The sequence below is a fragment of the Clostridium cylindrosporum DSM 605 genome (assembly GCF_001047375.1).
Classification (GTDB): domain Bacteria; phylum Bacillota; class Clostridia; order Clostridiales; family Caloramatoraceae; genus Clostridium_AB; species Clostridium_AB cylindrosporum.
On the sequence record NZ_LFVU01000004.1, the window covers coordinates 57,672 to 115,342 of the forward strand.

Genomic DNA, 57,671 nt, shown 5'->3' on the forward strand with positions numbered 1-57,671 from the left:
GCCTCCCGAATGAAACGCGAGAAAAATTAAGTCTTGTAATTCTTGGTAAAAAGGGACGTTCATACTACACTTATAGAGATAGAGCGTATGAACTCGGAGTTAAAGGACAAGTAATATTCCCAGGATACGTACCAGTTAACGAACTTCCTTTATTCTATAATGCCTGTAAAATATTCTGTTATCCTTCCTTTTATGAAGGTTTTGGACTTCCCCCTCTTGAGGCAATGGCATGTGGAGCACCTGTTATATCATCTTCTCTTACATCTATGCCTGAAATACTTGAAGATGCCGCTGTATATATCGACCCTTATAATCCAAAGGATATATACGAAAAACTTTTAAAACTAATTGAAGATGATAAATTTAGAGATGAAATAAGCTTCAAAGGGCTCTTGCATAGCGCAAAATATAACTGGAAAAAAACAGCTCTTGAAACAATAAATTCACTTAAAACCTTAAGCTAATTAAGAAAAGTGAATGCTGAGATCAACAAGGAATATCAGCATTCACTTTTATATATTAACGATTATTTACTATTATTTATTATAACGTCAGGATTAACGCTTCCTTCTACACTTTTAATAACAAAACTATACCCTAAATAAGCTGTACAAACTGTAAGAAGAGTTAAGCATATAACTGTTATCATTTTTCTTAGAGCTTTTTTCTTTGCCTTTGATCTTTTTCTTCTTGGAGAAGATCTTTTAGATGGAGATTGTTCTTTGTTAATTGCAGGAATCTTTATATCCAAAACCCCTCCTTCATCACTCTCAAGACCTTCGCCTACACATTCTGTTTTCTTTACATCAACCAAAGGCTCTAATTGAGACTCAATTGAATCAACTTTCACCCTAGGCATAATAACCTGAGTTATCTTACCCTTAACATTTAAATGAACTTCATCACTATAACTTGGATTTACTTCAACATAATCATTTTCAGACTCTTCCAAACTAAAGTACTGTATTATAGAATTCCCACAAAAAGCACAGAATCTATCTCCCTCCATACTCTTTTTTCCACAATTAGTACAATACATAATTTACCCCCCTAGAATACATGACATACATCTATTAACATAAAAGACAAAACATACTTGTATTATTAAGTAGAATTTTGTCGATGCTCAGATAATTTTACCATATATTCTAGTGTCTTTCCACATGAAAGTAGTCTGATATAAGTATGAGTGCTATAAGTAATTCTATCTCCTCATGAAACGGCGGGATCTTCAACCTACGATTATGTAATTACAGTTTCTTTACCAGTAGATGTGCCTACCTCTAAAGCATTAGAGCCAAAAACTAGAGATTCTTGTCAAAAAAATCTGCCTAGAATTAGAGATATATCGTCAAGCACAGCGGTTTTTCAGATATAACTCTTATTCTAGGCAGATTTTTGAAGACTAGAAACTCTGTTTGAAGGTCTCGTCGTTTTAGCGGTAGGCACATCTACTGCAAGACCCCCACATTACATTAAAAATACCTCTTATAATTATCTAGGAATTTTTCTCTATCTTCTCTATACTCAGCCTTTCTTTTTAGCTTTTCTAGGAATTCTTCTTCTTCCCAGTCTCTATTTCTAAAGTAATAACTAGTTGATATGTCATAAAAATCCTTAGGAAATAATAAATAGCCATAAAGTATATCAAGTTCCTCAGAACTTAAAGGCTTCTCTTCTCCATAACTTTTTATTATTGTTTTTCCTATATCTATGTCCCATCTATTATGTTTTATTGCTTTAATTATAATATTTGAAATATCATGCATTGGAAGGTCGATTAGAGAATAATCAAAGTCTAGAAAATGCACTTCATTATCATTATCTATAATAATATTATGATGGGCAAGGTCATGATGACAAAGTACATACTTATTTCTTGAGTATTTTATATATTGAGACTGCTTAATACACTCTATTGCAGAGTATATACAGTTTATATAATAATCTGCATAGGATAAATATAACTTATCAAATTCCTTTTTATTAACATGCATAGACGCTATTTCCTTAAACTTTTTAAGGTTATCTAACGCTGTATTATATTTCTCAAGTATTCTTCCTACTTTAAATCTTTTTTCATGAAATGTTTCTATATTTTCTCCTGCCCTATGAAGTTTTGCCAAGTGCCTAGACGCATTTTTCAAATCTACCGGATTTTCAAAAACGCATTCTCTACCATCAATGATATCGAGAACTACATAAAGTCCTGAAGCATCTTTAACATATGAATTTCCGTCACTAGAGAGTCTAAAATTAACTACATTTTCATAGGTTTTTCTAATATAACTTAGGCTATCATATATGAAATTTAGTTCATCTATATCATACATAACCTTTTTAAGTACTTTCATACCCTTATCTGTTTTTAATATATATACACTTCTAATAGGAATAACATCCTCAACTAGAAAATCAAATTTATCAAATAGTGTAGTATCTAAGGTGTAGTTTGATAAATACGCCTTATCCCTATATCTGTACTCCAAGATTACACCTCCATATTAAGATTTTGAAAAATCTTTGAGACGGATAGAAACTTCTTAAGCATATCATCCTTATAAAGCCCCTTTTTCATATACTTTGTAATAATCTTTATAGGCAATTCTGGAAACAAAGACATATGCCTAATATTCTCCTTTGAAATATCATCAATCTCACGAATTTTTCCATATTCATTTATTATCTCTTCTAAGAATTCTATGCGTCCTGTTTCTTCAATATACCTTCTTGCCATGGATGCTATATCTTCTTCACACATATTATAAGCAGTATTAAAAACCTTCACTATATATGGCTCTCTTCTCTCCCCTACCATAACTACACTATTCGGTGTAAAGTCATTAATACATATTTCTCTTTTTCTCATACTTTTTTCGATTGCATATATATATCTATCAGATCTAAAAAACTCTATACTTTTCCTTGAAAGCTTGTACAAAAGATCTAAATATATCTTTGTTTCCCTTTCAAATTCATTTTTACATCCCTTTTCCTCTAACATATCAGAGTATTTTTCAAGTGAGCAAGTAAATGTCTTATACTTCTCCATACACTTTCCCCAATTAGCCTCTGTTTTTATTCCACTTGGCATAAGATACCCTTCAGCAGCTAAATGAAATCTTGCAAGACATCTTATACTAGATAGGACCTCACTCTCATCTGATATTCTCAATTTTTTACCTTTTATATTCTTAGTTAATATATACTTATTATCATCAATCTTTATATATGGTCTCCCATAATAGGTCTCAGCTATCTCTTGAAAATTATCAAATTTACCTCCTTGAACCCACTTAAGTATTGAGGAGGTTGAAAGTATATTTTGTTCAGGGCCATCAAACCTTTTAATAGACCACTCTGAGTAATAATCATCTATTCCATATAGCCTTGAAACATTCATCTTATTTCCTCCTTAAATTACACATTTATAAAATCCTTATGAGCCTCATCTAAAAACTTATACTTTAAGCTTGAATCTTCTAAAGACTTACTTAACTTCTTATTAAAAAACTCCTCATCCCATGGCTGATGTTCTATATAATACTGAAGTCCAACCTGCCAATAGTCCTGTGGAAACTCAATAAAATCCTTAATAATACTCATTTCCTGAGAAGTGACCTCTATATTTTCTCTATAGGCAGAGATAATAAATGATAATGTATCAAGACTCCAATTTCCATACTTTAAGTTACGTATAGCAATACTAGCTAAATCATGCAAATGAGAATCTGTTATACAATAATCAAAATCTATAAGATAAACGCTTAATTCATCATCAATTAAGAAGTTATGGTTTGCAGTGTCATGGTGACATAGTCCACTAAATACCCTATGCCTTTCCATAGTATCCCTATAATCACCACTTTTAAGGGCTTTAATTGATTTTTCTGCCCTCTCTAGATGACTATTAAATCCTTCAATATACATTTTGTCGAAATCACTTTGATTTAATCTACATTCAGCAATTCTTTTAAATTCATGCATTTCCTTAAGCCTTTTACTAAACTTTGTTATCCATTTGCCATAATACCTTCTCCCAACAGCAGCCTTTGAAGGGTCAAAGTCCCAGGATGATAAATGGAACTTTGATAATGATTTAACACAAAGTTTTAAGTCTACTGGGTTTTTATAGTCTGCTTCCCTTGAGGGAATCCACTCACACAGATATCCATATCCCTTTTCAAACTGAATATATCTATCCCCACTTTTGCTAAGTATAGGTTCTAAAACTCCACCATAACCTCTACTTTTTACATGTTCTATAGAGTTCAAAATAAACTCTACTAAGTATTCCTTATATCTTGAAACCTTAAAACACTTCAGTCCCTCAGTTGTATTTAACTTATAAACATTTTTTATTTTTTCAATTTCAAGGATTTTTATATCGTAGCTTTCTTCTAAAATAAGCTTTACATTTTCCATATAATCACTCCAAATGTCTTAATGGCCTTTGTTCTATAATATGAAAATAATCATAGAATGTGATAGGAAATAAGTTTTATCATGCACAAAAGGTAATTGCATTTAATATTTATAGTATATAAGCAGAGTTTATTTGGAGAGTGAAAAGTATGAAAATCGCAATAGATGCTAGAGGTGCCAACTGGTATAAAGGTACTGGTATTGGAACATATACAAATCAAGTACTTAACTATCTTTTAAACAACGATAGTCTCAATCAATACCACCTTTACTGGGCAGGACCTAACTATAGAAATATATATAAAGATAATGTAACTATAAATATGTCCTCTAAAAGACATCATAGATTTTTCGAGGACTATTTTATTCCTCAAAACCTAAAAAATAACGATGTTGATATATATCACGTTCCTCAAAACGGAATAGGATTATCTAAAAAAACATCTTGTCTTTCTATATCAACTATACATGACTTAATTCCATATGTTATGCCTGAAACAGTAGGAAGGGGATACCTTAAAAAGTTTATAGCTCAAATGCCTAGTATAATTCAGGCTTCTGATAATATCATAACCGTATCAGAGTTTTCAAAAAATGATATTATAAAAATATTCGATGTACCAGAGGAGAAAATCAAGGTAACTCATCTTGCAGCTGACCATATATTTTCTCCATTGGATAAAGAAGAAACGAAAAAATCTATATACGAAAAGTACGGAATTACAGAGGACTTTATTCTTTATCTTGGAGGCTTTAGCTCAAGAAAAAACGTAAAATCCATTCTTGTTGCATTCTCTAAAATATATAAAAATCTATCAAAGGATTATAAAGTTGTAATACTAGGTCCTTCACGTGATGAGCATGAAAAACTTACAAACCTAGCAGAAACACTATCTATTAAAGATAAGGTTCAATTTACAGGATTTGTACCACATGAAGATTTACCTCTTTTCTACAATGCTGCATCACTATTTGTTTACCCTTCTTTATATGAAGGATTTGGACTTCCTCCACTTGAAGCTATGAGCTGTAAATGTCCAGTTATAACATCTGATATATCAGCTATTCCTGAAGTTGTAGGAGATGGTGCACTTTTAATTAATCCATATGATATAGATGATCTTAAAGACTCCATGGAAAAGGTGCTTGAGGATTCAAGTACTCGTGAAAATATAATACTTAAAGGATATGAAAGAAGTAAGTTGTTTTCTTGGGAAATAACTGCTAAGAAAACACTGCAAGTATATAAAGACCTTTATAAAACCATATAGGACTCTCCTATATGGTTTCTTTTTATAATATATAAAAAGAAAATCTTAAACTTTAACAGTTACTTATATTTAAATTACTAGTACACTTAAGGCTCATTTATCACAATTACCATTCTCAATTGATAATTATTAATTTTAAACTTTTCTCACAAAAGCCCTTCACCTTTAAGACACTAGCGAATATAATAAAAGAGGTTAATAAATTCAATTGAGAATAGGAGGTAAATATATGAACAAAAAATCAGCAGCTTTGTTATCTATATTTTCTAATAGCTTTCTTATAATATTTAAACTTATTTCAGGTATTTTAATGGGTTCAATAAGCGTACTATCTGAAGCTATTCATTCAGGACTTGATTTAGTTGCTAGTATAATTGCATTTATATCAATAAAACAATCTATGAAACCTAAGGACGAAGAACATCCCTTTGGTCACGGTAAATTTGAAAATGTATCTGGATTTGTAGAAGCAATCCTGATTTTTATAGCAGCAGGAATTATTATTGTAGAAGCTTCAAAGAAACTAATAGGTGGAGTTCAAATTGAAAGTCTAAACGCAGGAATAATTGTAATGTTAATTTCAAGCTTAATTAACCTATGTATATCAATGCTACTTTTTAAAATAGCTAAAAAAGAAGATTCTATAGCACTTGAAGCAGATGCAATGCACCTTCTAACAGATGTATTTACATCCTTCGGTGTATTTTTAGGGCTTATTGTTATTAAAATTACAGGAATACAAATTATAGACCCAATTATAGCTATTGTCGTTGCAACAATGATAATTAAAGCCTCTATTGACCTTACAAAAAAATCCCTTATTGACTTAGTAGATACCTCATTACCACCTGAGGATTTAAATAAAATTAAAGAACTACTTAGCTCTCACCCTAGGATTAAAAGTTTTCATAAACTTAGAACAAGAAAAAGTGGCGCAACCCGCGAAATAGATTTTCACATATGTGTAGATGAAGAAATATCTATATTTGATGCCCACTCAATATCCCATGAGGTAAAGGAAGAAATCGAAAAAGAACTTCTTGGTGGCTATGTAACTGTGCATATAGAACCTGAGTGTGAGAAGGAAAGTTAGCCTTAGATGTAAAGTTGCTGTTCTTGCGGTAGTTATTCTATTAGCTAAAACGACGAGGCCTTCAAACAGAGCTTCTAATCTGCGTAAATTTCCAAAGCCTAAGAGCTATGTCTAAAACCGCTTCGCTTCACGACATATCTCTAAGGCTTTGAAAATTCACTTGATAAGAATCTCTAGTTTTTGACTCTATTGTTTTAGCTAATAGAATAACTACCGCAAAGAAACTTTACTTACATAACAGAATTCACTCCTTCCCTTGAAGAGAAATTATTTTTATTTTTTAAATTCCTTTATTATGTCACTAAATATATATTTGAACATATCTATATATCAAATCTAAATTAATCCCCTCCCTACTCTACAATTAATTATGTTATGTAGGCTTGATTTCATTGCAAGTGGCTGTGCCTTCCTCTAAAACCATAGAGCCAAAAACTAGAAATTCTTATCTACAAAAGTAAGTTCAAACTTAGTAAGATATCGGCAAGCAAAGCGATTTAGATATCGTACTTGGTTTGAGCTTACTTTTGTATATTAGAGTATCTATTTGAAGGTCTCGTCGGTTTTAGAGGAAGGCACAGCTACTGCAACACCACAATCCCTACATAAAAGATTAATTTATATTTGTCAAAAACCTAGTAAATATACTATAGTATTAGTATATTTACCTAATTTAGATAATAAAAATTTAATGCAAGGATGGATGAAAAAATGAATAACGCTGATCCTCAAGAGATTAAAGCATATTCTAAAGAAAAGAAATCAAAGGGAAAACTTAAAATATATATTGGATTTGCCCCAGGTGTAGGTAAAACCTATGCTATGTTAAATGAAGCTAATGATAGATTGAATAATGGTGAAGATATAGTAGTCGGTTATCTCGAGACCCACGGAAGGGTTGAAACGCTACGTCAAGTAAGGGAACTTAAAGTATTAGATAGAAGAAAAATTCCACATGGAACAATTACTCTTGAAGAAATGGACCTTGACCTTATATGTGAGCTTAAACCTGAAACTGTTTTAGTTGATGAACTTGCTCACACTAATGCTCCTGGTTCGATTAATGAAAAAAGATACGAAGATGTACTTGATATTCTAAAGTGTGGTATTAATGTAATATCTACTATGAATATTCAACACATAGAAAGCTTAAATAATGTAGTTAGGGAAATTACAGGAGTAAAGGTGCGTGAAACTGTTCCAGATTCTATTCTAACCGATGCGGAACTTGTACTTGTAGACATTACCCCAAAACAACTTAGGGAAAGACTTCAAAAAGGTCTTATATATAAAGAAGAAAATGCAATACGTGCTCTAAAAAACTTCTTTAGAGAAGGAAACTTAAATGCTCTACGTGAAATTTCACTTAGACAAATAGCCGAAGAAGTTGAGGATGATATTAATGAATACAAAATGCAACATGGAATTCGTGAAAACTGGCATACTACAGATAGAGTTATGGTGTGCATTACCTCTAACCCATCATGTGAAAAACTTATAAGACGTGGTGCTAGAATATCTAAAAGATATAAATGCGAGTGGATTGTTGTAAATGCACAGGAAAAAGGATTATTCTCTAAAAAGCCTAATTCAAGTGATGAAAAGTTCCTAAAGAATCACCTTTTGCTTGCAGATAAACTAGGGGCTAAAACTATAAGTATTACATCTAATAAATTATATAAATCACTTGCGGATTTTGCACAGGATAAAAACATAACACAAATAATTATAGGGCATAACCTTGAATCAAATGGGGACAAATTATTTAGAAGCTCTAATCTTACACAATTCCTAAGACTTACAAGAAGCCTTGAGGTTCATATAATACCACTAGATTAGTTAAGTCTTCCAACTACAATATTTCAAAAGGAGGTAATCTATGTATATAGTTAGCGCTTGTTTAGCGGGGATTAATTGTAGATACAATGGTAAAAGTAGTGAAAACCCCAATATAATAGAACTTATAAAAAAAGGTGAAGCCATCCCCCTTTGTCCTGAACAATTAGGGGGACTCTCCACGCCAAGAACACCATGTGAAATTACTATAGATAAAAATGGCAAAAGAATAGTTACAACTAAGGATGGCCTAGATGTAACTAAAGAATTTCAAATTGGTGCAGAAAAAGTTCTAAAAGTAGCAAAAGCCCTTAGTATTAATAAAGCTATACTAAAATCCAAAAGTCCATCATGTGGCTGCTCTCACATATACGACGGAACATTTTCAGGTAACCTTATAGAAGGAAATGGATTAACTGCTGAACTACTTATTGAAAATAATATTAAAGTAATTACGGAAGAGGAACTAGGCCTTTAAACCTTTCTTATTTTTAACAAAGAAAAGAGATATTAAAAGACCAAGAACCCCTAAAATCCCTGAGGCCATAAATGATACATCTATTCCATGAATTATAGCAAGTACTCTTGATACTTCCCCTGAGTTTTTAGTTGCATTTACCATTACAGTTACAAATACAGCTGACCCTATAGCACCTGCAATTTGACGTAGTGTATTATTAATTGCAGTTCCATGTGATAAATGCTCCTTATTAAGATTTTGAACTCCCCATACAGTAAGAGGCATTAAAAGCATTGTAATTCCAACCATTCTGAAAAAGTACATTACTGATAAAAATACAACTGATGTACTTTCATGAAGAAAAGAAAATGCTATTGTTCCCCCAGCAAGTAAAGCCATTCCACCAATACATAGAAAGCGTGCTCCGTATCTATCTAAAAATCTTCCTACAGATGGACTTAATAATACCATTGATATTGCACCTGGGAACATTAATAATCCTGAGTGAAGTGCTGTATATCCTCTAACTGACTGAATATATAAAGGAATAATAATTGTTGCAGACATCATTGTTGCATATACAATAATCACAAGAATAGTACTAATAGTAAAGTTTCTATCCTTAAAAACTCTCAGTTCTAATAAAGGCTTTTCAACCTTTAATTGTCTTAGGGTAAAAACAATAAGTGATAATATACCAATAAGCATAGGAAGATATGTTACTACATTGTAAAGTCCATAATGACCCATATTAGCAAATCCAAGTAATACCCCACCAAATCCTATACTTGATAAAATTACAGAAAGTATATCAAGCTTTGACTTTGTACCTTTACTAACATTCTTTAAGAATATAAATGATAAAACAAAATCTAAAATTGAAATTGTTGTAAGTACATTAAATATACTATGCCATCCAAATGAGTCAATAAGCCATCCAGATAGTGTTGGCCCAACCGCAGGAGCAAAACCAATTGTAATTCCCACAAGTGACATAGCTGCACCACGTTTTTCAGGTGGATATAAGTAAAGTATTACAAATTGTAAAAGTGGCATTAATGCCCCTGAACCTAATGCCTGAAGACCACGTCCAATAAATAATGTACTAAAATTCGTTGAAAATAAAGCAACAATACAACCTACTGAATAAATCCCCATAGCTGTGATAAATAACACCCTTGTGCTTAGCCTGTTTATTAAGTAAGCAGTTGTTGGAATCATTATACCTACAACTAATAAATAAATAGTTGTTAACCACTGTCCTACATCTGCATTAATATTAAAATCCTTCATTATAGTAGGTAGTGCCGGTGACATTAAAGTTTGACCAAGGGAACCTATAAATGCCCCTGTCATTATAATACCTAGAGTAATATTTCGACTTTTCTTCTCTTGTATTTCCATTATTATACCTCCTCTTTAAGTTCACTTATTATGTTATTTATTAAAATAACTTGAGCTTTTAAAGAATCTTCCTTTTCAAATAGTGCAAGAATTGCATCTACCATTAAAGAATCATATCGCTTTTCCTTAATCTCTATATATAACTTTTCAATTCCTTCTAGTAGCTTAACTCTAGATAATGATAGCCTGCTTTTTTCAATTAACTCCTTAGTATCATTTAATATTTCTAGCAAATGTCCTTCCTTTGTTTCTTCAATGTCCTCTATACCCTCCACAAATGAGAATATAGATTTATCTATTAAACCGGAGGTATCTTTTAGGGTCTCTACAGAAAAACCTAATATCTTAACAATATAACTACCAACTACCTCAGGATTTACTTCTTTTTTGTTTACACGGGTAAGTAAAATAAATTCATGAATTAGGCTATCTAAGATAAATACCAAATCCCAAATAAAAGGTTTTACATCATTACCAAAGGCTTCAATAAGACCAATCCTAAATTCTTTAAAAAGCTTACCTTTATTTTTTTTACGAACATCGGTTATATTTTCCCTCTCATTTTTGGAAAAATTCTTAGTAATATAAACACTAAAGATTGTTTGAGAAAAAATATGTTCCCATGATGTTATAATCTTTTTTTTAAGTTTTTCTATACCATTAAGATTATATTCAGAATTAATAGAATCTATAATTTCATATAACTGATTATTAGCATAATCTATGATGTCGTAAACTAGCACTTCTTTATTAGCAAAGTATTTATAAAATGTAGCCTTTGATATTTTACATGCCTTCGCTATATCATCAATAGAAGTATATTGAAAACCTCTCTCATCAAAAAGTTCCTGTGCAATATTCATAATTAATTTCTGCTTTTCATCCATATTAAACCCCCCAAAACCACATCGTACTCCATAGTACTACAAAGTACTAACAAAGATAAATTATACTCTCTTTTGTTTAAAAGTCAATTTCATTTATATGTCAACATATTTTTCTTTACTTTATATAGTTTTTATCTATATATGTAAGTTCTTGTATTAATATAAACTATTACACAATAACTTCCATTTAATATAAAATTTTAGATGCGGTTAACAACAAGTTAATTCCTAGTTAACCAATATGCAAACCAAAGAAGGGGGACAATTATGAAAAAGATTTTTTCAATTTTACTTACAGCACTAATGATTTTTTCATTAACTGCTTGTTCAGCTCCTAAGAAAGAAGGAACTAAGGATAACACAGCTAAGAAAAGCGAAAAGGTTATGAAAATAGGATACCTTCCTAATGAAAAGAAAACTGAAATTAATAATGCTATGACTTCAATGGCAAAATATCTTGAGACTAAAACTGGAATCAAAACTGAATTTGTTCCATCAACAGACTATACTGCACTTGTTACTGCCTTTGAAAGAGGAGAAATACAACTTGCATGGTTTGGTGGATTCACTGGAGTTCAAGCTAGAAGCAAGGTTGCTGGTTCTGAAGCAATAGCACAAAGACCAATAGATGCAAAATTCAAAAGCGTATTTATATCTTCAAAAAACGCTCCATACACTGACATTAAAGATGTAAAGGGAAAATCTCTTACATTTGGTAGTGAAACTTCAACTTCAGGTCACTTAATGCCTCGTTACTTTTTAATGCAAGCTGGAATCGACGCTGATAAGGACCTAAACGGAAAGCCTAACTTCTCTGGTGCACATGATAAATCTATAAAGCTTGTAGAATCAGGTGCATATCAAGTAGCTGCTGTTGATATGTCTGTATGGGATAAATTTGTTAAAGAAAAGAAGGTTGACCTAACTAAGGTTAAGGCATTCTATACAACACCTGAATTCTTTGATTACAACTGGACAGTTAATAGTGACGAAAACCTAGATAAGGTATTTGGTGAAGGTACTAAGAAGAAGATTGTAGACGCAATTCTTGCAATGGATGCTTCAAAGAGTACTGAGGAAAAAGACGTATTAACATTTATGAATGCAGATAAATTCATACCAACACAAAACTCTAACTACAAACTAATCGAAGAAGTTATGACAAAAACAGGACTAGATAAAAAGTAGAAGGTGAAAAAATGTCACTTAACATATTTGAATTAAATGAAGTTACAAAATCATATGAAAGGAAGATAGTATTATCTTCCCTTTCCTTTTTTATAAAAAGAGGAGAATCCATAGCACTTATCGGACCTAGTGGTTCTGGTAAAACTACACTACTTAACTCATTAGCATGTATTAATAAAATTGATAGTGGTAGCATTTTAATAGATGGTAAATCCTCCACAAGCTACAAAAACCCTAAAAAGCTTGCTAAGAAAGTCGGTATAATCCGTCAACAATTTGACCTAGTTCGTGAATTACCTGTAGTTCATAATGTTCTTGCAGGAAGATTTTCTGACTGGGGCTTTTTAAAATCTTTAATTTCTCTTATTATTCCAAGAGACTTAGATATGGCAAAGGTAGCCCTTGAAAGAGTTGGACTTTTAGATAAGTTATATGAAAGAACAGCAGACCTTTCAGGGGGACAACAGCAAAGAGTTGCTATTGCAAGACTTATAGTTCAAAATCCCGAGGTTATACTTGCGGATGAGCCTGTTGCATCACTTGACCCTACAAGATCCGAGGATATACTTTCTATCCTAACTAGTATTTCAAAGGAAAATAACAAAACTCTTATTGCAAGTCTTCATTCCGTTGAATATGCTAAAAAGTATTTCGATAGAATAATTGCCCTAAGGGATGGCAAAATATACTTTGACCTTGAATCAAGTAATGTTAGTGAAGATGACCTTGCTGAACTTTATAAGATAGATGATACAAAGGAGCCTTCTACAAATGAATAAAACAGGTTTCTTTAAATTTCATAAAAGAAATATACTAACATTAATACTTATACTTACATTTGTATGGAGTCTTTTTTCTGTTAAGTGGAATAGAGAGCTTATTCATACAGGTGGAATGACAATTATTAAGGAGATACTTAATGGTATAATTCATCCAAACCTTTCAAGTGATATAATACTACTTGCTATAAAATCATCTTGGATAACCTTAGCCTATGCAGTAGCAGGTATATCTATTGCAATTATAATAGGCTTTGTATTTGGTGTGCTAGCCTCTGGTGTTCTATGCTTTAATAATTCTAATAAAGCATTTTGTAAAAGCATATTTAGATCCCTTCTTGGATTTATGAGATGTGTCCATGAACTTGTATGGGCCCTACTATTTGTAACAGCAATAGGTCTATCCCCCTATGCAGCTATTTTTGCACTTGCAATTCCCTACGGAGGGATCCTCGGTCGTATATATGCGGATATGTTAAATGATGTAAATAGAGAGCCAATAGAAGCATTAAGATCTTCAGGGGCATCTAGACTTCAACTTCTACTCTATGGTTATCTTCCTATGGTAAAGGCTGATATGTTTAGTTATACAATGTACAGATTCGAATGTGCCACTCGTTCCTCAACTGTTATGAGCTTTATTGGTCTTGGAGGTCTTGGTTATCAGATACAATTAGCACTTGATGACTTAAAGTATGGTGATGTATGGACATATATGTACTTTCTAGTTACACTTGTTGTAATAACCGATCTTTGGAGCAACATGATAAGAAAAAGATTTGTTGAGGATAACAATCATAAAAAAGGTAACTTTAATTTTATAAAAGTTTCTTTACTTATTAGCATAGTCCTTATTATAGCCTCATGGATACACATAGTGGTTGTAGATAAGGCAAGTCTTAATTCAATCTTTACAGAGAAGAACCTATATCATATTAATAAATTCTTCTCAGGTCTTATTGGAGCTGGTGAAGAAAACCCTGCATTTTATGATCTAGAGCAATGGAGAAATGTTTTAAAGCTTACCTTAGAAACTCTTCAAATGAGTATAATGGCAATAGGATTCGCCACTATTGGTATGGTCATAACTGTTATAAGTGCAGCAAGGACTACTATGGAAGGTAAGCTTACCCTTTCTAAAGGGTGGTTCAGTACTCTTTTATTCGGGATAATTAGGGCACTATATATATTCTCTAGATCAGTTCCTGAACTAGTATGGGCTATGATTATAATATTTATATTTAAACCTGGTATACTTCCTGGAGCTGTAGCACTGGCCCTTCATAACTTTGGAATTCTCGGAAAGTTATGTGCCGAGGTGGTTGAGGATATTAACCTATCCCCTATTAGAAATCTTTCCTCAAGTGGAGGAAATTCATTTCAGATACTTCTATACGGTGTAATACCAAGCGTTATGCAAAAGTTTATAACCTATATACTTTATAGATGGGAAGTAATTATACGTACTACTATAGTTGTAGGATTTGTAGGTGCAGGTGGCCTTGGTCAGCAGTTTAAGCTTAGCATGAGCTACTTTAAACTCTCTGAGGTAACATTAATACTTATAGCATACCTAATATTAGTTGCTATCGTAGATATATTATCTGAGGGCGCAAGAAAACTAGCAGAATAAAACAAAAGCTATTATAGATGTTTCTATAATAGCTTTTTATTTTATTTGATTAATTTATCTACTTCCATATTTAACTTGATAAGATTAACATAAGCTTTACCTACATTATTTTCTGTACTATTTTCAATTGCTTTTATTAATTTATCTTCGCTAATCTTACTTTTCTCAGATATATAGCTTACCTGATAAAGAGCAGCTTCCTTAGATATATTAGGGTCATTAGATGATGCTGATGTAGTTACCATATCCCTTGGAATTCCATCAAACTTCTTACCCTTTTTAATGTTTGCAGTAGCATAGGTATTGTTAATTAGGTCTACCCTTTTCTTTAAAGTTTCTTTAAAGTCCTTTCCACTAGGTGTTTCTTTAGCTCCACCTTCATCACTTTTTGGCCTTCCCTTAAAGTAATAGTCCTTAGTATACTCTTGACCTAAATAAAGTGAACCTATCTTTTCTCCATTTCTTTCTATAATACTTCCATTAGCCTTATTATTAAAAAGAACCTGTGCTACTCCTGTACCTATTAATGGATATATAACTCCACATAGGATTAGGAAGATAATTGTTACTTTAATTGAATTCATAAAAATTTTCATTTAATTTACCTCCTAAAGAATCCCAAGTACACTTAGTAATGGAGTTATAATCATATCTATTACCTTAATTGCTATAAATGGAACAATACATCCTCCAAGTCCATATACAAGCAGGTTTCTAGTTAATATAGAATCAATACTGGCAGATCTATACTTAACTCCCTTCATAGCTATAGGAATAAGTGCTGGAATTATTACCGCATTAAATATTAATGCACTAACAATAGCACTATTAGAACTTGAAAGGCCCATAATATTAAGTGTATTCATACTAGGAATAGATGCTGCAAATATAGCTGGAAGAACAGCAAAGTACTTAGCTACATCATTTGCTATACTAAATGTAGTAAGGGCACCTCTAGTTATAAGTAGCTGCTTACCTATTTCTACTATTTCAATTATCTTTGTTGGATTGGAATCAAGGTCAATCATATTAGCCGCTTCCTTAGCTGCCATTGTTCCACTATTCATGGCTATACCAACATCTGCCTGTGCAAGAGCTGGTGCATCGTTAGTACCATCACCTGTCATAGCAACTAATTTACCCTGTGACTGTTCTTCTTTAATAGCTTCAATCTTATCCTCTGGTTTTGCCTCTGCAATATATGCATCAACCCCAGCTTCCTTGGCGATTGTCTTAGCAGTTAAAGGATTGTCTCCTGTACACATTATAGTTTTAATTCCCATAGAACGAAGTCTTTCAAACCTTTCTCTAAGACCTTCCTTTACAGTATCCTTTAAGTAAATAACACCAACTATATCATTATTAACAGCTACCACTAATGGAGTTCCTCCAAGTAATGATATATCAGTTATTTCCTTTTCTAAGTTACATGGAATTGAGCCTTTTTCAGATTCTACTAGTTCCTTAATGCTATCTCCTGCGCCTTTTCTATATGCAGTTCCATCATTTAGAATCATTCCACTCATTCTATTTTCTGCTGAAAACTCTATAATTTCAGCATCAATATACTTTGTAGCTTCTTCCTTAAATCCTAATTTCTCAGCAAGTACTACCACACTTGTTCCCTCAGGAGTTTCATCCATTAAAGATGACATAGCCGCTGCTTTAATTACATCTTCCTTTGTGTGGTCTCCTACTGGAACAAAATCCGCTGCAAGTCTATTTCCATATGTTATAGTACCTGTTTTATCAAGTATTATAGTACTTACATCTCCGCATGCTTCAACCGCCTTACCGCTCATAGCAATAACATTAAAGCTAACTGCCCTGTTCATACCAGCAATACCAATTGAGGATAGTAGCCCTCCAATTGTTGTTGGTATAAGACATACAAGTAGTGCAATTAAACTTGCCATACCTATCTTTACATTAACGTAATTTCCTATGAAATAAAGGGAAATAGTAACTATTATAAATATAGCAGTAAGCGTTATAAGAAGTACCTCAAGTGCTATTTCATTAGGAGTTTTTTGTCTACTAGCTCCTTCAACAAGTCCAATCATCTTATCAAGAAAGGACTCTCCTTGATTAACAAGTATTTTAATTTTAAGTGTATCTGAAACAACTCTTGTTCCACCTGTAACACTTGAGAAATCTGATCCTGCTTGTTTTAATACAGGAGCAGATTCACCGGTAATTGCTGATTCATCAACTGATGCTATACCCTCTATAACTTCTCCATCACCTGGAATTATATCTCCTGCAGAACAAATAACAATATCATATTGCTTTAATTCACTTGCATCTATAACAGTTATTTCGCCCTTTGCATTTAGAAGGTTTGCCTTAGCATCCTTTTTGCTTTGCTTTAATGAATCCGCCTGAGCCTTACCTTTACCCTCTGCAATAGATTCTGCAAAGTTAGCAAATAAAAGAGTTATAAATAGTATTAAAAATATTATCCCATTAAATACTCTGCCTTCGCCTATATTAATTAAGCTAGATGGTGCAATTGTAAATAGAAGTGATATAAAACATCCTATTTCAACAATAAACATTACAGTATTATTAATCATATATCTTGGATCAAGCTTTAAAAATGCCCCTTTTAAGGCTGTCATAACTACTTTTTTATTTAGAAATTTTCCTTCACTATTCTCTTTCATAGTCCTCACCCTTTTTTATTAATATTTAAAATACATCTTAAATTTAAGTTATCCTATAGATGTTAAGTATTCAGCAATAGGACCTAGACATAGTGCTGGGAAAAATGTTAATGCACCGATAACAAGAATAATAATTGTAAGTATAATATAGAACAATACATTATCTGTTTTAAAACCTTCTGCATTTCCAACACTTGGCTTTAGCATTAGAGAGTAGGATGCATATAAAAGAGCTCCCATGGAAACATATCTTCCAATCAGCATAGTAATTCCTGTTAGCAAATTATAGAATACTGTGTTATCACGAATTCCCTCCATAAGCGACCCATTATTAGCAGCCGCTGATGTAAATTCATATAGCATTCTTGATAATGTATGATAATCCCCAGTACCTTTACTAACAATAGCTGCAATAGCTAGTGGAATCAGTATAATAGTAGGATGTACAAGTATTGCAATTGATGCACACTTCATTTCCTTAGCCTCAACCTTCTTAGAAAAAAGCTCTGGAGTTCTACCTACCATAAGACCACAAATAAACACACTTAGTATTACATATGTTATAAGATTTAAGAATCCTACACCATCTCCACCAAAAATACTATTAAGCATCATTCCTAGCATTGCTGCAATTACAGATAAATGACTTAACGAGTCTAGCGATGTATTCACACTACCCGTAGTAAAGGTTGTAGTAATAGTACTAAATAAGGTGCTTAAAATTCCATCAAACCTAACCTCTTTCCCCTCTATATTCATTCCATTTTGAATTCCAAGAGAAGAAAGATATGAGCCTTTAGCTATCTCGCCAAAGTGAAGCATGCCAAATAACATTAGGAATATAGTTAAACAGGTCGCAAATAAAACAATTCCTTGTTTTTTATTTTTCATGATAAGTCCAAAGGAAGCTATAAGTCCACCTGAAATAACCATCATTGAAAGCATTTCTATAATATTGGTTATTGGAGTTGGGTTTTCAAATGGATGAGCAGAATTTGCTCCAAAGTATCCTCCACCATTTGTTCCTATATGCTTTATAGCTTCAAATGTAGCTATAGGACCTGACATAATAGTCTGTTTACTGCCAGAAAGTGTACTAGCTAATGTTTCACTTCCTAAACTTTGAGGTACTCCACCTAGCATTAGTAATATAGCTACAACAAAAGATATTGGTAAAAGCACTCTAACAATTACCTTCGTAAAATCTTCAAAAAAGTTACCTAGTGAATTAAACTTACCTGATATGCCTCTTATAAAAGCAAATGCAACTGATATCCCAGTTGCTGCTGATGTAAACATTAGGAATATCATAACTAAACTCTGTACAAATACAGGTATATCCTCACCTCTATAGTGTTGAAGATTTGTATTAGTTATAAAACTTATAGCTGTATTAATAGTAGTATCCCATCGTAAACCAGATGCAACTAAAAGAACTATAAAAGAAACAATTGCCATAACTAAATTTGAAACTAGTATACTTATTAAATAGTCTTTAAAGTTCATCTTTTCACTAGTTCCTAGTAGTTTAAGCATTGGTCTTTCAATTAGAGAAAATACTTTCTCTCCAAAAGTATCTTCATAAGAAATTATCTTCTTTAGGTATAGTCCCATTAAAAAGCTTAATCCTATAAAGACTAGCATGAAGACTATTAAAAACCCCAATTCCATATTCTCTTCCTCCTAAACATTAATCCCGGGACTTGCAATTTAATAAATCTGATTATATCATTTGAAACAAATAAGAAAAGGTTCAAAAAAGGCTTAAATATATTAATTTTAGTCAAATAAACCTGAAATTTCATATTAATACCTTAAAATCGTAATAGTTTGTTTGTTTTCATTAATTATTAATATAATTTTCTTCACTAATTTCCTATTAATAATCATCATTAAAAGATTATTTATACTTTAAACTATATATGGAATAAATATACTTTAAAGTTAGACTTATTAGATTTTATAAAATACCATGAAAACATTTTCTACTAAAAGCCTTATTATGTATTTTACAAAATATTATTTCCATTAATTCAAATTAATATCCTATATAAACTAAAGAGAGCTATATTGTATTTAATTTACAATATAGCTCTCTTTTTATATAAACTTTTCATATTCATCTAGTGAGGATATGTTTTTTACAAGTGCTTTAATATCCTGACACCTTTCTTTATTGCATACTAAAAGAACATCTTCTGTATCTACTATAAGTATGTTTTCAAGACCTATTCCCGCAACAAGCCTTTTGTCACCTAATATGGTGGTATTTTTCACATCTAAAAGACTTACATCCTTAACAGAGATTACATTTTCATATTCATCTTTATCAAGAAATCTTTCAAGGGAAGTAAAACTTCCTATATCATCCCATTCAAATGAAGTTTCAAGAACAGCACCTCTATGTGTCCTTTGCATAATACCAAAATCTATTGATATTCCATCTATTTTATTGTATTCCTCTTCTATAACCTCATTTTCCCTATCAGTACCTATATATTCATACATTCTCATTAATGATTTATATAGATCTGGAAGATACTTTTTAAATTCTCTTAAAAGCCTATCTGCTCTCCATATAAACATTCCACTATTCCAAAGATAGCTTCCTTTTTCTATAAAGCTTTTAGCAACTTCAACATTAGGCTTTTCTACAAATCTTTTAACCTTATAAATACCATTATTTACTTCTGCCCCTTTTTCGATATATCCGTACCCAGCCTCAGGCCTAGTAGGGCTTATTCCCATAGTAACTAGGTAATCCCCATCTCTAGCCATAGAAATACCACGTCTTAATGTCTCCTCAAACTGATCTTGTCCTATAATGACATGATCAGATGGAAGTACTACCATTACAGCCTCAAAGTCTTTTTTAAGAAGCTTTATCGCCGCAAGACCAATGCAAGATGCAGTTTCCTTATTTGTTGGCTCTCTGAAAATATTACCATCTTCTATATCAAGAAGATTCTTTATAATAGGAACATAATTTTGATTTGTAACTATATGAATTTTATCTTTGTCTATAACACTGGATATTCTATCAATTGTGCACTCTATCATGGTTTTGTCCCCTACAGTTTTAAGGAACTGTTTCGGAAGATGCTTTCTTGACTTAGGCCAAAACCTAGAACCAAGTCCTCCTGACATGATTACCCCATAAACCATAAAATCACCTCGCATATATACATAATATGATTAAGGTGTATTTTGTGTTACTTTGTTTTTCTTTTTTTCCTTTTATATTGTCCTTTAACTTTATCCACGCTTTTAGGTTTGTTATAATCTACTTTTACATCAACCCTATCTAAGTGCTTATTTGTATCCTTACCCATATATCTTTTTATATCTTTAAGTAATTGCTCCATTTTAATACACTCTTCATTAAGTAATTCGTACTTTTCCTTTGAGTGAATATATCTTGGACAATAATGCATTATAACCCCTTTTCTAGATTCATCATATCCTTTATCAGGTATATTAGGGTCATAGTTATGAATCTTATCATTTCTATATCTACTTATCTTACAGTCTTTCCAGAAGTTTTCTAGCCTATTACTAATTCCTTGATTTTTCATCTTAACCTTTTTTATTATGTTTTTATTAAATCCAAAACTACCATCAACATTTATATCATAATATATATTTAAAACATGATATAATGCATCAATTATAGATATATATTGAACTTGAAAATTTCCATAAAAATAATTTAATTGAAATAAATAGCCTCTACCTTCATCTGATAGATTAGGAAAAAATCGTCCATTATCTTCTCCAAGGTCACATATAGTTCTATCATCTATATTCTTATTATAAAAATATATAAAATTAATAATACTAAATCTTAGTTCACGAAGTCTTATTCTTAATTGGATTAGCCAAGGGTCTAAAGTATATCCTAAATCAAGATAATCGATTTCTTTTCTTGTAGTTTTGTACTTAAAATCAAACTTTAAATTATCAATAAAGCTATGATCTTTAGCTATTTGAATTTGATCCTTTTTATCTATAAACCAATATTTAAACATATTTCATCTCACATTTCTACAAACTATAATATTATATTATTATTACTAAATCATTTATGTTATTTTAAAATTCTTTATCTAGGTACTTGTAGCCCTTAAGCTATCAGACAATTAACTATTTAAATTCAACAAATAAATATATATTCCAACAATTCTAACATTATTCCTTCTATTTTATTAATATTTTCGTCGAAACTTACAATAATATATAGTAGCATGATTAATACCTTTCTATTTAAACTATAAAGATTAATCTATTGCTATTTGCCATTTATTATGATAAATTATATCTAAGAATAATTATTATCATATAATAAATAGTAATCGTATAAAATAATTATGAGGTGATTAATAATGAACATTCGTATGGACAATGAAACAAGCAAAGCGCTTAAACAAGAACTATCTAATAAAGACAAAGAATATGGAATTAAAGTAGATATATCTACTATTTCATGTGGTGGACCTATACTTTCGGTTTCTCTTTGTGAAAAAAACAGTCCTGAAGAATTTTGTGAAGTAAATGGAATTAAGGTCTTCTTAGATGAAGGTTTAGATAAGTATACAGATAGTATTGAAATAAGTAAAAACGATAAATTCGGTGGAGGGTTCTCAGCAACCTACGGCGATGGATGCAGCGCTTGTAATGTAGACTAATTTAATCAGCCCTATTAACCAGAGAGTATTCCTTAACTTATAGGAATACTCTCTTTTATATGCTTAATTACTTCTCTCTATACTCAAATGTATTATCATTGATTTTTTCTATACATTATGGTAAGTTATATATAAGGATAATAATTATTACCTAAAAACTTTTCCCTTCAATATTATTAATTTTCGAGGTGATTATAGTGAATATTATTATGGATATAAACACTAGTACAGGTATAAAAGAAGTACTAGATAAAAAAGACAAACCTTTTGTAATTAGAATCTTTATAACTACAATAGGATGAGACGGTCCAGGACTTGGGATTGCTCTGTATGAGCAAAAAGAAAATGATAAAATAATAGAAGTTGATGGTATAAAGTTCTATCTAGATAATGGTGTACAAGAATTCCCTAGTGATATTCAAGTATTTACCCTTGATGAAAGATTCGGTGGAACTGGTGAATTTATGGCCAAATATACAGGGGTTCAAGGTTGTTCAATTTAAGGGCTTTGATGTAAACTTGTGCTCTTGCAGAAGTGGTATATAGGCTTAAAAACAACGAGAGCTTCAAATAGATTTTCTAATCTGAAAAATAGCCTTAGACTAAGTGTGACATCTAAATCGCTTTGCTTGCCGATGTCTTCTAAGTCTAAGGCTATTTTTACAGATAAGAGTCTCTAGTTTTCGCCTCTACTGTTTTAAACCTATATACCACTTCTTGCAATGAAACTATCCTTACATAACAAAATTAAATTTCACTTGTATACAATAACTTTTTAATATATAAAGAGTGTTATTTCCCGGGAAATTGACACTCTTCTTCATTTTATACTTCATAATAGTTTCTTCCTATGTAAAATCTTAAGAGATATGTTTTAGGATTAATATATCTTTAGAATATTAATTTAACAAATAAAATTTCAAACTACTCTTAATATGATAACTTCTAATTCTCGAAACAAAAGACTATTTCTCTTCTTTGTCATGTAGGGATAGTTTCATTGCAAGTAGTGTAGCCTTTATATAAACCATAGAGCTGAAAGTTAGAACTTCTTATTCTAAAAAATCCCCTCTCCTTAGTAAGATATCGCACTTAGGAGAGGGGATTTTTTTGAATTAGAAATTCTTCTTGAAAGTCTCGTCGGTTTATATAAAGGCTACACTATTGCAGAAGCACTCCCCCTACATTAAACCGCCTTTTCTTCTTCTACTTTATTTCTATGATTTTTTATTTTATCATGAATTTTATTCATTAATATAGCCCAAACAACTAGTATAATAGTCCCTACAAGTACAGGTTTAATAATAAAAATCGGGCTAGCCTTTGTAAGTATTGCTATTAGTGAAGTCGCCCCTGCTGGAGGATGGATTGTATTTGTTATAATCATAATTCCATTAGCAATTGTTACTGTAAGAGCTAGAGACCACCATGTTATCCCAAACACCTTATACATAACAATTCCTGTTATTGCTGCCAGTACATGTCCACAGATTACATTTTGCGGTCTAGCAAATGGAGATTTTGGTGTGGTATATAATATAACTGCAGATGCACCAAATGATGCTATTAAAAAAGCACTATCATAATTTACAGATAATATTGTAATAAGAGAAACACCAATAAATGTTCCAATAAGAGCTAATATTAAATCAAATCTGTTTATATGGGAAAAAATATTTACCTTTTTATTATTTTCATTACCCTTTAAGTTTTCCGCCATGATATCCCATCCTTTCTCTAAATAATATAATTAAAACATTTTTCATCATAAATATCGGTTGCCACAGCTACAAATATCTCCAGATAAATTTAATAGTTCCTTACTCTATTTAGTATAATATATTATTCAACATGAGAAAACTCTAAAAGGGCTGGTAAAGGTTAAACCATCTACCAGCCCTTTCTTATATTTATTTAAAGTTTATATATCCATCATCTACAAATACAACTTGTCCATTTATTCCGCTAGCTTCCTCTTTAGCTAGAAAAACTACAACATCTGCAATTTGTTCTGGCTCTAGAATTTCTTTTCTTGCATGCATATTTTTTAGGTAATCTAGTGCTTGTGCCTTTAATTCTGAAATCATTGGTGTGTTAATAACTCCAGGACCTACCCCTACAACTCTAATTCCATATGGAGCAAGATCCATTGCTGCCGACTTTGTAAGCATTTCAACAGCTGCCTTACTTGTTGCATACCCCATCATTGTAGGACCTGTAATTCTAGCTGCAATTGATGCTGTATTAATTATTGTACCTTTTTTATTAAGTTCTATAAGCTTTTTACCAAATATATGTATTCCATTGAAAACCCCATGTTGATTAACACCTATAACCTTTAGATAATCCTCTTCAGTTTGTTCTAAAAAAGGTTTATTTATAGTAATTCCTGCATTATTAAATAAAATATCTATAGTTCCAAATGCTTCAAGAGTTTTTTCAATCATATTCTCTACACTTTTGTAATTACTAACATCAACCTTTACATATGAAACATTTTCGTTAATTGTTCCTAACTCTTCAGCAACTGCTCTAGACTTTTCCTCTCCTGTTCCAGCAATCATTACCTTAGTACCTTCTTTTAGGAACCTTTCTGCTGATACACGTCCTATTCCACTTGTTCCTCCAGTTATAATTACAACTTTATCCTTCAATGACATGAGACTTCTCCTCCTTCGTTTCTATAGAATATTGTGTATATTCACAATTATATCACATTTCTATTTACAATTACTTATTCATTAATCGAAAAGGTAGGCAATTTAATTAAATTGCCTACCTTTTTTCTATACCTTAAACTTAGAAATGCTACTAGATATTTCTTCACTACTTCTTACTACTTGACCACAAATATCCTTTACATTTTCAGCCTCGTTTAATACATCCATAACTTTATTAGCAACATCACTTGTTCCCATTGCTCCTTCAGTAGCTGCTGATGCAATTCCATCAACTAATGAGTTTGTTTCCTTTATTGACTCTAATATCTTCTCTGTGGACTTAGTGAATCCATTTGAAATTTTTGCAAAAACCTCAGCATCCTTATTGTATTGCTGCGCTGCTTTAATCATCTTTCCGTAGTCAACAGACACATTTTCATTTAAGAACTCTAACATACTATTAGAACTATCAACTAACTTTTGTACAGAGGTAGTAACCTTATTAGTTATATCTTGAATTTCTCCAACAGTACCCTTAGATGATTCTGCAAGCTTTCTTATTTCCTCTGCAACTACTGCAAAGCCTCTTCCTGACTCTCCTGCTCTTGCTGCTTCAATTGCAGCATTTAATGCAAGTAGATTAGTTTGTTCTGTGATTTCCATTATAGACTCTGATAGCATCTGAATTTTTGATACTTCCTTAGACTCATCTAGTGCCTCGGCTAACTTACCACTGGTTTCACTTATTATTCTTTCTCCTTCTTTAATAGCCTCCATAAACTCATTTTTCAATTTAGCTGCTCTAACTGTAATTTCCAATGCAAGGTTATTTCCCTCTTCTATTTTAGTAGCCACTTCTTCAACTTCCTTCTCTACTTCCATAGATGAGCTACTCATTTCCTGTGCTGATGCTGCTGTTTGCTCTATATTAGCTGATAATTCCTGGGTTATAGCTGAAACATTTTCAATATTTGTTGTTAGGGTATTTATACCTTGTATAGCTTTGTTTGCAAAGTCATGCACATTATTCGATTCCTTTTGAAAACTATTTAGTGTATCTCTTGTATTCTCCTTCATTTGAAGCAAAGACTTACCTAACACTCCTATCTCATCAACTCTATTAATCAAAGCATCAGGTATATATTCTGTAAAATCTGCTTCTCCCATCCTCTTCATATATCTTGATGATAGTTCTATAGGCTTCACAATCTTCTTAGTAACTAAAAACACTAGTATAATTGAAATAACTATAACTACAAAGCTAATAATTATTATTCCTTTCAAAATATCATTATATCCTTTATATATACTCTCCTTTGGTATATATGCTCCAAATCCCCATTGTCCTTCTATTCCCTTTATGTGAATAGGAGTAAATATACTTATTGAACCATTTGACTCATATTCTACTCTCTTATTTTCTATTATTCCTTTAACAATTTTCTCTGCTTTATCAGCCTGTCCAAATGTCCCTAGAACTTCATGTAATTTCTTTCCTACTGAATCCTGTAATTGACCCTGAGCCATAACACTTCCTTTGTCTGTTACTAATGAAGCATACCCATTAAGAGGCTTTGCTTCTACAATCATTTTTTGGAAACTATCTAAACTAATATCTCCTCCAGTTATCCCTATGAAATTTCCATCTTCATCGAATATAGGTACAACAACTGCAGTAATCCATGAAACCTTCCCCCCTGCTTCATACTTAATAGGTTCCATTAAAAAAGGCTTTTTAGTTGTTTTAGCTATTTGATAGTAATTCTCTTCACTAGTATCATCGTAGTCTGTTATAGCTTCTACAGTTACAGAGGATTCACCTTTAGAAAGATATGTTATAAATCTTCCTGTTGAATCATGTCCTACCTTATTAATATAGGCACTATCCTTTCCATCATAGGCATTAGGCTCAAAAACTACATATAACCCATCTAGATAATTATTTTTCTCTAAATATCTCTTTAAGGTTTCTATTGCTTCTTCTCTAGGAACATTTTTATTTATCTTTGAACACTCCATATAACTAGACATAGCAAGAGTTGATTGAGCCGATGCGTTTAACTTATTTATAATATCCTTTGAATATGCATTTGCTATTTCTCTTCCATAACTCTTTGAATCATTTAAGGCAGTTCTTCTAACTTGAATAAGTATAATAGAACTAATAGCCACTATAACCCCTAACACAAGCAAAGCTACTATTAAACTTATTTTTGAAGATAGCTTCCTTAGACTAAACATAAAACCCCTCCTTAATACATCCAACTAAGAATAATATCCAATTCTTAGTAATCAAAATATAAGCAATGTCATTGAACTTTTTTTACAATTAAGCACAATATATATTTATAAATAAACTTATTAGATCCTAGTATTGTAAATCTAACCAAAAATGATTTATATGAGGAAAATTTGATTTGCAGAAAACCATTTACATAAAGTAATATTGAATTAGCTAGATAATATATACATACTTCTCTAGCAAGAGAAATATTCGCAAATTAAAACTTACTCAAAGGGAGAGTATATAAATGATTGATAAGTTACTAATGGAAATTAAAGATAAACTTATAGACATTAGACGTGATCTTCATAAAATACCTGAAATAGGCTGGAAGGAATATAAAACTACAGCATATATTAAATCTATTTTAGAAGAAATAGGTCTTGAAATAGAAGAACACTCTCCAACTGGAATAGTTGGAATATTAAAAGGAGCTGAAGATGGCAAATGCATACTACTTCGTGCAGATATTGATGCTTTAAACACCTCTGAAAACAACGATATTCCCTATAAGTCTTGTCATAGTGGCTTTATGCATGCCTGTGGACACGATGCACATATAGCCTACACTCTAGGATGTGCAATGATTCTTAAGAAACTTGAAAATCAAATAAAAGGCTGTGTTAAGTTTGTATTTCAACCTAATGAAGAGGGAAGCTGTAATGATAGTGGAGCTAAGATAATGATCGAAAACTCTATACTTGACAATCCTAAGGTAGACTATGCACTATCTGGTCATATATGGCCTTATATACCTGTAGGTGAAATAGGAATTGTAGATGGATGTGCTATGGCTTGTCCTTCTCAATTTAGTATTGAAGTTATAGGAAGAGGTGGCCATGGTGCCCTACTATATCAAAATATTGATCCTATTCTTATACTTAACCAAATATATATGTCACTTCAGGGAGTTGCAGCACAAAACAGTCCTCAAGAGGACCCAATAATAATATCTGTTGGTCAATTTCATGCAGGAACAAGGGATAACGTAATTCCAGACACCGCAATGATGTCAGGAACAATTAGAACCCTTAGCCTCGATACTACAGAAAGAATAAAGAAAAAAATCGAGTCAATAGTATCCTCAATAACTCAAGGTCATGGAGCAAACTATAACTTCCAAATATCATCAGGTGTACCTACGATAAACCACAGAGAAGTTGTAGATATATTACTAAACCTAAACAAAGATCAAAGCTATAAAACCTATTCATTAAAACATGGAGCAATGACTGGAGATGACTTTGGGCACTTTAGTAAAAAAGTTAAATCCTGCTATGTATATATAGGAACAAGAAATGAAGAAAAGGGAATCTTAAACCCTCTTCATAGTACAGAATTTAATATAGATGAGGATAGTATAATAGTAGCTACTAAATTTTTCTCACATTCTATATTAAATATGTTAAGTTAATTGATTTAATATAGAAGTGAAGAGATGAAAGAGATTAGGCTGTTTTAGAGTAGATTATATTTGATAAGAGAATTATTTGTGCTACGCACTGTTTCTTAAGTAATTTATTGAATCCTTAGGAAAGTGTAGTCAAATATTGAAATAAGGATAAGTATAATTTACTAAACATATTGGCCTAACGGCCTAAATATAAAGTGAAGTATTTTAGATAAGAATAGTTTCTTTGCAAGTAGTGGGGTCAATCCCTAAATCAATAGAGTCAAAAACTAGAGATTCTTATCTGCTTAAATATGCTTATACTTAGTAAGATATCGGCAAGCAAAGTGGTTTAGATATCGCACTTAGTATAAGCATATTTAGGAAGATTAGAATCTCTGTTTGAAGATCTCGTCGATTTAGGGATTGACCCCACTACTGCAAGAGCACAAACTTTCTATAAAACATTCTTATATTATATCCTTCAGCTCTTCCTTAATTATAATATTCATATCATTATATACATTTAATGCAAACTCTACATCGCTTTTTTTAACCCATAAAGGGTCCTCACTTGGATACTTATCTTCTATATAAAAGGAGCTTAGAAATGGGCAGTCCCCTTTAAATTTTATAAATTTAGGATTTCTATCCGCTGCTATATTTACAAGGCTAATAAGACTATGTCCATCCATAAGTTCTCCTGTCTCTACTAAAACATACCCTTTTAAATTTTTTTCAATTGCTTGTTGAATATGGAAGCATATTATGCCCATATCCCCTCCATTATCTAGCAATATAATAGCAGAATCTATATGCTTCTTTGATAGGTAAATCCAATCAACTCCTCTAAATTCACTTAACTTAAACGACACACAAATCACCTCCGTTAGAAATATATAGTAAGTACATGTTTCCTATTTATTGTATAGTATTACCTCACTAAAATTATCGTCATATTTTGGTAAAAATAAACCTTAATTCCACTGCTTCAATATTCTTTTTAATAATTAACTATACTTTTACAATATCTTTCATTAAAAATAACAAAACCTGCACAACATTTTGTTTGCAGGTTTTATTTTTATTTAAATTATATATTATTATTTAAATCCAAACTTACTTCACCTTTATACTTACTTGGTAAAATAGTAACTATAGAACCTTCTCCCTTTCTCTTCTTTGATACATACATAGCCTTGTCTGCAAACTTAAACAGCTCCCCTATACTTCTACTATGAAAATTGTAAAGAGATACTCCTATAGAACAGCACACAGTTACAGTTTTTAAGCCTATGTATTTTTCAATTGTTAACTTGTCTGATAGCATACATTTAAGTTTTTCTAATTCTTCATCACTTGATATACCATGTTTATAGAATCCAAACTCATCCCCGGATATTCTGAAAACCACTGTACTTCCATCAACTAATGATTTTAAAATATTAGCTATTTCTATAAGTATTCTATCACCTTCATTATGTCCAAATGTATCATTATAGTATTTGAAGTTATTTACATCTATAAATGCAAGGGCTCCATATACATCACTATCCATTTTAATTAGTTCTTCTATTTTATTTTCGTAACAATTTCTATTATATAGTCCTGTTAACTTGTCTAGATTCAGCTTTTTATTAAGAGTTTTTCTTTTATTTATGTCATCACTTATATCTAATACAATAGATGTTACTTCGCCATCGCTCTCAATTTGAGCATATTCTCTAAAGTATTTCTTTAATCCATCTACGTAGGCTGAATACTCTATTTCAAACTTTCCTGTACTTCGCGCCTTTTCATAAATGCTTCTATACTCTTCCTCAGTGATATTAATTACTTTTAAATACCTAGAAAAGTTAGAAATATCCATATCTTCTAAAAGTCTAAACTGTGTATCAGATGTAACTTCACCTGTATCTAATCTAATTGTTATAACGTCAATTCTAGGATCCTTTTTAAGTACATATTCAAGTTTTCTTTTAATCTTACTATTTCTCTTATTAGCTATTGCTACCAAAAATATTAGTAAAAAGCAAATAAGCATAAGTATAATGGCTACTTTTATCCCTAAATCATACTTTTCCTTAGTTTTATCAATTATAGAAATATAGTTATCTTGAAACTTTCCTTGAATTTTCTGTGCATCTGAACTATTCCCCATACTCTCAACTAAATATGTATGTATAACCTTTTTCATTATGCTTCTTAAAACTTTATCAGAATTTTCTAGGTTTACATAAAAATCAATATATGCATCTATTCTATTTATTTTTCTTATATTATCCTTACTTTCCTTTGTAACCATATACTCAAATGTGTCATCATCAACAATCATATAGTCTATTTGTGAATTATTAAAAGCATCAAGAAGTTCATCTTGATTCTTATATTCTATTACATTAGACTTCATATAGTAATTTATCTTATCAAGCTTGTACCTTGATAATGAAGCAACTTTATAATTAGGCAAACTATGAAAGTATTCATACCTATTTCCATCTTGTTTTCCTACCATTATAAGTGGACTTGAATAAATCTTTTCCTTATTCTCCTCTTCTATATCTAAAGGGGATGTATCTATTTTCATATCTGTCTTTTCATTTAGATTATCACTATATAGCACCTTAATTCCTGTAAAGTCCTCAAGCATTTCTCCTATTTCATGAACTATCCCCTTTTCCTTACTTCCTTCTCTAAAGAAAATAGGATAGATATCATAACTTGTATTTAGTGTAACTTCCTTTGTTTTTTTAATATATTCTTTCTCTTCCTTAGTTAAAAATTCTTGAAATCTTAACTTAAGATTTTCCTTATAGTTGATATTATTATGTTCGTAGATTCTAGAATAAGTAGGGAATTTATTAAAATCCTTATTCACTATATCAACTAACTTAAAATACTTTTTATTAGTTGTAGCAGCTCCTAACTTAAATGCCAAAGAATCTATATTATAAACTATTTTCAAGTTCTCTCTACCAATTAACTCCTGTCTTCTATGGTACTCTAAAAGACCTAGGTCAACTTCTTTTTTCTCAATAGCATCTAATACTTCTTTTCTTCCGTTATAATATTTAATATTTTTAAATCTTTTTGATATTATATTTTTCGTAATAGGCCCATTTAAAGCGCCAATTATACTTTTATTTATATTTTGAGGTGTAATCTTACTATCTTTTCTCGCAACGCACAAAAAGCTTCCTAGATGTTTATAATCCACATATCTTGTATTTTTGTTCACTTCTTCATTTATAGGAGTACCTAATAGAAAATCTACTTTCCCTTTATAAAGAATATCAAGTGACTTCTCTACAGGAACACTTATAACCTTAACATTAAGATTTAACTCTTCTCTTAAATAATCTATAAATGGTGAGTCATAGCCATAGGACCTTCCTTTTACTTCACGATAATTCCATTCACTTACTGTTCCTACTATTATCTTATCCTTAGAGATATCTTCTATATACTTAGAATCAGAGGAAGATATCTCCTTAATATCTGCTTGTACTACGTTAATAGAAAATATAAAAAGCATTACTAACCCTAAAAGTATAGCAAGTGTTCTTTTCACATTATTACCTTCTTTTCCTTAGTTTGTTTATAATTTTACCATAAAAGTTATTATTTTTTTACTTTAGTAACATAAAATTAACTAATAATGTCGTTTTTTATCATACCTTCTCTTATTTTTTCCCTCTTATTAGCTAATATAGACATAACTACACTTCCGATTAAAAGAGTGAATATAACCATTAAAGAAACAACAATAGAAATATGTATTCCAAACAATAGTACGGATAATTTTATTCCAGTAAAAACAAGAATCAAGGCAACTCCCTGTTTTACATATCTAAACTGATTGTTCATATTCGAAAGCACAAAATAAAGACTTCTAAGACCAAGCATAGCAAAAATATTAGAGGTGTATACTATAAAGGGGTCTGTTGTAATAGAAAATATCGCTGGTATAGAATCTATTGCAAATAATACATCTGACCCTTCTATTAAGAAAAGAATAGCAAACAAAGGTGTTGCATAAAGTATATTGTTTTTTCTAAAGAAAAACTTTTCTCCATGAAGCCTATTAGATATAGGAACTATTTTTCCAATAAGCTTTATAAAAATACTCTTTGAATAATCCCTATTTACCTCTTCCTTATCCCTTAACATTTTCACACCACTTATAATTAGAATAAATCCAAATATGTATAAAACCCACCCAAACTCACTAACTACACTTACTCCAAAGACTACAAAAATAAATCTTAGTATTATAGCACCTATTATTCCAAAGTTAAGCACTCTTCTTTGATAATTTGAAGGTATATTAAAATTCTCAAATATAATGAGGAAAAGAAATAAATTATCAAGACTTAATGTTTCCTCAATAACATAACCTCCAAGATACTCTAGTGCCTTATCCATTCCCATAAAGAAATATATCCCTAAATTAAAAACTAAAGATAGAGATACCCAAAACACTACCCATTTAATAGCTTTTCTAGTTTCCATAACTATCCTCCTAACTAATAGAATAAACAGAATTCTTAAATCAGAGGAAGTTTAACTCCCTCTGATTCTTAGAAGTCGTTATCCAGGAGCTTAGCGCAGCTTATCCCATAGCTTATAAAGGGATGGATTAGCGGCGATTAGCTATCGGATAAACAAAAAAGAGGAACAAGATTTTATACATCTACTTCCTCTTCACCTGTATTCTTTTTATTAAAGCTATAGAATAATTTATCATTCTTTAGCATAGCATTAATAAAAATCTCGCAAAGTTCTGGATCAAAATCCTTTCCTTTTCCTAGCCTTAGTTTATCAATAGAACTGTTAAGATTTCTGGCTGTTCTTACATCAAAGGAAGATGTAAGAGAATCAAATGCATCTATAATAGATACTATCCTAGCAAAGTAAGGTATATCTTCTCCCTTAAGTCCACTTGGATGACCATGGCCATCGTATCTTTCGTGATGATACAATACCACTTTTTGGATTTCTTTTAAAGGAATCATATCCTTTATTAATTCTACACCCTCCTTAGAGTGTGCCATATATTCCTCTATCTCATCATCCTTTAACTCTTCTCTTCTAATTAAGGTTTCCTTAGTTAAAGCTATTTTTCCTATATCATGCATATAAGCCGAATACCTTAAAAGCTTTCTATCCCTTTCACAAAGTCCAATATCCCTTGAAAACATATCCGCATACATAGCCATTCTTTCACTATGCTCAATGGTAAATCCATCTCTCGAATTGATTTCATTCATAATTGTTTTTATATTCATATAAAGGTCTAAATTATTTTGAAGTACATCTCTCTTAATTTCTTCTAATATACAATCATATGCCTCTACACGATTCCTATTTAAAAACTTAGCTTTATAAAGAGCATCATCTGCTCTATTAATAAGCTGTGATGTTGTAGATGCTCTATCAGGATAGGTACACAATCCAAGAGATGCAGTTATCTTAACTTCTTCAAGTCCAAGCTCATAATAGAAGATATGACTCTCTATTCGGCTTCTTATTCTCTCTGCTACCTCTAAGGCTTCATCTCCGTTATTTCCTGGGAGTATTACTGCAAACTCCTCTCCCCCATATCTTGCTACTACATTTCCCTTACCAGCTTCATCCTTAATTATCCCTGCCATTGTACTTAAAACTTTATCTCCAAAGGAATGTCCATAGGTATCATTTACCTTTTTAAAATAATCAATATCAAGTAGAATTATAGAGAGATAACTTTGTAACCTCGTTGCCTCATCAAAGCTATTTTTAAGAGACTGGTTAAAAAATCTTCTATTGTAAACCTTAGTTAGATAATCAATATTAGCAATCTTTGATATTTTTTCCCTTGCATTTTCCTCAGCTATTATAAATATTCTAAGAATAATGTATATACCTATAAAACTTATAGCTAGGGGAATATCATTAACAATAACATTTGGTAGAGATTTGTAGTAACTATAACTTACTATAGTTATAAAAAGACAAGAATAGATACATACTATACTAGACAAAATACGACTTCTTTGAATACAAGTTAAAATTATATAAATAACTAATACAAACTTATAATTACTAAAAACTCCCCCGGACTCTAGGATAAGCTTACTGTAAATTATAAGAAGCACTGTGCATTCAATATACTCAAATATCTTACCTTTAAATTTATTTAGAAGCCTTTTATCAAGAGTTAAATCTACAATATACACTATAGCAAGAAGTGAGGAAATCAAAGAAAAAACAAAAGGTTCAATAGCTTCAAATTTTATTACAACATTGAAAACTATATAAAAAAAACCCACTGCAGAAAATATTAAACTAAGCAACTTAAAACTATCTACCATTTTATTAATAGATTCTTTTCTTTTCTTATCTATATGATTCATACAATCACCCTTTATATATTTAAGTGGTCTATCTTTATTTAACTAGTATTAAAAATTCTTCTTCATATAATATTAGTATTTATTATTTAAAATATATATTACTAATTATTGAATAGAATAAATACTAATTACTTAACATAATACATTTAATGCAGAATAGTTCCTTAAGGTTACCTAATTTTAAATAAAAAAAACCCTATCCATGATTTACTCATAGGATAAGGCCTTTATACTAATACACACTAATTTAATTATTAGGTTTATGACTCACAAACTTACTATACAACTTCTCTACCAAGAATTTCTCCATTTATAGATACAGTTACAAGATTAATTTCTATTTCAATTCCAGAAGCTTCCCTTGCCATTTCTACAGCTCTTGCAATTCCTTGACAACATGGTACTTCCATTTTAAGAACTGTAATACTCTTAAGTTCATTAACTTCTATGATTTCTGTTAGCTTTTCAATGTAACTTTCTACATTATCAAGCTTTGGACAACCTACTGCAAGTTTTCTTCCCTTTAAGAAATCTTCATGATAAGACTTATATGCAAATGGTACACAGTCTGCAGTAACTAGTAAATCCGCATTTTTAAGGTATGGTGCAGCTGGATTTAATAGTGTTAGCTGCACTGGCCACTGTGTTAGCGCAGAATCCTTTGAATCAAGATTAATTGATCTACTTGAAGGACATCCTCCAAAGTGTCTCTTTGGCGCTTGCTCCATTTTTGGTATTGAAGCTTTTTTCTTGTTTTCTAGATGAATCTTAACAGCTTCTTCACTAAAGTCTACAGCTTCTCTTTCAATTATTGTAATAGCATCTTCTGGACAGCCCTTTAAGCAATCTCCAAGTCCATCACAGTAAACATCATTAACTATCTTAGCTTTTCCATCTACTATTTGAAGTGCTCCTTCATGACAATCTATTATACAAACTCCACATCCTGTGCATTTTTCTTCATTTATACTTACAATCTTTCTAATTCCCATAATTTCCTCCTATAATCAACCTTTTATATATTTATTAAAAGTAAATTTCTTGTTTAATTTATCTTACATGCTTATCTTATCAATAATTTAATTAGATGTATGTGATTTAAATCATATTAAATGTAAATACTAATATTAATCTTAATTATATCGAAACTCTTTAAGTTATGATATTATGTATAATAGGTTATAATTTAAATATTTAATTAAATTTACCTTTTTAAACTTTACATATTATGTGTTAAAATACCCTTTATGGGGAGGATTAAAAATGAAAAAAGTTTTACTTTTAGTAATAGCTCTTGGAGTTATTTTGCTATCATCTTGTAGCCCTAAGAAAGAGAACCTAACAGGTGATGTAACGGTTCCAAAACCACTAAACGAGAAAACATTTCAAGATACCCTGAAACTAACCAAACTAGATTCTAGTATGGATATAAACCCTGAGGATATACGCTCTATAGGCTTCAATAGAGTCATTATTAAAACCCAAGGACTTAGAATTGATAGTGGTAACTATAAAACAGACTTTAAACGCAAAAACAAACTTATGAAACAAACTGCCCTTCTAGAAGAGGCAGATATTTCATATTATATAGAGATTACAACCGGCCCTGGAATATCAAATGATGGAAAGAATCTATCCTTATTCACTAAGGGTGACAATATGGTATTTTTTGCTCAAATGGTTAAAGAAATAATTGAGATGAATAAAGATAACACTCATTTTAGCGGTATAATTCTTAGCGTAGGAAATACTAAAATACATAATGACACTTATTACAAAACATTAAATGAAATATCAAATAGAGTACTTAAATCCTACGATGTTCCATTATTAATAAGCCTTGACCCTATGTATTTTGAATCAAATAACACTTCCCTTCCTTTAGAATATTTTGATAATCCAAAGGTTGGGTTCAATATCGATATGAACTTTAAATGTGACAAATATCCTGGAAAAGCTAAGTTTAATGATTCAGAAATTGAACTTTCCAAGAATAGAATTCTTGAAAAACTCATAGCAATTAAGGACTCTAATAAAAATAGCCGTAAAATACTACTCTCTCTAAAATGCCCTTGGTCCGAGGAATGCAGCGTACTTGTAAAGGATATTTTTGAGATAATGAAAATGGTTGGCTTTGAATTTAGCTTGTCCTATTCTAATACAAACAATGAGTTTGACTTCTCTAATAATAAGAATATAATTACAATACTTAATAAATACTAGAAAAGAGCCTTAGGGCTCTTTTTTTGACGTAGGTTAGGTATCTAGCATTGGGATTAGCCTTCGGATAAACCTAAACAAAAATCTCCTTAACTAAAGTTAACTATTGCTATGTAAGGATAGTTTCTTTGCAAGTAGTGGTGCCTGCGGCTAAAACAATAGAGCCAAGAAATAGAAATTCTTATTCTCCAAAATGCCCTTAGGCTTAGATAGGAAGCATGTTTGAGGATTTATCCGAGTTTGCGCATATCTTAGCCTAAGGGCATTTTGGGGGATTAGAAGTTCTTCTCGAAGGTCTCGTCGTTTTAGACGTAGGTACCACTACTTGCAAGACCACTAATCCTAAATTACTATATTAGCTTCCCTGAAAACACCATAAATAGTACTATTGCACCTAGTATAATTCTATAGTACGCAAATGGTGCAAGGCTCTTTTTCTTAACATATTCCATGAATAATGCAATAACTAAAAGAGCAACAATAAATGATACAAATGTACCTACCCCTATAAGTACCCACTCAAAACCAGTAAAATCTAGTCCTATCTTCACTAGCTTTAGCAGTGCTGCTCCACCAAGTGTTGGAAGAGCTAGAAAAAATGAAAATTCAGCTGCAACTTCTCTTGATAGACCCATAAAACGTCCACCTATAATAGTTGATGCTGACCTTGACATTCCTGGACATAGCGCCATACATTGGAATACACCTACCATAAATGAATCTACTATAGTAAGTTCCTCAACTGTTTCACATCTTACTCTCTTATTACTCTTATCAGATATAAGAAGAAGAATAGCTCCTATTATTAAAGCATATGCAACTACCCTTGAATTAAAGAAGTGAGCTTCTATGTAGTCATCAAGCATAAGTCCAAGTACTGCTGCAGGAATAGCACCTATTATAACCTTCCCCCATAAAGTAAAGACTCTTTTTGATTGTCTCTTATCATTTAGCTTTGGAAATAGCTTGTTCCAAAAATAAAGAACAACTGCAAATATTGCACCTACTTGTATAACAACATTAAAAGCATTAGCGAACTTTCCTGTAAAACTTAAGGAGTCTCCAACTAAAATTAAATGCCCTGTTGATGAAACAGGAAGAAACTCTGTAAGTCCCTCAACTATACCAAGCAAGATTGCCTTAAAAATCATTATAATATTTATACTCATAATACTTCCTCCTTTACCTAGATAATTATATCACTTAAATTTATCCTCCTCAAACTCAAAACATGCTTTATCTAAACCTTAACCTTTTTTTAATAATTGTCCATTACATATAATATTATTATAATTTATTTAAATATAACCAAATTATTTATATATGACTCTTCAAAATACGACATATTGTACGATAAGTAAAATGAACTAATTCAGAATAAAACTTTATACGTTTATACGGAAACTACAAATAGTAGTCTTCCTCTATTAATAAACTCTTTTTTAGAATACCTTAGCATCCCTCTAGGGTATTTTTTTATGTAAAAAAACTTACAAATAACTCAATTTAATAAACTAAAACTATGTTTTATTATAATACCTAAAGGACTTTTTAAATATATGACTAAATTATACATGATGAAACATTTGCCTATTTATTTATATCAAAAACTGGCATAATATATGCATATGAGGAAGGTGATTATATGAAAAGAAAAAAAGCTATTATTATTACAACCTTAGTAGCTGTTATTTTATTAATAGTTGGTACTGTAACTGTAAAATTAAAATCAACAAAACAAGAAGTATCTTTAGATACAGTTAAGAGAGGAAAACTTCAAAAAATAGCTTCTATAACTGGTGAAGTAATTTCAAATAGCAATTTCGAGACTCTACTAAACCCAAGTATGAAAGTGTCTAGTGTTAACTTTAAAGAAGGAGACATAGTGAATAAAGGGGATGTTATTCTTAGTTATGACTCTTCTGATGTTAGTGATCAACTAAAGAAAGCTCGCCTTAACTTAGAGTATCAAAAAGAACTTCAAAGTCAGGCTTCATCACAAAAATCTCAAACACAAACACAAAATATCCCTAATGGAGCTCAAGGTAATGTTCCACCTGAAGTAATTAACGAGATTATATCATCTAATAATAAAACACCTCAGGTTAATGAAAAAGCACAAAAACTTCAAGTTGATATGGCAGAAAATGATGTAAAATCACTTGAGAAGAAACTAAATTCATTTAAGGTTACATCTCCAATAAAAGGAAAAATAACAAAACTTAATGCTACAAAGGGCACTATTCCTGCCCAAGGTTCCCTACTTCAAGTTAATGATACTTCAAATCTTAAAATAAGATTATCACTTAGTCAGTATGATTCTGCACTAATTAAAAAGGGGCAAAAAGCCTCTATTAAAATTTCTGGAATAGATAAATCCTTCTCAGGTGAAGTAATATATGTATCAGATGTTGCTGAGGCTCCAAGTCCTACATCAACTGAAAAGGTTATACTTGCAGATGTTTCTATAAATGAAGACTCATCAAATGTAAAAATAGGATTTGAAGCTGAGTGTTCCATAACACTATCTGAGAAAAACTCTACATACATATCATTTGACTCTATAAAGAAAGACAAATCAGGAACCTATGTATATGTTGTGGAAGGTGAAAAACTTAAGAAAAGGTATATAAAAACAGGCCTTGAAACTGATTTTGAAATAGAAGTAACAAATGGACTTAAAGAAGGAGATAAATACGTTAAAAGCCCTTCTGAAACTCTTAAGGAAGGAGACGTTGTGTCTACTAAAGAGGTGAAAAATGACTAAGCCTATTATAAGTATAAAAAATTTATCTAAGGTATATGACACAGGAAGTATTAGGTTTGAGGCTCTTAAAGACATTAACCTATCGGTTTATAATGGTGAATACGTATCTATTATGGGGACATCAGGAAGTGGAAAATCTACCTTTATGAATATTCTAGGCTGCCTTGACTCTCTAACAGCAGGAGAATACATACTTGATGGCAAAGACGTTACTACACTTTCAGATAATGACCTTGCAATAGTTCGTAATAAGAAAATAGGATTCGTCTTCCAGGCATTTAACCTACTTCCCAAATTAACAGCCCGTGAAAATGTAGAACTTCCTATGGTTTATGCCGGTATACCCAAGGGAGAAAGACAAAAAAGAGCCATGGATGCCCTTAGAAAAGTAGGCCTTGAAAACAGAACTGAACACACTCCCCCTGAGGTTTCAGGGGGTCAAAGACAAAGAATAGCAATAGCCCGTTCACTTGTAAATAATCCATCTATATTATTAGCAGATGAGCCTACAGGAAACCTTGATAGTAAATCAAGCCTCGAAATTATGAATATATTCGATGGTTTAAGTCGTGATGGAGTTACTATTGTAATGGTTACACATGAAGAGGATATAGCAAAGTTCACCAAAAGAACAGTAACATTCAAAGACGGCGTAATAATATCTGATAAGGTAAGGTGATAACATGAACTTTTTAGAATGTTTTAAAGGTGCCATCAAAAATGTACGTTCAAACAAAATGCGTTCCTTTCTAACAATGCTAGGAATAATAATTGGTATATCCTCAGTTATAACCATAGTTTCTATAGGACAAGGTGGACATGACTTTATATCAAAGGAATTTGAAGGCATCGGTAGCAACGCACTAAGTATATCTGTAAAATCAAAGGCTGGAGAAGTTCTTGATAGGTACTACTTTCATAAAGAAGATGTAAATATGCTTATTAATAAAGTTCCAGAGGTTATTGACGTTGCCCCTATACTTCAAGGATATGGGGCGGTAGTATATAAGAATAAGTCTAAGGAAGTAACTATTTTATCAACTGCCCCCTCCTACAGAAATATAATAAATGCAAATGTGCTAGAGGGAAGATTCTTATCCGACTCTGATGTTGAAGCTGCTAGAAATGTAGTTATTATAGATGACATTGCAGGAAAAAAACTTTATCCTAGAGAAAGTCCTATAGGTCAAAAGCTTACGATTAGGACATCAGCTAAAGCCTCTTCATATACAATAGTAGGTATGATAAAAAATCCTAACCCAACCCTTGCTTACGAATTTTCTGAGGACTTTCCTGGTATGATATTCATTCCTTACACTACATCTGAAAAGATACTTCGTACACCTAATATAAGCACAATGGTTGCAACGGTTTCAGATATGAACCGTTCAAAGGAAATATCAAGAAAAATAGTCCATATACTAGACAATAAATATAGAGCACATGATAGATATACTGTAGAAGAAGCATTTAAACAAGTTGACCTTGTAAACAAAGTCCTTTCCATGTTTACACTAGTTATAGGAACTATAGCTGGAATATCACTAGTTGTAGGTGGAATTGGAGTTATGAACATAATGCTTGTATCAGTAACAGAAAGAACAAGGGAAATAGGAATACGAAAAGCCCTAGGAGCTAAGAAAAAAGACATTATGCTTCAGTTCCTAACAGAGTCACTTATAATATGTCTTATAGGTGGAACCCTTGGAATGTTAATTGGAATATCATTTTCAATGGCAATAGGCTCACTAGTTGGGGTTATGCCATCAGTATCAATTAGTATAGTTATATTAGCCTTTGCATTCTCATCAGCTATAGGAATATTCTTCGGAATTTATCCTGCTAAGAAGGCAGCAGAACTTAATCCTATTGATGCGTTAAGATATGAATAATTTTTATTGAGGGTTTAAGAGATGCGGTAGTATAGTTATTTCCTAAATCCACGAGTTCTTCGAGAAGATCTTCTAATCCTCAAAAATGCCCTGAGCCTAAGTAGGACATCTAAATCGCTTCGCTAGCCGATTTCTACTAAGGCTCAGGGCATTTTTAAGGATTGAATCTCTATCTCTCGACTCTATGGTTTAGGAAATAACTACACTACTCGCAATCATACTAACCCTACATAAAGAAAATTACTATGAATATACTGAGAGATTGTTTTGTTTTAGATTCATTTATTTAATTACGATTCTTATTAATAACTTTTAGCTGCTCAATATTCTAAAGTAAAAATATCAAAATACTTCTATAAAAATTTAGTATAACGACTATGTCTATGCTAAATTCCACCTCTAATAAAAACCACTATATCTATATTATTTCTTTTAGCATAATGAGCTATATCATAAGCTCCTTGATTATCATCTCTAACATCTATTGAGTGCATTTGATTAAAGTTGGTGTATAGTAGTGTTTCTGCTGCATTAGTAAAGGAGTTTCCTATTACAAGAATGTTTGGAAGCTCTTTTCTATTTGTTTTAATCATATCCCGTGCCTTATCTCCTCCCATAAATACTGAGTAGGATGATTTAGATTCTAAAAGGTCCTTATCTATAGGGTCACTTCCCGGGCCATAATCTGTTATTCTCTCCTTCATAAGGTCTTTTCTTGGTCTATATACTTTGATTTCATCATTTGAATCTATGTTAAATTGTAGCTTTCTGTTATAGCTTCCGTTAAATTTATAGTATGTATCTACCATGAATTCCTCATTTGGTCTTAGAGGTTCTGGAACATCTTTAAATTTTTCCCTAGCCTTGTTCACTATATACTCATAGGCCATGTAGGCTCCATCTATATTCCAGTGATGGTCTGTTTTGAAGTAGAATTTATCAGCTTTATCAGGAAGTCCTTCTGCTTTTTTATCAAATATATCTCTCATATTTATATAGTCAACGGAGTTTGATAATGAGTTTATTACCGACTCCACCTCTAGTACCTTTTTCATGTTAGCCTTAGCATATAGCGGCAGCGGGTCTATATCATAATCAGAACTATATGGTGCATATAGGAAGTAAAAGTCCTTACCCATTGATTTTATTTCATCTGATAGCTTTTTTATATAATCGTTTCTTTTTTTCACTAATTCAATGCTATTCTCTACGTCTATATCCCTGTCTTCATAAAGTCTCCCACCATTACCTAGATAAAATCCATTTACCTTATCTCTACCTAGAGCGTAGAAGTTAAACTTTACATATGATGATACTATAGAATCTTTAAATGCAAACTGATCCTTTGTATATTCTTCATAGTCCTGAAAGTACTTCCCATTCCATATTCCTTTAATACTTACCTTAGGCTTCTTCATTAAGTTTCTATTTTCTATATCTGAGTAAACCCTATCCCCTTTAAATAGATTATATATACCAAGAGGAAATATAATAAGAATAAAAACAACAGTTAGTATAGCTAGCTTTATGTCTTTTATCATAGTATCCCTCCTAGAATCTAAAATATATAAATGGGTTAAATCCTGTATTAGTAAGCGTCATTACAACCATATAAAGAATTACAATAAGAACAAGTGGTGTAAAGACTATACTAAAAAATGCACTAACTGCTTTGATACTTGAATTTTCAAGCTTTATAATTGTATTACGAACTAAAGGAGTCATAAATAAAAATCCTAGTATAAATTCATATCTATAATTAGCTATATAGAAAAAATCCCGAGCATTGTATAAGCTATTGGAACTCGCACCAAACATATCCATTAAGTAATTCATCATAGAATCTAAGTCCTCAGATCTAAATAGTACCCACCCTATAATAACTATTACCATAGTGTACATGATTCTAAGCATATTTGGCATTACATTTAGAACCTTCATAAGGAAAGCTTTTTCAATTCCTATAATAAATCCAAAATAAAGCCCCCATATAACAAATGTCCAACTAGCCCCATGCCAAAAACCTGTAAAAAGCCATACTATAAATAGATTTATACCTGTTCTAAATGCACCATGTCTACTTCCTCCTAAGGGAATATACACATAGTCTCTAAACCATGTTCCAAGTGAAATATGCCACCTTCTCCAGAATTCTGTTATAGATTTACTTATATATGGGTAGCTGAAGTTTTCAAGGAAGGTAAATCCAAACATCTTCCCAAGACCAATTGCCATATCTGAGTACCCAGAAAAGTCATAGTATATTTGAAATGTATATGCAATTATCCCGACCCAGGATAGCATTACAGAAATAGATTCCGCTTCAAATGTATCATTTGCGACTTCTCCTAGTATATTGGCTATAAGCACCTTTTTACCAAGTCCTAAAATAAATCTTTCTACCCCTTCCCCAAAGTCATTGATATTTTCATCCCTTTTATTAATCTGAGATGCAACATCCCTATATCTAACTATGGGACCTGCTATAAGCTGTGGAAAAAGAACAATGTAAAGTGCCAAATCTGTTATTTTTCTTTGAAACTTATCCCCATTATACACATCTATTACATAACTTAATGCTTGAAAGGTGAAAAAGGATATTCCTATAGGCATAATAACTTTACTAAAAACATAACTTTCACCAAATAATGCATTGTAGTTATCAACAAAGAAATTAAAATACTTAAAGTAAGCTAGTATTACTAGATTAACTACAACCGCCAATATAAGAACTAATCTTTTTTTAATTTTATATAATCTATATTCATGAACTAAAACCCCAAAACAGTAATTAAGTATTATCGACAATAGAACTACTATTAGAAATCTTACTCCTCCATATCCATAGAAAATCAAACTTCCAACTAATAAAGTTAGATTCCTATATCTTTTAGGAGATATATAATACATAAGTACTATTAATGGTAAAAAAATAAATAAAAATACTAAGCTTGAAAAAACCATAAATCCTCCACATAGTAACTATATAAGCCACCACCGGGGTATAATACCTCCGGGGTGGCTTAATATTTTTCCCCTAATCTTACATATCTCGAATAGATTTTAATTCAGATGCTATAGCATCCTTTGCAAAACTTGTTTCGCATTTCCACACATAGTTTAAAGCTTCACTTGCCTTAGTCTTTGCCTCATCTATACTTTCTACATTAATAAGCTCAATTGCCGTCTCTCGAAGACTTGCAGCCTTTATATAATCACCGCTATCCATTACTCTAATATCCCTAATAACATTGCTTCCTGCATAGGATCTTTCAGATAACTTACTATGTACTATACTATTAGTAACCTTAGCAAGTGAACTATTAACCCTATCTAGGTAAGCTTGGAATGTAGGTAAATTCTTTGTACCCTTATAATTTCTATCTATGCTACTTTCCATGTTAACAACATTCTCTATAGTTTGTATAACTATTTCACACTGAGCAATTCTAGCAAGGTATGCATTCTTTTCATAAGTTGATGTAACACTTGATACTAATGATTTAGCCTCTGAAAGATACAATCTAAATGTAGGAAGATTTTTACTTCCTAGATAGTTTCTTTGAAAAGATGTTTCTAATTGACTAATTTTAGAATTAGTCTGATATGATATAGTACTAGCAAAAACAGTACCTACGCCTAGGTGTGCTGTAGCTATAAAAACAGCAAGCAAGGTTCCTATTAACTTCTTATTACATTTAATCACAAATACCCCTCCTAAAACTATTGTAAACAGACTTATTAAGTCAGGCTAGTTTACACCAACTGACTTTTTAAAATCCCTATCAAGTTATTTAGTCAATTTCACTCTATAGATAAATCTTCAGAAAATCTTAGGTACACCCAAAATATTCTTATATAACTAACTATATCATAGCATACTACATTATAGTATTACAAATGACAGCATTCCTTTTTCCAACCTTTAACTATATAAGTAAACGCCTTAAAGGATTATCCTTAAGGCGTCTTGTAATTCTATAGTTCATTTAATTTTATTCTAAGTCCATCAAGTGTTTCTGTTTTGTATGCCGTTGATAGATGAACATATCTTGCTTGCTTTGGCCCAACTATCGCCCCAACTCTTAAAACTTCATTATAAACCTTCTCATCATCCTTATAAACTGCAACTGGTAGTTCCTCTACTAGTGGCTTTAATGTTTCTGGATTAACAAGTGTTGATTCAGTTGAATTTCTAATTATTAGATTAAAGTCAAGGAATCCATCTACAATTTCAAGTGAAGACATATTAAAGTTTACTTCATTTTCCTTAAGTAATGGTAGACGGTAGTTATAATCTATAACCTCCACTGCCTTTTCATCTGATAAATTCTCAAGCTTCTTAAATCCGATAGAAGTCTCTCCATTATCCGCAAAAGGCTTTTGAACCTTAAAGTTAACCTTACATTTAGTTAAATCAACTGAACTTGGAAGATATGTTTTATCGAAATAAATCTTCCATGGTCTAGCTGAGAAAGGAGGAATAGTTCCTAGTTCACTACCATCAAATATCTTTTGTAGGACTATTTTTCCCTCTCCATTTGTAACAATAAGACATGGATTCTCTAAGTTTATATTAAACTTAGTAGCATTTCTTATATAAACATTTGCCTCATATCCTTCATCTATAGCAAATACATATGAAGTACTAATATTAAGGTCACCTTCTTTAATTTCAGTAAGACCTTCGATTTCTTCTTTATATACATCTCTAACTACCTTAGAGGTTTTTATTTCTTCATTTGGTCTTAAGGAAAGTTCTAATTCCATTTTTTCCGCTACACTAGCCTTTTCCTCAAGATATTTATCCTTAAGTTCTTTTACTTGTTCCTTCTTACTACTTGACTTACTAAAAAACTTCATAACAAGTTCTCCCCTTACTATATTTTTAGATAATAAACTACTGCGAATTTTATATTAATCAACTTATATTAAAAACTATGTAAATATTTCAATAAATAAATTATATATCATTTAAGTTACAATTTCCACGTAAAATTCCAAATATATCAAACCAATAAGATGTAGAATCAATATATCAACTGACAAAACCTAACTTCTATGGAGTAACAGGTGCATTTGTACTTGCTCCACTAGGTGGATTAGTACTTCCTTGAGGCGCTCCCATAGTTTGACTCTGTGGAGCCCCTGAATCTGCCCCTTGTGTTCCTTGATTTTGTAAAGGGTTTATTAGCATACCTGAACTTATTTGTCCCATCTTCTTCTCCACATCACTATAGAAAATAAGCTCATTTGGTTTTATAGTTTTAAACTCATTATATGCCTTGTCATATTTCCCATTATTAAAAAAGTTAAGTCCCCTTATATAAATCATATAATCTCTCTTCATATCTCTAGTATAATCAATCCTTTGCTGAAACATATCCTTATAAGTTTCCTCACGAAGACCTACCTTAAATTCTTTAACAGCACCTTCGAAGTCATTTTGAGAAAGAAGTGTATCCCCCTTTGTAAGAATAGCCTCTACCTTAGGATCAGAAGGAACCCCACGTGTTCCATTTATTCCATTACCTAGACTACCCTTTAAACCAGTAACACTTGTACTAAGTGAATCTACCTTACTACCATTAGGTGAAGTAGTACTAACAGATGTACTACTTGGATAGAAATTGGAAACTATAATTAGGCCAATATATATTCCTAGTAGAAGAATACCCTCTGCTAGAAAAATAGTAGCAAACTTTTTCACCTTTCCATCTTCCTTCTTATATTTAAAATAACCAAACAGTATAAAAAACAAATTAAATAAAATTGCGAAAATAAGTATCGTAACAAAAACAGTGTTTGACATAACACTCCTACCTTTATAAGTTATAGTTCCTTTAAATATCGACTTTAAATAGGGGATTCTTTATAGTGCCTTTATAGTAGGGTATGTGCTTTGCAGTAGAGTAGCTAATGGATAAAATAATAGAGCCAAAAAACTAGAGCTTCTTATCTGGGATAAATATGCCTAGCCTTAGAGATAAGTCGTGGAGCGCAGCGGTTTTCACACTTAGCTCTTAGGCTAGTTATATTTACCCAGATTAGAAGCTCTGTTTGAAGGTCTCGTCGTTTTAGCTGCAGACACCAGTACTGCTACGACTCTATCCTATATGAAAAATCTAATATGATTTAGCCAAAATTCCTTTAGCTTTATACATTACTTTTTTAGCTTTTCCATCGTTTATTATCTCAGTTGCAAACTCCAAATCAAAAATAATGTCACAGTCAAGATATGCTGCCATTGTTTTTATGGAGTAAATAGCTTCTTCTTTATTCTCATAACATTCAGTAGAAACCTTTTTCACTTCCTGAGAATAATCAATTTCTCCTTGGAAGTCTTTAAAATACACCTTAACTTTATTTGCTCCTTCAATTGCCCTTTCATAGGCCTCTATTTCTGTTTTATAGACGCTATCAAAGCACTCTGGACATACCATTCCCTTTTCTGAGTACTTAGCTTCTACAACATCTCTTGAAAGATATGCCATATTCTCCGGTTCATAAAGTGTAAAAAGCTCATTGTCTATCTTTTTCCCACACTCTTTACATCTACCTTCCTTTAGAAAAGCATTTACTTTCTTAGTAAGAAACACTGCACCTGCGACTGCTGAACCAGCTGCTAATGCCGCTATAGCTCCCTTAGCTTTTTTATCCATTTTGAACCCCTCCTTTAGATGTATAGATATATTATACATCTATTCAAAATAGTTTAAAATATCAAAATAATTCAAAAATAAGACTTTTTCAATTATAATTCAACATAAAAAGCCCTATTACTACCATTTATTTAATATTTCTTAGAAATCAAATAAAAAAAAGCACTTTGACCTCGGATTTCTCCTTAGACAAAGTGCTTTTTTAGAACTTTAAGCCCTTGGGAATAAGACTTAAAGCACTCACGTATGGTACATGAGATTTTTGGTATAATTTTGAATTTATTATTTCTAAGTTTCTTAATGATTGAATATTAGGATACTCTTACATTAAAAATACTAGAAAATACGATTTTGGTTCATTTTAACATGTAAAGTTATATTTTAAAAATCAATAAATGAGTAAATTCTCTCGTCTTAGTGAATTAAAAGCTGTTAGCTTAATAATACACTAACTTATATGTATTTTATAAGTATAGCTTTATTGTACTCAAAAATCAATTTAAATACAAGGGTTGTATTTAAATTATATATTTCTTTACATCTACTATACTATGATATTAACAAAAATCCATATAAATTCAAATATATTTTCCAGCTTAAATGTTTACCATTAAATATAACTTTTTATATTGATATAATTTCTCCTAAGAATTATCTCTAGGAGAAATTATTAACGTCTATGGTGCTGTTGGCCCATCCGGAATAGTAGTCAGCTTTTTTGCTTCTTCAACTATTTTATTCATAGCATCATCAATTTCTTTAATCGTGTTTTTATTGCTAAGATTTAAAGTAGCTCTGTTCGTAATAATATAATGTGCTACTTTAATTTTATCAGCAGCATCAATACTCCACCAATCAGCTTTACCACCCATATCTGAAACCAAAGGTATATAACCTTCTATTGCAGCTATCAGCTTATTCCTTGTTTCAGAGTACTGTTCAACAGATTCCTCTTGTTTAAATTCCTTATATCCATACTCAGTAGAATTTAATAAAACACTGCTTGCCAAACTATTAAATCCATCTATTTGACCCTTATAGAACTTCAATGCGTACTGCAACATATAGTCTTCATTTGGTACTATATCAATAAGTTTGCTCTTTAATATATTTGGATCTGGATTTTCTTTGATTATTCTCTTAACAGTTAGGTTATTTTTATCTGCCCCTGTTTTCCCAATAACCTTTATTAGCCTTTCCGCAATTTCCTTTTTGTTTTCAGCTGAGTAAGTTTTATAGTTTGTTGTTACTTTATTTATAAGTCTATTCATTACCTTAGGATTATTTAAAATATTTAATACCTTATCTGCATCATTACCCGCTACAATTAATGCAGATATATTACTATCATCATCAACCTTAGCCGCTGCATTTCCTGCTTCAATAGCATCATATGCAGTTTGTGCTTCTAACTTCTTAGACTGATCTACTAATACTTCTTTCATTTTATCTACATAGTATGTATAGTTAACATCTACAAAAGCTTTATTAAGATCACCTGTACCTACAGTTAAAGATATACTATTAACATCATCTTTTTCGCTAAATGAATACTTATATTTTGGTTCAGTTCTATGTGTTGTATAACTTTGTAGATTTTGAAGAAGTTTTCTAAACTCACTTTGACCCTTAGTCTTATCAAAGTTTGAAATTGCCTCTAAAGTTTCTATTATAGCTATCTTATCAGCTTCAGCTATCAAGCTAGAGAAATCATATATTTTTCCTGTATTAGCATTATTAACAGCCTTTGTAGTAGTTATTATACTGCTCTTTGTGTCCTTTACTACCTTTTTATAGAACTCTTCTAAATTCTCATTTAATTGACCAAAAGTAAAGTAAGTTCCATTAGCTTTAATTTCTGTTAATGTTTTTAGTTCATTAAATACATTTGTAGTTGATCCAGTATCGTTAGCCTCAGCAATTTTAAATGATGAATACTTAGCCTTTGAAACTATAAGCTGTCCAGCCTTCGAGGAATCATTAGGGTCTATATACTTTTCTATTTGATCCGTTATTGCCTTCTGATCTAATGAAGTCTCTGAATTCTTATTTCTTAAATCTATTTGCTTTTGATTTACTGCATAAATTATATTTTGAAGGTCATTAAGTGTTGGATTAGTTATAGGTTGTAAGCTCTTGCCATAGAATGTATTGTTTCCACCTTGAGTATTAAGAGCAATACCCGCGGAATCAGATACGGCATCTATTGTATATGACTTACCCCACATCTCAAGTCCTGTAACTATTGGATCATATGCCCCTTTAATAAGCTTATAGATTTCTTCTGAACTCTTAGCTTTTTGAACAGATGGAATTAAGGTATCCATAGTCACCTTTTGAGGGAATATGTAGTAGAATTTACTTTGTGATTTATCAGGTGAATCTACCTTTATCTCTATTTTACTGTATTTACTTATATCAGATGGGTAATATGCTCTCCCACCTGTTTCTGAAGTTACTAATTTTTCGTTATCTCCTCTAACAGTTATAGTCGCCCTGTCACTATTTGCAAATACAGTTAATCCTGTTATAGGTTTACCTTCAAACCAGTATACCTTATAAGCATCACTTGAATTTACATTAGATGACGTAGCCTTGTTAGGATCAATTTTTATACCAACTTCATTATCAATTGTCCAAGATGATATACCTGCATTACTTTCTGCATTCTCACCCTTAACTCTAACATTTAAAGTAAATTTAGCTTGATTTCCTACCTTGTCCTTTGCCGTATATACAATAGAATATAATCCTTCTATTGCTGTATTAACACTGACTATCTGCTCCAACTTTGAACCTGTATCCTTATAAACAGTTACAGTAGGAGTAATATTCCCATCAATATTATCCTTAGCTGTTGCTACAGGGTTTGTAAAAGTTTGTTTATAATCTAGGTAAATCATATCACCATCTTTATATCCATTAATTGTTATAACAGGTGCTGTATTATCTGTTGTGCCTGTTCCGCCTGTTCCACCTGTTCCACCTGTTCCACCTGTTCCGCCTGTTCCACCTGTTCCACTATCCGGAGCCCCTGGAATCTTGGCATCACCTACAGCTATGAATCTATAGGCATTACCTTCATTTTTATTACTATCCATAACGTTATATCTTATTTGATATGTTCCAGCTTTGCTTGTATCTATAGAAGTTACATATTCACCCGTTACTATGTTCATATATGTAATTTTAACCTTAGATGTTATTATTCCGTCAACATTATCTATAGCAGCAAATCCTGCCTCAGTATACTTTCCGCTTACAGCTATATTCTGATATATATTTCCTGCTAGAAGTATTAGTGGAATATCATTTTTATTCGCTCCACCATTTCCTCCACTACTTGTAACTGTACTTCCTGGAAGCTTGCTCTGTGCTACTAGAAGCACCTTAACATTATTTCGAATAATATCCTTTATACGACTTGTAGGCATTTTGAAAACTGCCATTAATGCATCACTTAACATATCATCTGCTTGTCTAACACTTGCAGTTGTTGGAGATTCCTTTGCAAGTCCATGGAACATACTACCTTGTTGATATAATTGATTAGCATATTTATATTCCTTAGTCTCTTTAACTTTTATATCTCTAATGTCATTGAACTTTCCATAGCTTCTTTCTGAAAGTGCTTTTTTTGCATATTGAACATCTGGATGTGTTAATTTCCCTATATATGTATTTGCTCTATTTAAGTAAGTTTCAAAAACAGGTACATTATCTATGTTGTTTACATTTTTGCTCATACTGTCTTCAAGTTTACTTAGATGTTCAGTTGCTCTTATGACAGCCTCTGATCTTGATATGCTTGCGTTTAAGCTTCTTTTAGCCCCGCTATTCGGTATTTTTGCAACTGCATTTTTTGCGTTATAAAGAACATTGTTAAAATGCCCTAAGTTCTTTATTCCCAAGTAATTTTTTCTCAATGTACTAGTAAGATAATTAACATGATCATTAGCTAGTTGTAAATTGCTCTTAGGAGCTGCTTTTACTTCTTGTACTGATTCTATACTAGCTCCTAAAGCAGATATTGTAAGTATCCCTGCCATACCAAGAGCTAATTTTTTCTTCTCTTTCATCTACACGACCTCCTTTAACCTATGAATATATATACGTAAATCTTAAAAATTCAAAATCATAACCTATGGTTTTTTTATCGTCCAATTCCTATGAATTCTAGATAAGAGTTATAGAGTAATAATTTTAATAACATAAAAATAAGGAAATTAGGACTTAAATCCTAATTTCCTTATTTTATATCTATAATTATTTCATAAGATCTTCAAAATCATCCTTAGGCATAGGCCTATTAAATGCATACCCTTGTACCAAATCACATCCTACCTTCTTTAGAAAATTTGTTTGTGATTCAGTTTCTACACCCTCTGATACAACTGAAAGATTTAATGATTTAGCAAGTCCTATAATAGCCTCAACTATATTCTTACCCTTATCATTTTCTTCAATATCCGTAATAAATGACCTATCTATCTTTAAAATATCAATTGGCATAGACTTTAAATAACTAAGACATGAATACCCTGTACCAAAGTCATCTATAGATACCTTAACTCCGAAGTTTTTAAATCCCATAATAGTATTTGTTGCAAATTCAACATCATTTAATGCTGCACTTTCTGTAAGTTCTATCTCTATAAGTTCAGGATTAACTTCATTCTCAGTTATAGTCTCTATAGCCTTATCTATGAAATCACTTTGATACATTTCAGCACGGGAAAAGTTAACAGAAATAGGCACTAACTTATAATTCTTTCGCTCCCACTCCTTAATGCTTTCACATACACTTCTTAAAACAAACCTACCAATAGGTATTATAAATCCTGTTCTCTCAGCTATAGGAATAAATTTATCCGGTCTTATAAGTCCCTTAACTGGATGTATCCACCTAATTAATGCCTCTGCACCAACCATACCCTCAGTACTTAACTCATATTTAGGTTGATAATATACTTGAAATTCATTATTCTCAAGGGCCCTTACTATCTCTTTTTCTATATTTTGTTCATCTATTAAATCCTGTCTAATAGCCTCATTAAAAAAAGCAAGCCTTCTTTGATATGAACCCTTAACAGTTATTCTAGCCATATTCGCCATATTAATTACGGACTTTATGTCGTCACTAATTCCCTTATCACTTACAGTAGTGCATACCCCATATGCCATAAGAAGATCAATATGAGGCTGGCCCTCTATCTTAATAGAATTTATCTTCTTTTCAATTTCACTTACTATATGTGTTATTTTTAAATTAGTGTATGAAGGGTTGAATACTTGTCCATCTCTTATATGTCCTAAAAGCTCAGCATACATGCTTATATCATCAGTTACTAGTGGCTCATCTTCTTCCTCTGGAACCTTGAACAAGATCCCAAAGAAGTCATTTGAAAACCTCCCATATATAGTCTCATTTCCAAACATACCCTTCAATATCTTTGCTATTTCTTTTAATAACTTATCTCCATATTTATGACCAAACATATCATTGATAACTTTAAAGCTACCTATATCAAAATATATCATAGCCCATGTTCCAGACTTTTTAGCAATGTTTTTCTCAGCATCCCTAACAAATCCATTATAATTGCTTATTCCTGTTAAATAATCTGTATAGGCTAGTTTTTGGTATATCTTATTAGCCCTCTTTTTACTTACAAATATATATATAGTAAATATGAATAATATAATACAAATGGTAAAATACATAATCAGATTGTATTTAGTAATATCAACAGCTCTCTTCTCAACAATACTTGATGGTGCTACACTAACAAGTATCCAATCATTAACACCTTCAATAGTAGTATAAGCAATATGTACATCACCACGTTCTAAAGATATTTTCTTTACACCACTTATAACACTCTTCCCTTGAAGGCTAGAAATACCAAGTTCCTTAAGTATTGTTCCACTACTCCTTAGCTTATCTAGATCAAGTATTGAATATATCTTACTATCTTCAAATAAAATATCCCCTTTTTTATTAATAACAAAGGAGTGTCCGTTGCCGTTTAAAAAAGAAGTAAACAAGGATTTGCTAATTGACTCTACATCCTTCGCCCCAGTTAGTACCCCAACTACTTTCCCATCCTTTATTAATGGAGAGTAGTATGTCATAACTTCTAAACTTCTGCCCTTATCTAAAAAGGGCTCAGATACATAGTCTTTACCTGACATAGCTACCTTAAAACCTTTTTCCTTAGAAATATTAAGCCTACGACCACCGATACCTAAATAATTACCACTTATATCCGCTATTCCAAGTGCTATATAATTATCTTTATCCTTTTTTCCCCTTAACAACTCAACCTTTTTATTAATGTCAAAACTCACATCATACATTAACTCAACTGATAGATCATTAAGCGCTTCAACTCTAGACTTTATTTTAGTGGAAAATGCATGTGATCTTTGAAGGGAAACTTCCTTAAGATACATCTCCTCTTCATAACTTAAAACACCCTTTATTTTATTAACATACCAAAACGTAATCGTAGAAAAAAACACCAAGAGGATAGTTAGTAGTATAAATGTCTTCATAAACTTTTTCCTATTGATCCAACTAATATTAATTTCCTCAGCCACTTCTAACACCTCCCCTTAATCTACATCTCAACAGTACAACCATTTATCTCCATATATATACATTTTTCTCCATATGCCCACATAGTAAATGTATTTTTTTGTAACTTATAGTCGTAATTGCAAAATATATCGCTATTATATACTTTTTTATAGAGTTTTAAAAGCCATAAATCACATATATTCTTAATAAATACTAAATTTATATATTTTTAACATATAGCCTACATATTTATTAAAACCTTTTAGCCTTCTCTACTTCTCTATTTTCCTGTCCACTTCAACATAATTATACAAAATCAAAATTAATAATTAGGTATATTGTGTATTTTTAAGGGTACTATAAATAATAAACTAAATTATTTAGGAGGTAATAATTATGAGCAATAATCCTAAGAACAAAGGTGCAAATAGAGAGAGAAAGTATGATAAGGAAGGTATTGTTGGTAGTAATCTTCCACTTACTAAGTATGGAAAGCCTGTTAAAAACGATTAACTACCTCTATTCTTTTATCACCATAGAAGCCACCATATATATGGTGGCTTCTTAACTTTCAAGTAAATTTATATCTTAAATACATCTACCTTTTCCTTAAGAGTTTCTGATTCATTATTTAAATCATTTGCAAAGCTCTCAACTTCCTCACTAGAAGCTAAAAGCTCCTCTGAAGATGCAGCTATTTGCTGTGCTGAAGCTGAAACCTGTTCTGATACAGCGGATATGCCCTCTACCTTATTAACTACAAATTCCTTTGAATCACGAACCTTATTAAGTGATACATTAGTTTCCTTCATAACTGGTTCTATTTCCTTAACTGAAACTATTATATTTTCAAATGATTTTATAGTGTCTGATGCTATATCTCCCTGTTCATTTAGTAGCTCATTAACCTCTTCAGTAGTGCTAATAACTTCATCTGTTTCTACAGCTATAGCTTTTACAAGGTTTAGTATCTCTCCTGAGGACTCCCTTGATTGTTCCGCAAGCTTCCTAACCTCCTGAGCTACAACAGCAAATCCTTTCCCTTGTTCTCCTGCTCTTGCTGCTTCAATAGCTGCATTAAGAGCAAGTAGATTAGTTTGCTCTGAGATACTATTAATAACATCTGTAATGTTTCCTATCTTAGACACAGTATCTGAAAGTCCTGTAACCTTAGCCATAACACTTCCAAAGGACTCCTTAATCTGAACTATCGACTCTTCTAGTATATTAATTTGGCTCTTTCCTTCCTCAGCCCTATTTTGTGCTCCAAATGTTTTATCTCCAACGTTATTTATATTCTCTTCAACCCATTGAAGTTCTCTTGAAAAATCATCAAGTGCACTTACAATGTCAGCAAGTTCAGAGGTTTGATTCATTGCTCCTCTTGCTACTTCTTGAATTGCTGAAGCTACTTCATTTGCTGAAACAGACATTTGGCTAGCATTTGTTTTCAGAATAGCTGCAGAATCTTCTACCTGGTTTGCAGTATCCTTTACTTCTCCAATGACACCTCTTAAACTACCAAGAGTATCATTAACTCTACCTGCCATATGTGCTATTTCATCCCTGCCCCTAACATCTACGCTAATTGTTAAGTCTCCATCAGCCATTCTATTCATCATATTAGAAACCTTTACTATAGGATTTGATATACCTCTTGAAATTATCATAGCAAGGGCTAAACATACTATAACAGTGATCACTACAATCATACCCAATATCTTTATAGATTGATCACTAATACTAGTAATTTCATCCATATACATTGTTGCTACATATGTCCATCCAAGTGTACTATCCTTCTCATATGCTAACATCTTATCTTTTCCATTATAAGTGTATTGTGCTTTTCCTTTTTCATTAGATAATACTTGTCTGGAAATATCTATTTTCATAAAATTCTTTTGCATTAATTCTTCTTTTTTAGGATGAGCTATAGTGGTACCATCATCCTGAATTATAAATAAATACCCTGTATCCCCAATTTTCATGTTATTTATATACTCATTAGAAATCCTAGTTAAGGACACATCAGTTACTACTGTACCTATCATTGCACCCTTTAAATCAAATATTGGAACTGCAATACAATATATTGCATTACCTGTACTTACGCTTTTCTTAACCTTAGTAACCTGCATCTTCTGTGTTTCTTTTATCTTAACAATATAGTCTATTGTAGATCCATCTTGACCTTCAAAATCCCCAAGTGCATCTATTTTAACTAAACCTGTTTTGTCAAACAAACCTATATCATCATAGGTTCCATAACGTTCAGCATCAGCTTTAAATCTAGCTTTAATTCTATCCTTTAAAGCAAGATCTTCCTTACCTGCATTAACTCCCTCTAAATAAGTTCTAATATCATTTCTCTTTGATATATCAACAGCTATTTTCTGTACAAAGGTAACTACATCGGTAATTGCCTTTTTAGAAATACTTTGTTGACTTACTAGCGTGCTTTCAGCTTGACTTATACTCGAATCTCTTA

The 57,671-nt window shown here is 31.5% G+C and carries 43 protein-coding genes (2 of these 43 cut by a window edge); 14 read left to right on the forward strand and 29 right to left on the reverse strand.

The window, feature by feature from the left end; translation table 11 throughout:
* Window positions 1–464, forward strand: the 3' portion of a protein-coding gene (locus tag CLCY_RS02500; protein ID WP_048569563.1) for a glycosyltransferase family 4 protein. It extends 655 nt beyond the left edge of the window; only the last 464 of its 1,119 coding nucleotides appear in the window; its start codon lies off the left edge, out of view; its stop codon occupies window positions 462–464.
* Window positions 465–526: 62 nt separating this feature from the next.
* Here CLCY_RS02500 and CLCY_RS02505 read toward each other — a convergent pair whose 3' ends face one another.
* The 4 genes from CLCY_RS02505 to CLCY_RS02520 all read right to left on the reverse strand — a co-directional run bounded on the left by CLCY_RS02505 (window position 527) and on the right by CLCY_RS02520 (window position 4,425).
* Window positions 527–1,039, reverse strand: coding sequence for a zinc ribbon domain-containing protein (locus tag CLCY_RS02505; protein WP_048569564.1), 513 nt, complete (start codon window positions 1,037–1,039; stop codon window positions 527–529).
* A gap of 436 nt (window positions 1,040–1,475) precedes the next feature.
* Complete coding sequence (locus CLCY_RS02510) at window positions 1,476–2,489, reverse strand: CotS family spore coat protein (protein WP_048569565.1); 1,014 nt, start codon at window positions 2,487–2,489, stop codon at window positions 1,476–1,478.
* Between the two features lie 2 nt (window positions 2,490–2,491).
* Window positions 2,492–3,403 carry a protein kinase family protein gene (locus CLCY_RS02515; RefSeq protein WP_048569566.1) on the reverse strand — a complete coding sequence of 304 codons (912 nt, stop codon included), beginning with the start codon at window positions 3,401–3,403 and terminating at the stop codon, window positions 2,492–2,494.
* Between the two features lie 17 nt (window positions 3,404–3,420).
* Window positions 3,421–4,425, reverse strand: a complete 1,005-nt coding sequence (locus CLCY_RS02520) for a CotS family spore coat protein (RefSeq protein ID WP_048569567.1) — start codon at window positions 4,423–4,425, stop codon at window positions 3,421–3,423.
* Window positions 4,426–4,574: 149 nt separating this feature from the next.
* Between CLCY_RS02520 and CLCY_RS02525 the strand changes: the two genes are divergently transcribed.
* The 4 genes from CLCY_RS02525 to CLCY_RS02540 all read left to right on the forward strand — a co-directional run bounded on the left by CLCY_RS02525 (window position 4,575) and on the right by CLCY_RS02540 (window position 9,103).
* Entirely contained in the window at window positions 4,575–5,696 is a 1,122-nt protein-coding gene (locus CLCY_RS02525) for a glycosyltransferase family 4 protein (protein WP_048569568.1), read from the forward strand.
* Between the two features lie 229 nt (window positions 5,697–5,925).
* Window positions 5,926–6,789 (forward strand): cation diffusion facilitator family transporter, encoded by an 864-nt coding sequence (locus CLCY_RS02530; RefSeq protein ID WP_048569569.1) that lies wholly within the window; start codon window positions 5,926–5,928, stop codon window positions 6,787–6,789.
* Between the two features lie 711 nt (window positions 6,790–7,500).
* Entirely contained in the window at window positions 7,501–8,628 is a 1,128-nt protein-coding gene (locus CLCY_RS02535) for a sensor histidine kinase KdpD (RefSeq protein WP_200899957.1), read from the forward strand.
* A 40-nt stretch (window positions 8,629–8,668) separates the two neighbouring features.
* Complete coding sequence (locus tag CLCY_RS02540) at window positions 8,669–9,103, forward strand: 2-thiouracil desulfurase family protein (RefSeq protein ID WP_048569571.1); 435 nt, start codon at window positions 8,669–8,671, stop codon at window positions 9,101–9,103.
* Here CLCY_RS02540 and CLCY_RS02545 read toward each other — a convergent pair.
* Both CLCY_RS02545 and CLCY_RS02550 read right to left on the reverse strand, forming a co-directional pair.
* Window positions 9,092–10,489: an MDR family MFS transporter gene (locus CLCY_RS02545; RefSeq protein ID WP_048569572.1), complete on the reverse strand. Its 1,398-nt coding sequence runs from the start codon at window positions 10,487–10,489 to the stop codon at window positions 9,092–9,094. The two genes, CLCY_RS02540 and CLCY_RS02545, sit on opposite strands and share 12 nt — an antisense overlap.
* Before the next feature lie 2 nt (window positions 10,490–10,491).
* Window positions 10,492–11,376, reverse strand: coding sequence for a TetR/AcrR family transcriptional regulator (locus CLCY_RS02550; protein WP_048569573.1), 885 nt, complete (start codon window positions 11,374–11,376; stop codon window positions 10,492–10,494).
* Between the two features lie 267 nt (window positions 11,377–11,643).
* Between CLCY_RS02550 and CLCY_RS02555 the strand changes: the two genes are divergently transcribed.
* Genes CLCY_RS02555 through CLCY_RS02565 form a run of 3 tightly spaced genes read left to right on the forward strand, consistent with a single transcriptional unit; the run spans window position 11,644 to window position 14,976 of the window.
* Entirely contained in the window at window positions 11,644–12,564 is a 921-nt protein-coding gene (locus CLCY_RS02555; protein WP_048569574.1) for a putative selenate ABC transporter substrate-binding protein, read from the forward strand.
* An 11-nt stretch (window positions 12,565–12,575) separates the two neighbouring features.
* Window positions 12,576–13,343: a phosphonate ABC transporter ATP-binding protein gene (locus tag CLCY_RS02560; RefSeq protein ID WP_048569575.1), complete on the forward strand. Its 768-nt coding sequence runs from the start codon at window positions 12,576–12,578 to the stop codon at window positions 13,341–13,343.
* Window positions 13,336–14,976, forward strand: coding sequence for a PhnE/PtxC family ABC transporter permease (locus CLCY_RS02565; protein ID WP_048569576.1), 1,641 nt, complete (start codon window positions 13,336–13,338; stop codon window positions 14,974–14,976). Before CLCY_RS02560 ends, CLCY_RS02565 begins: the two co-directional genes overlap by 8 nt.
* Window positions 14,977–15,017: 41 nt before the next feature.
* Here the strand turns inward: CLCY_RS02565 and CLCY_RS02570 are convergent, their stop codons facing one another.
* The 5 genes from CLCY_RS02570 to CLCY_RS02590 all read right to left on the reverse strand — a co-directional run bounded on the left by CLCY_RS02570 (window position 15,018) and on the right by CLCY_RS02590 (window position 21,670).
* The gene (locus CLCY_RS02570) at window positions 15,018–15,572 is read right to left on the reverse strand and encodes a potassium-transporting ATPase subunit C (protein ID WP_048569577.1); all 555 of its coding nucleotides are present in this window, start codon (window positions 15,570–15,572) and stop codon (window positions 15,018–15,020) included.
* A 12-nt stretch (window positions 15,573–15,584) separates the two neighbouring features.
* The gene (kdpB, locus tag CLCY_RS02575) at window positions 15,585–17,642 is read right to left on the reverse strand and encodes a potassium-transporting ATPase subunit KdpB (protein WP_048569578.1); all 2,058 of its coding nucleotides are present in this window, start codon (window positions 17,640–17,642) and stop codon (window positions 15,585–15,587) included.
* A gap of 48 nt (window positions 17,643–17,690) precedes the next feature.
* Window positions 17,691–19,313, reverse strand: a complete 1,623-nt coding sequence (gene kdpA / locus CLCY_RS02580) for a potassium-transporting ATPase subunit KdpA (protein ID WP_048569579.1) — start codon at window positions 19,311–19,313, stop codon at window positions 17,691–17,693.
* 429 nt (window positions 19,314–19,742) lie between these two features.
* Window positions 19,743–20,807 carry a mannose-1-phosphate guanylyltransferase gene (locus CLCY_RS02585; protein WP_048569580.1) on the reverse strand — a complete coding sequence of 355 codons (1,065 nt, stop codon included), beginning with the start codon at window positions 20,805–20,807 and terminating at the stop codon, window positions 19,743–19,745.
* 47 nt (window positions 20,808–20,854) lie between these two features.
* Window positions 20,855–21,670: a Cthe_2314 family HEPN domain-containing protein gene (locus CLCY_RS02590; protein WP_048569581.1), complete on the reverse strand. Its 816-nt coding sequence runs from the start codon at window positions 21,668–21,670 to the stop codon at window positions 20,855–20,857.
* Between the two features lie 354 nt (window positions 21,671–22,024).
* On the opposite strand from CLCY_RS02590, the gene CLCY_RS02595 reads away from it, so the two are divergent.
* Window positions 22,025–22,327 (forward strand): hypothetical protein, encoded by a 303-nt coding sequence (locus tag CLCY_RS02595; RefSeq protein WP_048569582.1) that lies wholly within the window; start codon window positions 22,025–22,027, stop codon window positions 22,325–22,327.
* 1,186 nt (window positions 22,328–23,513) lie between these two features.
* On the opposite strand, the gene CLCY_RS02600 is transcribed toward CLCY_RS02595, so the two are convergent.
* From CLCY_RS02600 to CLCY_RS02610, 3 genes are all read right to left on the reverse strand, one after another.
* Window positions 23,514–24,047 (reverse strand): HPP family protein, encoded by a 534-nt coding sequence (locus tag CLCY_RS02600; protein ID WP_048569583.1) that lies wholly within the window; start codon window positions 24,045–24,047, stop codon window positions 23,514–23,516.
* A 190-nt stretch (window positions 24,048–24,237) separates the two neighbouring features.
* Window positions 24,238–24,987 (reverse strand): SDR family NAD(P)-dependent oxidoreductase, encoded by a 750-nt coding sequence (locus CLCY_RS02605; RefSeq protein WP_048569584.1) that lies wholly within the window; start codon window positions 24,985–24,987, stop codon window positions 24,238–24,240.
* Window positions 24,988–25,113: 126 nt separating this feature from the next.
* The gene (locus CLCY_RS02610; RefSeq protein WP_048569585.1) at window positions 25,114–27,228 is read right to left on the reverse strand and encodes a methyl-accepting chemotaxis protein; all 2,115 of its coding nucleotides are present in this window, start codon (window positions 27,226–27,228) and stop codon (window positions 25,114–25,116) included.
* 290 nt (window positions 27,229–27,518) lie between these two features.
* Between CLCY_RS02610 and CLCY_RS02615 the strand changes: the two genes are divergently transcribed.
* Complete coding sequence (locus CLCY_RS02615) at window positions 27,519–28,685, forward strand: M20 metallopeptidase family protein (RefSeq protein WP_048569586.1); 1,167 nt, start codon at window positions 27,519–27,521, stop codon at window positions 28,683–28,685.
* A 446-nt stretch (window positions 28,686–29,131) separates the two neighbouring features.
* Here CLCY_RS02615 and CLCY_RS02620 read toward each other — a convergent pair whose 3' ends face one another.
* From CLCY_RS02620 to CLCY_RS02640, 5 genes are all read right to left on the reverse strand, one after another.
* Window positions 29,132–29,536 (reverse strand): HEPN domain-containing protein, encoded by a 405-nt coding sequence (locus CLCY_RS02620; RefSeq protein WP_082141672.1) that lies wholly within the window; start codon window positions 29,534–29,536, stop codon window positions 29,132–29,134.
* Window positions 29,537–29,754: 218 nt separating this feature from the next.
* Window positions 29,755–32,232 (reverse strand): GGDEF domain-containing protein, encoded by a 2,478-nt coding sequence (locus tag CLCY_RS02625; protein ID WP_048569587.1) that lies wholly within the window; start codon window positions 32,230–32,232, stop codon window positions 29,755–29,757.
* A 77-nt stretch (window positions 32,233–32,309) separates the two neighbouring features.
* Window positions 32,310–33,173 (reverse strand): TerC/Alx family metal homeostasis membrane protein, encoded by an 864-nt coding sequence (locus tag CLCY_RS02630; RefSeq protein ID WP_053083240.1) that lies wholly within the window; start codon window positions 33,171–33,173, stop codon window positions 32,310–32,312.
* A gap of 173 nt (window positions 33,174–33,346) precedes the next feature.
* On the reverse strand, window positions 33,347–35,056 hold the full coding sequence (locus CLCY_RS02635; RefSeq protein WP_048569589.1) for a bifunctional diguanylate cyclase/phosphohydrolase: 1,710 nt from the start codon (window positions 35,054–35,056) through the stop codon (window positions 33,347–33,349).
* Window positions 35,057–35,334: 278 nt separating this feature from the next.
* Window positions 35,335–36,048: an ATP-binding protein gene (locus tag CLCY_RS02640; RefSeq protein ID WP_048569590.1), complete on the reverse strand. Its 714-nt coding sequence runs from the start codon at window positions 36,046–36,048 to the stop codon at window positions 35,335–35,337.
* Between the two features lie 271 nt (window positions 36,049–36,319).
* On the opposite strand from CLCY_RS02640, the gene CLCY_RS02645 reads away from it, so the two are divergent.
* Window positions 36,320–37,279, forward strand: a complete 960-nt coding sequence (locus tag CLCY_RS02645; RefSeq protein ID WP_048569591.1) for a hypothetical protein — start codon at window positions 36,320–36,322, stop codon at window positions 37,277–37,279.
* A 347-nt stretch (window positions 37,280–37,626) separates the two neighbouring features.
* On the opposite strand, the gene CLCY_RS02650 is transcribed toward CLCY_RS02645, so the two are convergent.
* Complete coding sequence (locus CLCY_RS02650; RefSeq protein WP_242844930.1) at window positions 37,627–38,445, reverse strand: undecaprenyl-diphosphate phosphatase; 819 nt, start codon at window positions 38,443–38,445, stop codon at window positions 37,627–37,629.
* Window positions 38,446–38,921: 476 nt separating this feature from the next.
* On the opposite strand from CLCY_RS02650, the gene CLCY_RS02655 reads away from it, so the two are divergent.
* From CLCY_RS02655 to CLCY_RS02665, 3 genes are read left to right on the forward strand one after another with little or no spacing between them, the layout of a single operon-like run.
* Window positions 38,922–40,043, forward strand: a complete 1,122-nt coding sequence (locus tag CLCY_RS02655; RefSeq protein WP_048569592.1) for an efflux RND transporter periplasmic adaptor subunit — start codon at window positions 38,922–38,924, stop codon at window positions 40,041–40,043.
* The gene (locus tag CLCY_RS02660) at window positions 40,036–40,722 is read left to right on the forward strand and encodes an ABC transporter ATP-binding protein (RefSeq protein WP_082141673.1); all 687 of its coding nucleotides are present in this window, start codon (window positions 40,036–40,038) and stop codon (window positions 40,720–40,722) included. Before CLCY_RS02655 ends, CLCY_RS02660 begins: the two co-directional genes overlap by 8 nt.
* Before the next feature lie 4 nt (window positions 40,723–40,726).
* The gene (locus tag CLCY_RS02665) at window positions 40,727–41,935 is read left to right on the forward strand and encodes an ABC transporter permease (protein ID WP_048569593.1); all 1,209 of its coding nucleotides are present in this window, start codon (window positions 40,727–40,729) and stop codon (window positions 41,933–41,935) included.
* A gap of 386 nt (window positions 41,936–42,321) precedes the next feature.
* Here the strand turns inward: CLCY_RS02665 and CLCY_RS02670 are convergent, their stop codons facing one another.
* The 9 genes from CLCY_RS02670 to CLCY_RS02710 all read right to left on the reverse strand — a co-directional run.
* Window positions 42,322–43,476, reverse strand: a complete 1,155-nt coding sequence (locus CLCY_RS02670; RefSeq protein ID WP_048569594.1) for a DHHW family protein — start codon at window positions 43,474–43,476, stop codon at window positions 42,322–42,324.
* 10 nt (window positions 43,477–43,486) lie between these two features.
* A complete protein-coding gene (locus CLCY_RS02675) occupies window positions 43,487–44,899 on the reverse strand; it encodes an MBOAT family O-acyltransferase (RefSeq protein ID WP_048569595.1) in 1,413 nt (470 codons plus the stop codon).
* 79 nt (window positions 44,900–44,978) lie between these two features.
* Window positions 44,979–45,641 carry a hypothetical protein gene (locus CLCY_RS02680; RefSeq protein WP_048569596.1) on the reverse strand — a complete coding sequence of 221 codons (663 nt, stop codon included), beginning with the start codon at window positions 45,639–45,641 and terminating at the stop codon, window positions 44,979–44,981.
* A 272-nt stretch (window positions 45,642–45,913) separates the two neighbouring features.
* Window positions 45,914–46,798: an SLAP domain-containing protein gene (locus tag CLCY_RS02685; protein ID WP_048569597.1), complete on the reverse strand. Its 885-nt coding sequence runs from the start codon at window positions 46,796–46,798 to the stop codon at window positions 45,914–45,916.
* 196 nt (window positions 46,799–46,994) lie between these two features.
* Window positions 46,995–47,747: a tetratricopeptide repeat protein gene (locus tag CLCY_RS02690; protein ID WP_048569598.1), complete on the reverse strand. Its 753-nt coding sequence runs from the start codon at window positions 47,745–47,747 to the stop codon at window positions 46,995–46,997.
* 313 nt (window positions 47,748–48,060) lie between these two features.
* Window positions 48,061–48,597: a hypothetical protein gene (locus CLCY_RS02695; RefSeq protein WP_048569599.1), complete on the reverse strand. Its 537-nt coding sequence runs from the start codon at window positions 48,595–48,597 to the stop codon at window positions 48,061–48,063.
* Window positions 48,598–49,274: 677 nt separating this feature from the next.
* Window positions 49,275–52,676 carry an immunoglobulin-like domain-containing protein gene (locus CLCY_RS13825; protein ID WP_048569600.1) on the reverse strand — a complete coding sequence of 1,134 codons (3,402 nt, stop codon included), beginning with the start codon at window positions 52,674–52,676 and terminating at the stop codon, window positions 49,275–49,277.
* A 187-nt stretch (window positions 52,677–52,863) separates the two neighbouring features.
* Entirely contained in the window at window positions 52,864–55,200 is a 2,337-nt protein-coding gene (locus CLCY_RS02705; RefSeq protein ID WP_048569601.1) for a bifunctional diguanylate cyclase/phosphodiesterase, read from the reverse strand.
* A 561-nt stretch (window positions 55,201–55,761) separates the two neighbouring features.
* Window positions 55,762–57,671 carry the 3' portion of a methyl-accepting chemotaxis protein gene (locus CLCY_RS02710; RefSeq protein ID WP_048569602.1) on the reverse strand. It continues 88 nt past the right edge of the window, so the window shows 1,910 of its 1,998 coding nt (coding positions 89–1,998); the start codon falls outside the window, past its right edge; its stop codon occupies window positions 55,762–55,764.

Bases quoted from the DNA above. Each gene is read 5' to 3' on its own strand.
- CLCY_RS02505 (WP_048569564.1), bottom strand. From the start codon at position 1,039: ATGTATTGTACTAATTGTGGAAAAAAGAGTATGGAGGGAGATAGATTC.
- CLCY_RS02515 (WP_048569566.1), bottom strand. From the start codon at position 3,403: ATGAATGTTTCAAGGCTATATGGAATAGATGATTATTACTCAGAGTGG.
- CLCY_RS02520 (WP_048569567.1), bottom strand. From the start codon at position 4,425: ATGGAAAATGTAAAGCTTATTTTAGAAGAAAGCTACGATATAAAAATC.
- CLCY_RS02525 (WP_048569568.1), top strand. From the start codon at position 4,575: ATGAAAATCGCAATAGATGCTAGAGGTGCCAACTGGTATAAAGGTACT.
- CLCY_RS02530 (WP_048569569.1), top strand. From the start codon at position 5,926: ATGAACAAAAAATCAGCAGCTTTGTTATCTATATTTTCTAATAGCTTT.
- CLCY_RS02535 (WP_200899957.1), top strand. From the start codon at position 7,501: ATGAATAACGCTGATCCTCAAGAGATTAAAGCATATTCTAAAGAAAAG.
- CLCY_RS02540 (WP_048569571.1), top strand. From the start codon at position 8,669: ATGTATATAGTTAGCGCTTGTTTAGCGGGGATTAATTGTAGATACAAT.
- CLCY_RS02545 (WP_048569572.1), bottom strand. From the start codon at position 10,489: ATGGAAATACAAGAGAAGAAAAGTCGAAATATTACTCTAGGTATTATA.
- CLCY_RS02550 (WP_048569573.1), bottom strand. From the start codon at position 11,376: ATGGATGAAAAGCAGAAATTAATTATGAATATTGCACAGGAACTTTTT.
- CLCY_RS02555 (WP_048569574.1), top strand. From the start codon at position 11,644: ATGAAAAAGATTTTTTCAATTTTACTTACAGCACTAATGATTTTTTCA.
- CLCY_RS02560 (WP_048569575.1), top strand. From the start codon at position 12,576: ATGTCACTTAACATATTTGAATTAAATGAAGTTACAAAATCATATGAA.
- CLCY_RS02565 (WP_048569576.1), top strand. From the start codon at position 13,336: ATGAATAAAACAGGTTTCTTTAAATTTCATAAAAGAAATATACTAACA.
- CLCY_RS02570 (WP_048569577.1), bottom strand. From the start codon at position 15,572: ATGAAAATTTTTATGAATTCAATTAAAGTAACAATTATCTTCCTAATC.
- kdpB (WP_048569578.1), bottom strand. From the start codon at position 17,642: ATGAAAGAGAATAGTGAAGGAAAATTTCTAAATAAAAAAGTAGTTATG.
- kdpA (WP_048569579.1), bottom strand. From the start codon at position 19,313: ATGGAATTGGGGTTTTTAATAGTCTTCATGCTAGTCTTTATAGGATTA.
- CLCY_RS02585 (WP_048569580.1), bottom strand. From the start codon at position 20,807: ATGGTTTATGGGGTAATCATGTCAGGAGGACTTGGTTCTAGGTTTTGG.
- CLCY_RS02590 (WP_048569581.1), bottom strand. From the start codon at position 21,670: ATGTTTAAATATTGGTTTATAGATAAAAAGGATCAAATTCAAATAGCT.
- CLCY_RS02595 (WP_048569582.1), top strand. From the start codon at position 22,025: ATGAACATTCGTATGGACAATGAAACAAGCAAAGCGCTTAAACAAGAA.
- CLCY_RS02600 (WP_048569583.1), bottom strand. From the start codon at position 24,047: ATGGCGGAAAACTTAAAGGGTAATGAAAATAATAAAAAGGTAAATATT.
- CLCY_RS02605 (WP_048569584.1), bottom strand. From the start codon at position 24,987: ATGTCATTGAAGGATAAAGTTGTAATTATAACTGGAGGAACAAGTGGA.
- CLCY_RS02610 (WP_048569585.1), bottom strand. From the start codon at position 27,228: ATGTTTAGTCTAAGGAAGCTATCTTCAAAAATAAGTTTAATAGTAGCT.
- CLCY_RS02615 (WP_048569586.1), top strand. From the start codon at position 27,519: ATGATTGATAAGTTACTAATGGAAATTAAAGATAAACTTATAGACATT.
- CLCY_RS02630 (WP_053083240.1), bottom strand. From the start codon at position 33,173: ATGGAAACTAGAAAAGCTATTAAATGGGTAGTGTTTTGGGTATCTCTA.
- CLCY_RS02635 (WP_048569589.1), bottom strand. From the start codon at position 35,056: ATGAATCATATAGATAAGAAAAGAAAAGAATCTATTAATAAAATGGTA.
- CLCY_RS02640 (WP_048569590.1), bottom strand. From the start codon at position 36,048: ATGGGAATTAGAAAGATTGTAAGTATAAATGAAGAAAAATGCACAGGA.
- CLCY_RS02645 (WP_048569591.1), top strand. From the start codon at position 36,320: ATGAAAAAAGTTTTACTTTTAGTAATAGCTCTTGGAGTTATTTTGCTA.
- CLCY_RS02650 (WP_242844930.1), bottom strand. From the start codon at position 38,445: ATGAGTATAAATATTATAATGATTTTTAAGGCAATCTTGCTTGGTATA.
- CLCY_RS02655 (WP_048569592.1), top strand. From the start codon at position 38,922: ATGAAAAGAAAAAAAGCTATTATTATTACAACCTTAGTAGCTGTTATT.
- CLCY_RS02660 (WP_082141673.1), top strand. From the start codon at position 40,036: ATGACTAAGCCTATTATAAGTATAAAAAATTTATCTAAGGTATATGAC.
- CLCY_RS02665 (WP_048569593.1), top strand. From the start codon at position 40,727: ATGAACTTTTTAGAATGTTTTAAAGGTGCCATCAAAAATGTACGTTCA.
- CLCY_RS02670 (WP_048569594.1), bottom strand. From the start codon at position 43,476: ATGATAAAAGACATAAAGCTAGCTATACTAACTGTTGTTTTTATTCTT.
- CLCY_RS02675 (WP_048569595.1), bottom strand. From the start codon at position 44,899: ATGGTTTTTTCAAGCTTAGTATTTTTATTTATTTTTTTACCATTAATA.
- CLCY_RS02685 (WP_048569597.1), bottom strand. From the start codon at position 46,798: ATGAAGTTTTTTAGTAAGTCAAGTAGTAAGAAGGAACAAGTAAAAGAA.
- CLCY_RS02690 (WP_048569598.1), bottom strand. From the start codon at position 47,747: ATGTCAAACACTGTTTTTGTTACGATACTTATTTTCGCAATTTTATTT.
- CLCY_RS02695 (WP_048569599.1), bottom strand. From the start codon at position 48,597: ATGGATAAAAAAGCTAAGGGAGCTATAGCGGCATTAGCAGCTGGTTCA.
- CLCY_RS13825 (WP_048569600.1), bottom strand. From the start codon at position 52,676: ATGAAAGAGAAGAAAAAATTAGCTCTTGGTATGGCAGGGATACTTACA.